The following is a 54,502-nucleotide window of genomic DNA, read 5'->3' as shown; positions in this document are numbered from 1 at the left end:
GGCAGTGAACTGTTCATTCGCACTCTCCCGCTTCTCGTCCAGAACCGCCAAATTGCCCATGCCAACCTTCAGCTGACAGGCACCTGACGATCTGAGAGTTACACAGGCGAGGGATTAAACAAGCGCGTAAACCGCTAAACAGTAGGCCCCTACTCAGTATCAGGCAGTGTCCTACCCAATCCTAAGAAGCGACCCCGGATACCTCCGAAAGAACGGTGAGGTATGTCGCCAAATCCCACCGTGGAAATTGGCGATTCACCGGGTGCGAACGGAAAAGTCAGAAGGTGGCAAGGTCGATCTGGGCAAAACTGGCCACGTTCACATGGCCGGCCAATTCGCCGCCATCACGCACCAGGCCACAAGTGGCCATGCCAGCCTGCTGCGCCGCATCCAATTCCTGGACGATGTCCGAGAGAAACAGAATCGCCGGCGCCTCTAGGCCAATGGCTTGGGCGATGCGCTGGTAAGACTGCGCCTCGCGCTTGGGCCCGGTGGTGGTGTCGAAGTAGCCGCTGAACAGGCCCGACAGGTCGCCCGCCTCGGAGCAGCCGAAAATCAGACGCTGGGCCTGGATCGAGCCGGAGGAGTAGACGAACAACTGATAGCCCTCGCGATGCCAGCGCTGCAACGCCTCGACCGCATCCGGGTAGACATGGCCCTTTAACTGCCCAGCCAGGTACCCCTGCTCCCAGACCATGCCCTGCAAGGCCTTGAGCGGCGTGGCCTTGCGGTCTTCGGCGATCCAACCCAGCAGGATCGCGATCACCCGCTCTACATCCGCCCCGGGTTCGCCGCTGTCCTGGCGCACCGCCAGCAGTTGCGCGGCCACGTCCGCCCGTTCGGCGTTAGCCCGCACGAAGTCCGGCAGGTGCCGGGCGGCATAGGGGAAGAGCACGTCGAAGACAAAACTTACCGCGCTGGTGGTGCCTTCGATGTCGGTGACAATGGCCTTGATCGGCATCGGTTCAATCCTCCAGGCGCGGGAAACGGTTGGCGATGTCTTCACCGGTGAACTTGGCCACCCAACCCTCAGGGTTGTTGAACAGGCGGATCGCGACGAAATGCGGGTGCTCGCCCATGTCGAACCAGTGCGGCGTGCCGGCGGGCACCGAAATCAGGTCGTTTTTCTCGCACAGCACCGCGTACACGTAGTCGTCGATGTGCAGGGTGAACAACCCGCGGCCGGCGACGAAAAAGCGCACTTCGTCTTCGCCATGGCGGTGTTCGTCGAGGAACTTGGCGCGAAGTTCGGCTTTTTGCGGGTGGTCGCTGTTGAGGCTGATGACGTCCACGGTGATGTAGCCGCCCTCGCTCATCAAGCGCTCGATCTGCTCCTGGTAGGCCGCGATAACCTCTTCCTGGCTGGCGCCCGGTTCGATTTTGCGATTGGCTTGCCAACGGTCGAAACGCACGCCTTTATCGGCCAACGTGGCGGCAATGTCCTCGAAATTGGTGAGAACCTTGTTCGGCAGTTCGGGGCTGGAAACGTGGTAAACGGACAGGCTGCTCATGGCGGCAACTCCTCGGTCTGGCAGGGCCCTGCGGTTTTTACACACCGCTCAGGCGCTGGGTTTCATCAGGCTGTGGGCGACTTCAGGCGAAGTCAGCGTTAGCGGGCAAGTACGGAACGGGTCTTGAGTTCGCATTCAAAGAGGAACTCGAACGCCTCGATCTGGCGCAGCGCGTCGCTCATCTGCGGGCCCCAGGTGTAGAGGCCGTGGCCGCGGATCAGGTAGCCGACGCACTCGGGGTGGGCGTCAAGCCACGGCTGGACCTGGGCGGCGAGGCGCACGATGTCCTGGTCGTTATCGAAAATCGGCACCCGCACCCGCGATTCGTGGGTCGAGATACCGCTGAAAGCTTTTTGCAGCTCGTAGTCTTCAAAGTCGATGAACGCCCCGGCGGTCACCCGCGACAGCACCGTGGCATTGACCGAGTGGGTGTGCAGCACGGCGCCGATGTCGGCGCGCCAGGCATAGAGCTGGGTGTGCAGCAGGGTTTCAGCCGAGGGCTTTTTGCCCGGCTCCAGGCTGTTGCCGGCCAGGTCGGTGGCGAGCACATCGTCCGGGCCAAGTTGCCCTTTGTGCTTGCCCGACACCGTCAGCAACGCCTGCTCCGCGCCCAGGCGCGTCGAGTAATTGCTGCTGGTGGCCGGCGACCAGCCGCGGCCATACAGAAAGCGCCCGGCGTCGATGATCTGCCGGGCCAGGTGTTCACGGGTAGGGCTCATGGCCTGTCCTCTTGCATGCGGGTGGCAATGATAACGGCTGCGGCCAGGGCCGCGACGCTGGCAATACTAAAGGTCAAGGTGGCACCCAGGGCATTCCAGCTGTAACCGGCGTACAACGCGCCCAGGGCGCCGCCGATGCCGGCCAGCGCGGCGTACAGTGCCTGGCCCTGGCCTTGCTGGCGCGCGCCGAAGCTACGTTGCACGAAATGGATGGCAGCGGCGTGAAAGCTGCCGAACGTCGCTGCGTGCAACACCTGGGCGAACAGCAGCACCCACACCGATTCGGCGTAGGCACCCAGCAGCACCCAGCGCAGGGCCGCCAAAAGGAAACTGGCCAGCAGCACCCGGCGCACGGAAAACCGCGCCAGGATCTTGCTCATGGCCAAAAACATCAGTACCTCGGCCACCACCCCCACCGCCCATAACTGGCCAATCAGGCCACGGCTGTAGCCCAGGTGCTCCAGGTGCAAGGTCAGGAAGGTGTAATACGGGCCGTGGCTCAACTGCATCAGCCCCACGCAGGCATAGAACGCCAGTACCCCAGGGCTGCGCAGTTGCTGCAGGAAACCGCCGCCGGCGCTGCGGCTGCTCTGCACCGGTTGGGCGTTGGGCACCCACAGGCTGCTGAGGAAAATGCCGGCCATGATGACCACCAGCGCCACCGGGTAGATATCCAGGCTCAGCCACTGGAACAGGCGCCCCAAGGCGACCACGGTGATGATGAAACCGATAGAACCCCACAGGCGGATCTGGCTGTAGCGCGCGGTCTGGCCGTTCAAATGGGCCAGGGTGATGACCTCGAACTGGGGCAGCACCGCGTGCCAGAAGAACGCATGCAGCGCCATGACCATCGCCAGCCAGGCGTAGCTCTTGCTGAAGAAGATCAGGGAAAAGGTCAGGGCCGTACACAACGCGCCAACACGCACGATGGCCAGGCGCCGCCCGGTGTAGTCCCCCAGCCAGCCCCAGATATTGGGCGCCACGCAGCGCATCAGCATGGGGATGGCCACCAGTTCGCCAATACGCGCGGCGCTGAACCCCAAGTGGTGGAAATACAGCGCCAGGAATGGCGCCGTGGACCCCAGCAGGGCGAAGTAGAACAGGTAGAAACTGGATAACCGCCAGTACGGCAGCGCGGCCATCAGGCGTGGGGCCGGGTCACAACTGGCCCAGCACCGGGGTGCTGACGCGCACGTCGGCGTTTTGCCCGCGATGGCGCAGCAAGTGGTCCATCAACACAATGGCCATCATCGCTTCGGCGATAGGCGTGGCGCGGATGCCCACGCAGGGGTCGTGGCGGCCCTTGGTAATCACGTCCACCGGGTTGCCATGGACGTCGATGGAGCGGCCCGGCGTGGTGATGCTGGAGGTCGGCTTCAACGCCAGGTGCGCGACGATGGGCTGGCCCGAGGAAATGCCGCCGAGAATGCCGCCAGCGTTGTTGCTGAGGAAGCCTTCGGGGGTCATCTCGTCGCGATGCTCGGTGCCGCGCTGGGCGACACAGGCGAACCCGGCGCCGATTTCCACGCCCTTGACCGCGTTGATGCTCATCAGCGCGTGGGCCAGTTCGGCGTCGAGGCGGTCGAAGATCGGCTCGCCCAGCCCCGGCATCACGCCTTCGGCAACCACTGTGATCTTGGCGCCCACCGAATCCTGGTCGCGCCGCAGTTGGTCCATGTAGGCCTCAAGCTCGGGCACTTTGTCCGGGTCGGGGCTGAAGAAGGCATTTTGCTCCACCGCCTCCCAAGTCTTGAACGGAATCTCGATGGGGCCGAGCTGGCTCATGTAGCCGCGAATCACGATGCCCTGGCTGGCCAGGTACTTCTTGGCGATCGCCCCCGCCGCCACGCGCATCGCCGTCTCGCGCGCCGAGCTGCGGCCGCCACCGCGGTAGTCGCGCTCGCCATACTTGTGGTGGTAGGTGTAGTCGGCGTGGGCCGGGCGGAACAGGTCTTTGATGGCCGAGTAGTCCTTGGACTTCTGGTCGGTGTTGCGGATCAGCAGGCCAATGGCGCACCCGGTGGTGCGGCCCTCGAACACGCCACTGAGGATTTCGACTTCGTCGGCTTCCTGGCGCTGGGTGGTGTGGCGGCTGGTGCCGGGCTTGCGCCGGTCGAGGTCGTGTTGCAGGTCGTCCAGCGACAATTCCAGGCCTGGCGGGCAGCCATCGACAATGGCGACCAACGCCGGGCCATGGCTTTCGCCGGCGGTGGTGACAGTGAACAGCTTGCCGTAGGTATTGCCGGACATGCGGGGCGCTCCGTGAAATCGCTGGAAGACGTGGCTCTGGCGGGCATTGAGCCGCGCGCCAGTATACGCAGGCTGTGCAACGAGTTCATCCTCGAACCTTTATAGGGGCGGCGAGTCCAAACGCCACCTGACCAATAATGGCGTGATGATGCTACGAGTCCTTGCCTTGACCCTTTCCCTGTTTACCGGCCTGGTCCAGGCCACCGTACTGCAACGCCCCATGACCCTGGACACCGGCAGCGGCGTGCTGCATGGCTCGTTACTGTTGCCCAAGTCCGACACGCCGGTGCCGGTGGTACTGATAATTTCCGGCTCCGGCCCCACCGACCGCGACGGCAACAACCCCGATGGCGGGCGCAACGACAGCCTCAAGCGCCTGGCCTGGGTGCTGGCCAAACACAACATCGCCAGCCTGCGCTACGACAAGCGCGGCGTGGCGGCAAGCCTGGCGGCCACCCCGGACGAGCGCAACCTGAGCGTCGAGGCGTATGTCAGCGATGCCGTGGCCTGGGGCCAGCAACTCAAGAACGACCCGCGTATGGGCCCGTTGATCCTGCTGGGCCACAGCGAGGGCGCGCTGATCGCCAGCCTCGCCGCGCCCACGGTGGGGGCTGCTGGGGTGATTTCGGTGTCCGGCAGCGCCCGCCCTATCGACGAGGTGCTGCGCCAGCAATTGGCCACGCGCCTGCCGCCCGCGCTGATGCTGCGCAGCAATCAACTGCTCGACAGCCTCAAGGCCGGCCAGGTGGACGCCGAGGTGCCGCCAGCCCTGCAAGTGATCTTCCGCCCGAGCGTGCAGCCCTACCTGATAAGCCTGTTCCGCCAGGACCCGGCGGGCGCTTTCGCACGCCTGAAAATGCCGGCGCTCATCATCCAGGGCAGTAACGATATCCAGGTCGGCGTGGCGGATGCGCGCCTGCTCAAAGCCGCCAAACCCGACGCGCACCTGGCGCTGATCGAAGGCATGAACCACGTGCTGCGCATCGTGGCCAACGACACCCGGCGGCAACTGGCCTCCTACAAAGACCCACAACTGCCCCTAGCGGCGGAACTGGGCGCGCAGATTCTGCACTTTATCGCCACCCTCACCGCCCCATAAGCAGTGTGGGAGCGGGCTGGGCGGCGCTCCGCCCGCCCGCGACAGCGCCCTTGAGACCGCTGCCCGACGCCCACGGGATGGCGACACAAAAGCAACACCTGGCCCCATTAAACGGGCACTACCCTCCAGTCTTGCAAAAAACGGCCGATAAGCCTTTGTCGGCCGTCAACATACGGTCGCCAAGCAGGGCTTGGACAGGATCTCGCCGTTATGACTGATACCCAGAATTCGACTGACACCGCGCCAGAGCAAGACGCCCCAGAAGCGGTCGAGCGGCCGTGGGCGGACGTCCACACCGAGCACCACAAAATGCTGCGCCTGGCGCCGCAACAGACCGACCGCGTCACTGGCGGGCGGCCGCTGCGTTTTGTCGAGTTCGGCTATGCCGAGCGCAACAACAAAGGCCAGAGCCTGTTGCGCATGGTCATCCAGTTGCCGGGGCAACGGGTGCGCAAGGAACAGAACCGCCTGGATGTGTGGGTCGATCACGAGACCAAGCGGGTCAGTTTCGGCCCGCAAAGCAGCGTGCAGATCGAACCGCTGAACCGCGGCCTGGGGCGATTCCTGCTGGCCCAGGCCATCAGTTGGGCGCGCAAGAAGTGGCCCCACTACAAGGTCGATGGCGTAGACCTGGCCAGCAAAGACGCCCTGAGCGAAGACACGCGCCTGCGCCGCGATCACTTTCTGCGCATCCAGGGTTTCGACGTGGTCTACACCGACGCCCAGCACATGAAGGGCAGCGTCAAGGACGTGCAGGTCGAAGACCTGCTGGCGGACTGGAACACCGAGAAGGTGCAGTTCGTGGAAATCCTCGAAGCGGCGCAGATGCTCCAGCAAGCCGAGCAGAACCTGGCCGAACAGGAAGTCAAGTTGCGCCAGCACGAAGACAAGGTCAGCAAGTACAAACGCGAAGACACCGGCCTGCGCTTCACCATCACCTGCCTGGTGGCGTTCTGCGTGTTCCAAGCCGGGTTGTTGATCTGGATTGCCACCCATCGCTAAGCAAAGGGGCGCGAAAAGCCCCCAGTAGAGGCGAGCCTGCTCGCGATGAGGCCAGCACAATCAGCAGTGATGCTGGGCTATCGCGAGCAGGCTCGCTCCCACAGGGGGCAGCCTCAGGCGCTTTTACGAAACACCAGCCCCAACCCCACGATAATCAGGCCCATGCCCAGCACGCTCAGGGCCGCGAGGCGATTGCCGAACACCAGGTAGTCCATCACCGCGGTCACCGCCGGCACCAGGTAGAACAGGCTGGTGACGTTCACCAGATTGCCCCGGGCGATCAAGCGGTACAGCAGCAGGGTCGCCAGCACCGACACCACCAGCCCCATCCACAGCACCGGCACGATAAACCCGCTGCTGTACTCGAAGTGGAATGGCTGGAACGGCACGAACACCGCACACAGCACCAGCCCCGCCAGGTACTGCACCGGCAATGTGCCCAACGGGTTATCGGTGATGCGTTTTTGCATGATCGAGCCCAGGGTCATGGCCAGCAGCGCCAGCAGGCCGAACAGGATGCCCGCCAGCGACACCCCGGCCAGGCCGATGCTCTGGTACACCACCATCACCAATCCCGCCAGGCCCAGCAGCAGGCCGAAGATGCGGTGCCACGAGCGCTGGCGTTCCATCAGCACCACGGTGAGGATCGGTTGCACACCCATGAGGGTGGCCATCACGCCGGGAGTGATTTTGAAGTCCAGGGCCAGCAGGTAAAAAATCTGATAAGCCCCCAACAACACCGCCCCGGTGGCCAGGGCAAAGAGCAGCGGTTTGCCGGCCCTGGGCCGCTTGAGCTTGAGCAGCGGCATCAGCAGCACCAGGGCCACCAGCGCTAAGGCAAAACGCATCAGCAAAAAGGCGAAGGGCGAAGCGTGGGCCAGGCCCCATTTGGAGAAAATCGCACCGCTGCTCCACAGCAGGACGAACACACTCGTGGACGCCGCCGCGGCCACGGATTGCTTGGAAATGACAAACATGAAGACCACCCGTAATCAGGCAAATAGCCAATTCAGCCGAGGCTGAAGGTTCAGTAGTGATGTGCTGGCGGGCGTGGGAACAGCGCGAAGCCGATCAGCCCGACATGCCGACACCCGGCGGTGCTACGCAGGCGTACACCGGGGGGCTACTGACAGGTGGAGGGTAGTGACTGATCTGCGCCGGTTGCTGTTCCCCGCACGGCATGACGCCAGCGTTGAGCGCTGAATCGACTACCGCGTTGAGAAGGGATGCGGGCATGGTGCAGATCTTTTTATGAAGGAAGAAAGAGGCAGGCCTTTGGCCACACCGAGCGCCGACTATAACCAGCGCCCGATACAATTTGCAACGGCTTAGCCGAACAACCAGTAACCCAGCAATGCCAGCACCACCACCGCCAAAACCGGGCGCAGGACGCGGTAGAGCTTGGGGTTGCGGCGCTTCCACTGCTTGACCGTGCCGCTGATGCCGTCGCTGAAGCTCTTGCTCCAGGCATAGGCGCGGTTGATGCCGCCGACGCGCTCGTCGTCGAGGTTCTGCGGCGCGGTGGCGCGGCCCAGCCAGGCGCTGACCCAACGGTTGATGGCCGTCATCACGCGGTTGCTCAGGGGCCGTTCGATGTCGCAGAACAGGATCACCCGGGTCTTGTCGGTTTCGTTCTTGACCCAATGCACGTAGGTCTCGTCGAACATCACATCGTCGCCATCACGCCAGGCGTAAACCTGGCCATCGACGAAAATCCGGCAATCGTCGGAGTTGGGCGTGGACAGCCCCAGGTGATAACGCAGGGAACCGGCGAACGGGTCGCGGTGCGGGTTGAGGTGGCTGCCGCCCGGAAGCAAAGCGAACATCGCCCCCTTGACGTTGGGAATGAAGCTGACCAGCGCCACGGTCTTGGGGCACAGGGCCTCGGCCGATGGCAGCGGTTTGTCGTACCACTTGAGATAAAAGCGCTTCCAACCCTTCTTGAAGAACGAACCGAAACCGGCGTCGTTGTTCTTTTCGGCGGCGCGGATGTAGCCCTCGTCGAACAAATGCATGGCTTCGTCGCGGATCACCTCCCAGTTGTCGCGCAGGACATCGAGTTCGGGGAACTTGCTGCGGTCGAGGTACGGCTTGGAAGGCACCGCCGAAAACAGGTACATCAGGGCGTTATAAGGGGCGAACAGCGCCGAATGGTTGACGAACTGGCGCAATACCGGCAGGCGCGCCTTGCCACGCAAATGCACATAGAGCGTGCTGCCCAAAAACAGCAGCAACACCGACGCCTTGGCGGCAAATGAAAAGGTCATCCAACAACTCCTTGGTAATAAGCAACGCTGCGCGTCCTTTACCCGACGCGGCAGGCGGCCATCATAAACACTACGGCCCCTGGGCAAAACCCGCGCGAGGCAACATTCAGTATTAAGAAATCCGCAACAAAGCCCTTATTACCATAAGGCGGCGCGGCGCCGGCTGATGTGGGTCAACCGGCGCCGTGGGGGGGTTACTGCTGGTTTTCCTGCTCGGTGAACAGGTCGCTGAACAGCATGCTCGACAGGTAGCGCTCACCGGAGTCCGGCAGGATCACCACAATGGTCTTGCCCTGCATTTCCGGGGTTTGCGCCAGGCGCACGGCCACCGCCATCGCGGCGCCGCAGGAGATCCCGCACAAAATCCCCTCTTCCTGCATCAGGCGCAGGGCCATGGCCTTGGACTCTTCATCGCTCACCAACTCGACCCGGTCGACGATGGACAGGTCCAGGTTCTTGGGCACGAAACCGGCGCCGATACCCTGGATCTTGTGCGGGCTAGGCTTGATTTCCTCACCGGCCAGGGCCTGGGTAATGACTGGCGAGGTGATCGGCTCCACGGCCACCGAGAGAATCGGCTTGCCCTGGGTGTGCTTGATGTAGCGCGACACGCCGCTGATGGTGCCGCCGGTGCCTACGCCGGCCACCAGCACGTCCACGGCGCCATCGGTGTCGTTCCAGATTTCCGGGCCGGTGGTTTTTTCGTGGATCGCCGGGTTGGCCGGGTTATCGAACTGCTGGGGCATGTAATAGGTGGCCGGGTCGCTGGCCAGGATTTCGGCGGCCTTCTCGATGGCGCCCTTCATGCCCTTGGCCGGCTCGGTGAGCACCAGTTCCGCGCCCAGGGCCTTGAGCACCTTGCGCCGCTCGATGCTCATGGACGCCGGCATGGTCAACATCAGCTTGTAGCCACGGGCGGCGGCGACGAACGCCAAACCGATGCCGGTGTTGCCCGAGGTGGGTTCGACGATGGTCATGCCCGGCTTGAGTTTGCCGCTGCTTTCGGCGTCCCAGATCATGTTGGCGCCGATCCGGCACTTGACCGAATACCCCGGGTTGCGCCCTTCGATCTTGGCCAGGATGGTCACGCCGCGGGGCGCGATGCGGTTGATCTGCACCAGGGGCGTGTTGCCGATGGAGTGGGCGTTGTCAGCAAAAATGCGGCTCATGGCTGGGTCCTTATGCAGCGAAGAAGAAGCGTTCAAGGGTATGCCTCGTGCCGCGAGGCGTCCAGTCGAGGCGAACGGCCAGCGGCCCGCGCGGTCAACCCCTTACCTACACCGGAGACCCACCCCATGAAACGCCGCTACCGTTGGCCACTCTGGAGCCTGGCCGCCATCGCGCTGCTCCTGCTGGCCCTGCACATCGCCCTGCCCTACCTGGTACGCGACTACCTCAATGAAAAGCTCGCCGACATGGGCGACTACCGCGGCCAGGTCAGCGACGTGGACCTGGCCCTGTGGCGCGGCGCGTACCGGATCAATGGCCTGGAGATCGTCAAAACTGACGCCAAGGTGCCGGTGCCGTTCGTCAACGCGCCGCTGATCGACCTCGCCGTCAGTTGGCACGCACTGTGGTACGACCGCGCGGTGGTGGCCCGGGTGCGCTTCGTCAAACCGCAGATCAACTTCGTCGATGGCGGTGCCAACCGCCAGGCGTCCCAGACCGGTGCCGGCACCGACTGGCGGGCGCAACTGGGCAAACTGCTGCCGATCACCCTGGACGAAGTGCGCATCGACGACGGCCAGGTCAGCTTCCACAACTTCAACTCCAAACCGGCGGTGAAGATGGACGCCACGGCGGTCAACGCCAGCTTCTACAACCTGACCAACGTGGTGGACGTCAAAGGCAAGCGCGACGCCCGTTTCGAGGGCAAGGCCCTGCTGTTGGGCCACGCGCCGCTGGAAACCACCGCCACCTTCGACCCGCTGAGCAACTTCGAGGACTTCCAGTTCCGCCTGCGCGCCCGCGATATCGAGCTCAAACGCCTGAACGACTTCGCCTCGGCCTACGGCAAGTTCGACTTCAACGCCGGCTCCGGCGATGTGGTGATCGAGGCCCAGGCCGAAAAAGGTCAATTAAGCGGTTACATCAAGCCGCTGCTGCGCGACGTGGAGGTGTTCAACTGGCAGCAGGACGTGGAAAACCGCAACAAGGGGGTTTTCCGTTCGATCTGGGAAGCCCTGGTGGGCACCAGCGAAACCGTGCTGAAAAACCAGCGCAAGAACCAGTTCGCCACCCGCGTGGAACTCAGCGGCAACGTGCACCAGCAAAACATCAGCGCCTTGCAGGCCTTCCTGCAGATTCTGCGCAACGGCTTCGTCCAGGCCTTCAATGCCCGCTACGAGCAACCCAAGCCCGAGGCTGACTGAGTCACGGCGTGACGCCTCATTCAGAGACTGAATGGGGCGTCTGCGTTCACAGTCGCCCGGGCCTCGCGCTATAGTCGGGCACGTTTGCAATTTGTGTCCGCCCTGCCCCAGCGCAGGCCGGCGTTACCGTTCAAGGAGTTACCGATGAAATTCGAAGGCACCCAGGCCTATGTCGCCACCGATGACCTGAAACTGGCCGTCAACGCCGCCATCACCCTGGAACGGCCCCTGCTGGTCAAGGGCGAGCCGGGCACCGGCAAGACCATGCTCGCCGAACAACTGGCCGAGTCTTTCGGCGCCAAGTTGATTACCTGGCACATCAAGTCCACCACCAAGGCCCACCAGGGCCTGTACGAGTACGACGCGGTCAGCCGCCTGCGTGACTCGCAACTGGGCGTGGATAAAGTCCACGACGTGCGCAACTACCTGAAAAAAGGCAAGTTGTGGGAAGCCTTCGAGGCCGAGGAGCGGGTGATCCTGCTGATCGACGAAATCGACAAGGCCGACATCGAGTTTCCCAACGACTTGCTGCAAGAACTCGACAAGATGGAGTTCTATGTCTACGAGATCGACGAAACCATCAAGGCCAAGAAGCGCCCGATCATCATCATTACCTCCAACAACGAAAAAGAGCTGCCGGACGCCTTCCTGCGCCGCTGCTTCTTCCACTACATCGCCTTCCCGGACCGCACCACCCTGCAGAAAATCGTCGACGTGCATTACCCCGATATCAAGAAAGACCTGGTCAGCGAAGCCCTGGACGTGTTCTTCGATGTGCGCAAAGTGCCAGGCCTGAAGAAAAAACCCTCCACCTCCGAACTGGTGGACTGGCTCAAGCTGCTGATGGCCGACAACATCGGTGAAGCGGTGCTGCGCGAACGCGACCCGACCAAAGCCATCCCGCCCCTGGCCGGCGCCCTGGTGAAAAACGAGCAGGACGTGCAGTTGCTCGAACGCCTGGCGTTCATGAGCCGTCGCGGCACTCGATAAGGGCGAATGCCATGCTGCTTAACCTGTTCAATGAAATGCGCGCCGCCAAGGTACCGGTCTCGGTGCGCGAGCTGCTAGACCTCATCAACGCGCTTAAACAGCGCGTGACCTTCGCCGACATGGACGAGTTCTACTACTTGGCCCGGGCGATCCTGGTCAAGGATGAACGGCATTTCGACAAGTTCGACCGGGCCTTCGGCGCCTACTTCAATGGCCTGGAAAAACTCGACGACCACCTCCAGGCCCTGATCCCTGAAGACTGGTTGCGCAAGGAATTCGAACGTTCCCTGAGCGATGAAGAGCGGGCGCAGATCCAGTCTTTAGGCGGCCTCGACAAACTGATCGAAGAATTCAAGAAACGCCTGGAAGAGCAAAAGGAACGCCACGCCGGCGGCAACAAATGGATCGGCACCGGTGGCACCAGCCCCTTCGGCTCCGGCGGTTTCAACCCCGAGGGCATCCGCGTGGGCGAGGCCGGCAAGCGCCAGGGCAAAGCCGTCAAGGTCTGGGACCAACGCGAGTACAAGAACCTCGACGACCAGGTGGAACTGGGCACCCGCAACATCAAGATCGCCCTGCGCCGCCTGCGCAAATTTGCCCGCCAGGGCGCGGCCGAAGAACTGGACATCGACGGCACCATCGACCACACCGCCCGTGATGCCGGCCTGCTCAACATTCAGATGCGCCCGGAACGGCGCAACACCATCAAGTTGCTGTTGTTGTTCGACATCGGCGGCTCGATGGACGCCCACGTAAAAATCTGCGAAGAGCTGTTCTCGGCGTGCAAGACCGAGTTCAAGCACCTGGAGTACTTCTACTTCCACAACTTCGTTTATGAGTCGGTGTGGAAGAACAACCTGCGCCGCACCTCCGAGCGCACGTCCACCCAGGACCTGCTGCACAAGTACGGCGCCGACTACAAAGTGATCTTCATCGGCGACGCCGCCATGGCGCCCTACGAAATCACCCAACCGGGCGGCAGCGTCGAGCACTGGAACGAAGAGGCGGGCTATGTGTGGATGCAGCGCTTCAAGGAAAAGTACAAGAAGCTCATCTGGATCAACCCCTACCCCAAAGACGCCTGGAACTACACCGCCTCCACCAACCTGGTACGCGACCTGATCGACGACCAGATGTACCCGCTGACGTTGCGGGGGTTGGAGGAAGGGATGCGGTTTTTGTCCAAGTAGACGCGATCGCGGGCCCGCTCCCACAGAAAAACACCTGTGGCGAGCCGGCTCGCGAGGCCGTCAGCAGTCGAGAAACCGCCGCACATACCGCACCTGCTGCTCATGGGCCAGGTCCTGTACCACCGGCGCCAGCCGCACTTCTTGCCCCGGCAGGCATTGCGCCAACCGGGCCAGGGCCAGGGGCGTCAGGGCACCGAGGCGCGGGTAGCCGCCGATGGTTTGGCGGTCGTTGAGCAGCACAATCGGCTGGCCGTCCGGTGGCACCTGCACCGCGCCCAACGGGATGCCCTCGGAAATCATCGGCGCGCCCTGATACTGCAACGCCGTGCCCAACAGGCGAATGCCCATGCGGTCGGCGCGGCTGTCCAGGGTCCAGGTGCTATTGAAGGCATCGAACAGGCTCTGGCCGCTGAACTGGCCGATCTGCGCCCCCAGCACCAGGTCCAGCGGTGCCTGGGAGGTGAAATCCGGGGCCTGCCCCGCCGCCAACGCCCGCACCGGCGCAGCCGTGCCGCTGCAAGTCAGTTCGCCCCCCTTGGCCAGGGCCCGGCCAAAACCGTCCGGCCCGCCCAACGCCTCGCGCACCACGGTGGCGCAACTGCCCAGCACCCTTGGCGCGGCAAAACCGCCCGGGGCCGCCAGGTAGGCGCGTGCGCCCAACACCGGTTGGGTGAAACTCAAGCGCTGGCCCTGGCGGATGCTGAAACTGCGCCACGGCAGCAATGGCTGGCCGTCGAGTTGCGCGCCCAGATCGGCGCCGGCCAGGGCCAGGCAACCGTCGGCCTGGGCCACCAGGGTAAAGCCGCCGAGGGTGACTTCCACCACCGCCGCGTCCAACGCATTACCCAGCAGCCAGTTGGCCCAGGCCATCGACACCCAGTCCGCCGCGCCGCCCTGGGTCACGCCCAAATGGCGCACGCCAAAGCGCCCGGCGTCCTGCAACAGGCACAGCGGCGTGCTGGCCTCGATCGAAAAACGGCTCATGGCAGCGCCTCCAACGGCGTGTCGTCACCGCCCAGGTTGATGAATTCGGCATGGCTCACCGCCTCGAAACGTACGGTGTCGCCCGGTTGCATCAGGCTGTAGCCGTCGCGCTCGCGGTCGAACAGTTTGCTGGGGGTGCGCCCGATCAGGTTCCAGCCACCGGGGGACACCACCGGGTAAGCGGCGGTCTGGCGTTCGGCGATGCCCACGCTGCCGGCCGCCACCCGCTTGCGCGGGGTGCCTAAGCGCGGCGCGGCGAGGGTTTCTTCCACCAGGCCCATAAAGGCGAACCCCGGCGCAAAGCCCAGGGCAAACACCTGGTAGTCGCGCTCGCTGTGGCGGCGGATCACCTCGGGGATGGCCAGGCCACTGCGCTGGGCCAACAGGCTCAGTTCCGGGCCGACGCTAAGGTCGTACCACACCGGCAACACATGGCGCTGGCCGCTGGCCTGGGCGTTAGGCGCCAGGTTGTGCAAGGCCTCGGCGATCAGTTCGCGGGCCTGGGCCGGGGTCAGCGCCAGCAGGTCGTAATGCACCATCAACGTGGTGTAGGACGGCACCAGGTCGATCAGGTGCGCGGCGAAGCCTTCGCGTACGCGCTCGCACGCGGCGAGCATCCACGGCATGTTCTCTTCGGCGATGGCGTCGAACAGGCGCACCATCAGGCAGTCGATGGCGACCGTTTCAATCCGTGGCTTCATGGGTTGGCCTGCCGGTCCAGGGCCTCGCGGATACGCTGTACCGCAGCCACCGAGCTGGCGTTGTCGCCGTGTACGCACAGGGTATTGGCGTGCAGCACCAAGGCGCTGCCATCACTGGCCACCAGCGGCTCGCCGCGGGCGATGCGCAGGGCCTGGTCGATGATGGTGTCGGCGTCGTGGTGCACCGCCCCCGGCAACTGCCGCGAAACCAGATGGCCGGCGGCGTCGTAGGCGCGGTCGGCAAAGGCCTCGAACCATAACGTCAGGCCGAATTCATCGCCCAGGGCCTGGGCCGCGCTGTTGTCGCGGGTGGCCATGAGCATCAGCGGCAGCTGCCGGTCGTAGGCGGCCACGGCCTGGATGACCGCCCGCAACTGGGCGGGGTTGGCCATCATGTCGTTGTACATCGCGCCGTGGGGTTTGACGTAGCTGACGCGGGTGCCCTGGGCGCGGCAGATGCCGTCCAGCGCGCCGATCTGGTAGTGCAGCAGGTCCTGGATTTCCTGGGCCGAATACGCCATCGAGCGGCGGCCGAACCCGGCCAGGTCCTGGTACGCCGGGTGCGCGCCGATGCGCACCGCGTTCTTCAGGGCCAGGGCAACGGTCTTGCGCATGATGCTCGGGTCGCCGGCGTGGAACCCGCAGGCAACGTTGGCGCAGTCAATGAAGGGCATGACCTCGGCGTCCAGACCCAGGGTCCAGTTGCCAAAGCTTTCGCCGATGTCGCAGTTCAATAGCAGGCGGCTCACGTGAACACTCCCGTAGGCTTTTGAATATTTTTATGCGGGAAATTTCTTCAATCTTCCGCAGATTATCAGTTAGTGTCCGTTGCGTGGCGGGCCACCGCGAGTGGCGAGCCGGGCGCCTAGCTGATTCTTATTGGTATTGTGCGAACCCGACGCCTAAGGTGGGTGCAGGCATTTTTCGATGCTGGCGCCCTGCCCGTCCAACCAATAAAAACCGCTTCAAGGCATAAGTAAAAGTTGATCCCATGAATCTCAAGTTCCTCGAAACCTTCGTCTGGGTCGCGCGCCTCAAGAGCTTTCGCCTGACCGCAGAGAAGCTGTTCACCACCCAGGCCTCGATTTCCAGCCGCATCGCGGTGCTGGAAAGCGAGTTGGGGGCCAAACTGTTTTTGCGTGATTCGCGCGGCGTGAGCCTGACCCCCGAGGGCTTGAAGGTGCTCGATTACGCCGAGCAGATGATGGACACCATGCAGGCGCTCAAGCAGTCGATCTCCACCCGCAGCAGCAAGGTGGGGCGCATCCGCATCGGCGCGATGGACACGGTGATCCACACCTGGCTCAGCTCCCTGGTGGCGCAGATGGCGGACGTCTACCCGCAGGTGGAAATCGAATTGGTGGCCGATACCTCGCTCAACCTCTGCGATCAGTTGCAAAAAGGCTTTCTCGATCTGATTCTGCAAACCGACCTGCTGCGCCAGGAAAGCCTGCGCAGCCTGGAACTGGCCAGCCACCCGGTGGCGTGGATCGTGGCCAGCAATTCGATCTACAACCGCGATTACTCAGGCCTGGCCGACCTGGCCAACGAGCGCATCATCACCTACTCGAAAAACTCCCACCCACACCAGGAAATCCTCGGGCTGATGCAGGCCCATGGCGTAATGTCGCCGCGCCTGAGTTGCGTGAATTCGGTGTCGGCCATCACCCGCCTGCTGCGTGACGGCTTCGGCATCGCCGCGCTGCCGCCGGTGCTGGTGAGCGAAGAACTGGCCCGGGGCGAATTGACCCTGCTGCCCATCGACCAGCGCCCACCGAACCTGCAAGTGGTGGTGTGCTGGCGCGTGGGCGTGGACCTGGCCGAAGACATCGTGGCCCTGTGCCAGAGCACAGTGAGCGCCTATGCGCAGAAGATGGGCGAGACTTACATCGCCCTCAAATAAGACGTAGCAAGCAGGCTTGCCCGCTTCCTACCCTATGGGGATTACAAGCCGCGCAGGTTGCGGTCTTCGATGGGCCGGCTCTGGCGCAGACGCCGCCCGCCCAGCACCACCCAGTCGATCAGGCGGAACAGGCATTCGATGCCAAACGACAAGGCCAACGCGCCGCCCATGGCCCAGCCCATGGCTTCGGGGGTGAGGAGGATCTGGTAGCTGTAGCCGTTCCAGGTTTCTTCGCGGATTGCCGGGTCGGCGGCCAGCGCCACTTGCAGCACGCGGATGTACCACGGGCCTTGCATGGCCTGGAACTGCTTGTCTAACGCCTGCTGGCGGGTGAGCAAGGTGCTCAGGCTGTCGGCGTCGCTGCGAAACACCGGGTCGTCGCTGGCACGGTAATGGGCGACCAGGGCTTGCAAATCGCCCTTGAAGAACTGTTCGGCGGTGCGCTGGAAGCCTTGCAGGCCGGTCTGCGCTTCGATCAGGTGCGCCTCGACGCGCTTGCCGTAATCGCTGACAAACCCCGGCACCTGAACCCCGATCAACAGGCCCGCCGCAAACAACACCAGGCGCAGATAACTGAGCAACATCGTGGACGTCCTTATGGTTCGGTTTGGCCTTGGGCCACGCATTCGCCACCACGCCACAGGCTCCATTGGCCGGGCTGGTAGCGGGTCCAGGTTTCGTTTTCGGTCAAGGGTTCGGTGGCGATCACGGTGACCACGTCATTGGGCGTGGTTTCGGCCTGGAAGTCGACGATCACGTCCACGTCCTTCAAGCGCGCCGGGCCGAAGGGCGCACGCCGGGTGATCTGCGCCAGTTTGGTGGAGCAATAGCAAAACAGCCAATCACCGTCGCTGAGCAGGCAGTTGAATACGCCCAGGCTGCGGTACTCGGCGCAGGCTTGCAGCAACGAGGGCAGCAACTGCTCGATGTCCACCGGCTCCGGGAAGGCATCGCGCACGCGGTTGAGCAGGTCGCAGAACGCCGCTTCGCTGTCGGTATCGCCGACGGGCCGATAAAAAGTTGCCGCGGGGGCGAAACCGGCGAGCTGGCCGTTGTGCGCAAAGCACCAGTTGCGCCCCCACAGCTCGCGCACGAAGGGATGAGTGTTGGACAGGCAGACCTTGCCGACGTTGGCCTGGCGGATGTGGCCAATAACCACTTCGCTCTTGATCGGGTAACGCTGCACCAGCAACGCCACTTCCGAGTCGCAACTGGCGCCCGGGTCCTGGAACAGGCGCAAGCCGCGCCCTTCATAAAACGCTATGCCCCAACCGTCGCGGTGCGGGCCGGTGCGCCCGCCGCGCTGCATCAGCCCGGTGAAGCTGAACACAATATCGGTCGGTACATTGGCGCTCATGCCCAGTAACTCACACATGCTCGGACTCTCGCTTCAATGCCGGGGCCAGGTTACAAACGCGGTTCGACGCGCGACCTTTGGGGGTTGCTGGGCAGTGGCGCACGGCCATAGCGGTCGTCGCCGGCATGCCCGAAAGGTTGTTCGTCGAGCTGCGCGTCAGCCGCGGCCGCGGCAGCCTTGGCGGCCTCGTTGCGCGCCTTGCGTTCGTTGATGCTGCGCTCGATGGGCCAGCGGATCAGCGCGAACACCAGGTACAGGCCCAGGGCGATGATGCCGTACATCACCAGGTCCGAGACTGCACGCAGGACGTTGTTGCCGACCTTGAGCAGCAGGTCCATCACGGTGATCGCCACGGCGGGGGCGAACTGTTCCTTGACCGGGTCGATGATGGTGGGCGTGAACAACACCACCGCCATCAACACCCGCAAGGGCTCGCGCAGCCAGCGCCACATCCAGCGGGTCATGCGCATCCACACCAACAGGCAGCCCAAAGCGGCAACGGCGTAAAGGCCCCAGGCGATCAGAAAGTCGTTCTCGGTCATGGTGTCCATGGCTGGCAGGCAAAGAGGCGCTATGATAACGGCTTTTCGCCCATCAGGCTTGTACGCCTTGCGCGTCGCCCGTTTTGTCAATTGCCCGAGAGCTCAAAATGCCCGTTTCTTCTTCCGTTCTCGCCGCGCCCGTTGCCCACAAGGCCGACGGTGCCGACCCCTACGCCTGGCTGCAGGAGCGCGACAGCGCCCCGGTGCTCGACTACCTCAAGGCCGAAAACAGCTACGTGCAGGCGCAATTGGCCGATCAAGCGCCGCTGCGCGAGGCGCTGTTCGAAGAGATCAAGGGCCGCATCCTGGAAACCGACCTGTCCCTGCCCTCGCCCTGGGGCCCGTACCTGTATTACACCCGCACCACGGCGGGCGATGAGTACGCGCGCCACTACCGCTGCCCGCGCCCGGCGGACGACAGCCTGACCCTGGACGAAAGCCGCGAACAACTGCTGCTGGACCCCAACGTGCTGGCCAACGGCGGGTTTTTCTCCCTCGGCGCCTTCAGCATCAGCCCCGACCACCAGCGCCTGGCCTACAGCCTGGACACCAGCGGCGAAGAAACCTACACCCTGTTCGTCAAGGAACTGAGCAACGACAAACTTAGCGAACTGCCCTTCCAGGACTGCGACGGCAGCATGACCTGGGCCAACGACAGCCTGACCCTGTTTTTCGGCGAACTGGACGACACCCATCGCCCGCACAAACTCTTTCGCTATCGCCTCGACGGCACCGCCGCGCAAGAAGTGTTCCACGAGCCGGACGGGCGTTTTTTCCTGCACTGCTACCGCTCAAGTTCCGAGCGCCAGTTGCTGCTATCGCTGGGCAGCAAGACCACCAGCGAAGTCTGGGCCCTGGACGCCAGCCAGCCGCAACAGCCCTTCACTTGCCTGGCGCCGCGGGTCGAAGGCCATGAATACGAGGTCGATCACGGCCAGCTCGACGGCCAGTGGACCTGGCTGATCCGCAGCAACCGCGACGGCATCAACTTCGCCCTGTACCAAGCCGCTGACCAGGGCCAGGCGCCCACCGCCGGCGACTGGCAAACCCTGATCCCCCACAGCGATACGGTGATGCTCGACGGCTTGAGCCTCAACGCTGGGGGCCTGACCCTGAGCCTGCGCATCGGTGGCCTGCCGGTCATCGAAGTGCGGCCCCAGGGCCTGCCGGCCTACCGCGTAGAGTTGCCCGACGCGGCCTACAGCCTCTATGTGCAAAACAGCCTGGAATTTGCCAGCGAACACATCCGCCTGCGCTACGAAGCCCTCAACCGTCCGGCGCAAATCCGCCAACTGCACCTGGCCACCGGCGAGCAAGTGGTGCTCAAGCAAACCCCGGTGCTCGGCCCATTCGACGCCGACGCCTACGTCAGCCAACGCCTGTGGGCCACCGCGCCGGACGGCACGCAGGTGCCCATCAGCCTGGTGGTCAAGCGCCAATGCCTGGGCCAGCCGACACCGCTCTACCTCTACGGCTACGGTGCCTATGGCGAAAGCCTCGACCCCTGGTTCTCCCACGCGCGCCTGAGCCTGCTGGACCGGGGCGTGGCCTTCGCCATCGCCCATGTGCGTGGCGGCGGCGAGTTAGGCGAAGCCTGGTACCGCGCCGGCAAGCAGGAGCACAAACAGAACACCTTCAATGACTTCATCGCCTGCGCCGAACACCTGATCGCCCAGGGCTACACCCGCCCCGAGCAACTGGTCATCAGTGGCGGCAGCGCTGGCGGCCTGTTGATTGGCGCGGTGCTCAACCAGCGCCCCCAGCTGTTCGCTGCGGCCATTGCCGAAGTGCCGTTCGTCGATGTGCTCAACACCATGCTCGACCCCGAGTTGCCGCTGACCGTCACCGAGTACGACGAATGGGGCAACCCCCAGGACCCGCAGGTGTATGCGCGGATCAAGGCCTACGCGCCCTACGAAAACGTGCGCGCCCAGGCCTACCCGGCGCTGCTGGTGATCGCCGGCTACAACGACAGCCGCGTGCAGTATTGGGAAGCGGCCAAGTGGGTGGCCAAATTGCGCGCCACCAAGACCGACACCAACCCGTTGCTGCTCAAGACGGAACTGGAGGCCGGCCACGGCGGCATGAGCGGGCGCTATCAGGGATTACGTGACGTAGCTCTCGAATACGCCTTTGTGTTCAAGGTGCTGGGCATCGCCTGAGGAACTGTAGGCCGCGTGCGTGTCTGAACCACACGCACTCATTTTCAAAGACCAAAGACGCACGACCATGTCCGAACCGACCCTACTGAACAACGAAATCCGCGACTGGCTGATGGACTGCGGCCTGTTCGATCAACTGCTGCCTGCGGACTTCGCGGCGGCGGCGGGCTACTTCAGCATCGCCACCATTGCCCAGGGCGAAGCCATTTTCCACGAGGGCGATGCCGGCAGCTTCATGTGCATCCTCCACAGCGGCCAGGTGGCCGTGCAGAAAACCAACGGCGACGGCCACGCGGTGACCATCGCCACCCTGCGCGCCGGCCGCGCCTTTGGCGAAATGGCGGTGCTCGACGGCGAGCGGCGCTCGGCCAGTTGCGTGGCCGCCGAGGACTGCCAGTTGCTGACCCTGGGCAAGGATTCCCTGGAGCGCATGCTCAACGACGCGCCGAAAGTCGCCGCCAAAATCATCCGCGCCCTGGCCATCGCCCTGTCCAAACGCCTGCGCATGGCCGATGGCAAACTGCTGTCGCAGCAGGTCTAGCTGCCGGGCTTGAGCTTGTCCGGGGCCGGGTCTACGGGCAACGGCTGGTCTTTCGGCGGCCCGGGCTTGTCGATGGGCGGCAGCAGCGGCGCGCCGTTGCGGCTGCCCGTGGCCCGGGGCACGCCGGGCGGGGTGACTTGCGGGTAAGGCGTGGGCGTGGCGGTGCCCGGCGAACCCGGCACGGGCGGCGGCGCGACCGGCACCGTTTGCAGCTCTTGGGCCTGCGCCGCACTTATCCAGAGCGCGGCCCCAGCAATGACCGTTAGAATGGTGCGCTTCATCGTTGGCTCCCTGGCCCTGGTGGTGAGCCTCAGGCTACTCCCAACCGCGCCGGTTTGCCCTGCTCCCTCGCGGTTTTTCCTCCTTCTCACATGAGCACCCCATGAAACGTTTCGTTCTGCTGGACACCACCCCGATCCCCGACAACGGCGGTGCCTTGTGCCTGTTCGAGTACGGCGAGGATTTCGTCATCAAGATCCAGGGTGGCGACGGCGGGCAATTGATGAATACCCGCATGCACGGCTCCGAGGATGCCCTGGCCGAGATCCCCTGCCGCAAAGTGGCCGGCCGGCCCGGCTCGCGGGTGCTGATCGGCGGCCTGGGCATGGGCTTTACCCTGGCCTCGGCCCTCAAGCACCTGGGCAAGAGCGCCGAAGTGGTGGTCGCCGAGCTGGTGCCAGGCGTGGTGGAGTGGAACCGCGGGCCGCTGGGGGAAAAATCCGGGCGCCCGCTGCTCGACCCGCGCACCGTGATCCGCCTGGAAGACGTGGCCAAGGTGCTGCAAGCCGAACCCCAGGGCTTTGACGCCATCATGCTGGACGTCGACAACGGCCCCGAAGGCCTGACCCAGAAAGCCAACAGTTGGCTGTACTCGGCCGGCGGCCTCAGCGCCTGCGCCAAGGCCCTGCGGCCCAAGGGCGTGCTGGCAGTGTGGTCGGCCAGCGCCGACCGCCAGTTCAGCGACAAACTGAAAAAGGCCGGGTTCAAGGCCGAAGAAGTGCAAGTCTTCGCCCACGGCAACAAGGGCACCCGGCACACCATCTGGATTGCCGAGAAACTCAAGGGCTGAGCTAAACTGCCAGCACTCCCGTCATTCGTCTTCTACACAGGTGAACCCATGAGTTCGACCAATACCTCCAAACTGGACCGTATCCTCGCCGACGCCCAACGCGACCGCGAGATGGGTTACCGCGACAAAGCGCTGAAAATGTACCCCCACGTGTGCGGCCGCTGCGCCCGTGAATTTGCCGGCAAGCGCCTGAGCGAACTGACCGTGCACCACCGCGACCATAACCACGACAACAACCCCCAGGACGGCTCCAACTGGGAACTGTTGTGCCTGTACTGCCACGACAACGAACACTCGCGCTACACCGACCAGCAGTACTTCGGCGAGGGCTCCCTGAGTACCCCCACCATCGCCAAGGCCACCCACAACCCGTTCGCCGCCCTGGCGGGGTTGATGAAAAAGGACGAGTGACTGCGCCTGCAACCTGGGCCTTGGAGTCCGCTCCACTGTGGGAGCAGGCCTGCCCGCGATGGCGGCGGTACCGCCAACACCCCTGCCTGCTGACAGATTGCTATCGCGAGCAGGCTCGCTCCCACAAAGCCGGGGGAACTACTCCCACAGAGGCTGGCGATAGCCATCGGCTAAACACCGCAATCGCCGTATAATCGCGCCTTTTCCCCGAAGGCTCCCCCTCCCGTGGCCAACAAACGATACAGCTGCATTGGTTTGTACAACCCCAAATCACCGGAAAACGTCGGCTCGGTGATGCGTGCGGCGGGTTGCTATGGCGTGGCTTCGGTGTTCTACACCGGCAAGCGCTATGAACGGGCCCGCGACTTCGTGACCGACACCAAAAAAGTCCACCAGGACATCCCGCTGATCGGCATCGACGACCTGAAAAAAATCCTGCCCCTAGGCTGCATCCCGGTGGCAGTGGAGTTGGTCGAGGGCGCCCGTTCGCTGCCCGAATACACTCACCCGGACCGCGCGCTGTATATCTTCGGCCCCGAGGACGGCTCCCTGGACAAAGAGATCCGCGACTGGTGCGAAGACGTGGTGTACATCCCCACCACCGGTTGCATGAACCTGGCGGCCACGGTCAACGTGGTGCTCTACGACCGCTTGGCCAAGGGCAATAACACCCGTTCCGGGCCTAAGTTCTGAGCGATCCGATGGAACAAGCGCCGCCCCCGCGTAGTCAGCCTTAAGAGCAACCCGCCCCCAGGAGACAGATCATGAGCGACAGCAAACTCGTACAACGCATCGAATCCACCACGCCCCGCGGCCCCGCCGAGCAGAACGTGCAGGGCTGGGAACGCATCGGCTCCCTGGCCGGCGGTGTGGTGATGATGGGCAAAGGCCTGCGCCGTGGCGGCGTGTTCGGCCTGATTCAAGTGGCGATTGGCGGCGTGGCCCTGGCCCGTGGCATCACCGGCCACAGTTCGGCCAAGAGCCTGCTGGAAAAAGGCCGCCGCGACATGGACAACGTGCGCGGCAAGATCGAACGCGCCGCCCGTGACCTCAACAACCTGCAAGCCAAGGCCGACGCCGCCGCTGCGCCCAAGGCCAAGCCCGACCTCTAAGCGCGCACCTGGCTGCGTCTACACGCCCTTCAACAACTCGCTGTCGAGCACCTTTGAGCCGCCACCCAGGATGCTCTCGCTAAGCTGCACGAACTCGGCGGTGCTAACGCTTTCCAGGCGCATCACCGCCCGCAACACGTCGTCAAGGGAGCGTTTGTTGCGGGTCTTGATGCGGATTTCACTGTCCAACTCCTGCAACAGCAGCACCGCCCGGGCCAATTGCGCCCCGGCGATGTGCTCGCCGCGCAGGCTAGTGACCTCGTGGCCCTGCTTGGCCAAGCGGGTGTGCAGGCTCTGGTAGCGCTCGTCGCTGATGCCTCCGGCGCGGCGCAGCAGTTCGATGGCGTAGTACTCGGCAAAACCTTCGCTGATCCAGTCACTGCCGTGGCTGTCGTTGATCCGCCCGAACACCTGCACCAACTCGCGCACCAAAGGGCTGCTGCCGCTCTCGCTGACCAGCGGCAAGCGGCTGCTCAGGTAAATGGAGTCGTGCCCGGCCAGGCTGGCGCGCCACATCGGGTCGCCGGCGCCGACAATCAGCAGCTTGCCCGGGTGGCGCGGGAACACCGCTTGCACCTGGGGCCAAACGAACGTCAGCAGGGTCAGCACGTCCATGCGGCGCATGCCCTGGCCCTGGGGCGAGGCCACGGTGACCTGGGTTTCCCCCAGCAACGTGCGGCGGCTGCCCAGGGTGCCGGCGAGCATCCACCCCGTGGGGCGGTCGAACAGGCGCGAAGGGTTGTCGATGCGAAAACGCCGCTTGCCGATGCGCGGCCACGCCGTCTCGACGCTTTTCCAGCCCGGCGGCAGCTCAAAGCCCAGGCGCGCCACCAGCTCGATGCCGTCCTGCTGATCGAGCCGCGCCGCCGGCACCAGCAAATCGCCGCGCAACAGTGCCCACTTGGGCGTCACGCGGCTGTCGAAACTGCCATTGTCACGGGCCTGGTTGATACGTACGCGGTAGCTCAGGCTGGCCTTGCCGCTGGCCGGGCGCCAGATGCCGCGCCGGTCCTGGGCCTGCCATTGGCCGTCGGCCTTGAAATCGCTGTAGTCGTCGCCCGCGCCCAGGTCGAAATCCAGGCTGCGCACCGCCGAGCCTTCGCCCAGGGTCAGGGTGACCCAGGCCTGGTCGCCCTTGGGCAACAACTTGACCTGGTAATCCAGGTCGACTTTCTTCGCCGCCCACAGCGGCGCACTCAGCGCCAGCAGCAAGCAGGCCGCCGCCAGCCGTGTTCCTACAGCCATACACAGTCCCTCGTGGTTCAACGATTGCGCCGCCGGGCCGTGGGGCCTCAGCCTGCGCGAAAAATCAGGTGGTCTTCCCAATCGTCCTCGGCCACGCTGCCTTCGGCCAGCATGCGCCCGGACTGGGAAATACGTTCGTGGTGCACCGCGTCGCGGTCACCGCACACCAGGTGATGCCAGTGCGGCAGGTCCTTGCCCTCGCTGACCAAGCGGTAGCCGCAGGTCGGCGGCAGCCAGGTGAACTGGTCGGCCTTGCCCGGGGTGAGCTGGATGCAATCGGGCACCGTGTCGCGGCGGTTGGGGTAGTCACTGCACTGGCAGGTGTTCAGGTCCAGCAACTTGCAGGCAATTCGCGTGTAATAGACGCTGTTGTCCTCTTCATCCTCGAGCTTTTGCAGGCAGCACAGGCCACAGCCGTCGCACAACGATTCCCACTCCTGCGGGTCGAGTTGTTCGAGGGTTTTGCGGGTCCAGAAGGGTTCTACGTTGGCAGCCATGGTTCGCAGTTCAACATCAGCGCAGTGAAAAGGCCGCCAGTCTAGTGCCAAGGGGGCGGTGGGCCAAGGGCGGGCGACTGCTGGTAGCGCCAGGCTTGTCAGTTTGCCCCTCGCCCAGTAGCTTTAGGCGCTGGCCGCAGGCCATTAACGCTCGACCGCGTTGCCTGCGCCGCGCTGTAAACCCCGCCAAAAACCCATCGCCCAGCCTATCTGCGCCCGCCGGTTTTTATCCGTATTCATTGACCTAGCCAGGAACCCTGCATGAGCGCTAACCCTCGCGTTGCCGACTACGCCATCCACCCGCAATTCATCGAACGCTGGTCGCCCCGGGCTTTTACCGGCGAGAGCATCCCCCAAGAAACCCTGCTGAGCTTCTTTGAAGCCGCGCGCTGGGCGCCTTCGGCCTACAACTCCCAGCCGTGGCGCTTTTTGTATGCACGCCGCGACACGCCGAACTGGGAGCGCTACCTGGGCCTGCTCAACGAATTCAACCGCAGTTGGGCGCAACACGCCTCGGCCCTGGTGATCGTGATCTCGAAAACCACCTTCACCGCCCCCGGCGCCAGCGAAGAAACCCCGGCCCTGTGGCACACCTTCGACACCGGCTCGGCCTGGGGCCACCTGGCGTTGCAAGCAAGCCTGAGCGGCTGGCACACCCACGGCATGGCCGGGTTCGACCAAGACTTGACCCGTAAGGAGTTGAACATCCCCGAGGGCTACGCCCTGCACGCCGCCGTGGCCATCGGCAAACTCGGCGACAAGGCCACCCTGGCCGACTACCTACAGGCCCGGGAAACCCCAAGCCCCCGCCGCCCGCTGAGCGAGTTGGCGGCGGAAGGGGATTTCAGCCTTTAAGGCTGACAGGCCTGTGGGAGCCACCCGCGACAACGCCCGCTCAATAGCCCCGGGCGAAATCCACTTCCCCGCGCAAGGCTTGCTGGGCCTGATAGGCACGCAGGTTGTCGACGAACAACTGCACCAGCAACGGCGGTGAAGTGGGCGCGGAGCTGTGGCCGGTCAGCAGCAGGCCCCAGGCTGTCCAGAAGGGATGGCGCTGGGGCAGCGGTTCCTGGCGGCAGACGTCGATCACTGCACCGGCCAGGTGCCCTTCCTTGAGGGCCTCGACCAGGTCGGCGTCCACCACCGCCACGCCGCGCCCGGCGTTGATGAACAGCGCCGTGGGCTTGAACTGCTTGAACAGCGCGGCGTTGTACAGGTCGTGGGTGTGGGGAGTGTTGGGCAGCAGGTTAATCACGTAATCCACCTGCCCCACCAGCCGCGGCAAATCTTCCAGCGCCGCCACTTCAATAAACGGCGCCTGCTCGCGGGCGCTGCTGGCGATGCCGTACAACTGCACGCCAAAAGGCACCAAAAACTGCGCCACACAACTGCCGATGTCGCCGGTGCCGACGATCAACGCCTTGCGCCCGGCCAGGCTCTGGCCCAGGCGCCCGTCCCACTTGCGCTCCACCTGGCTGACCAGGCGCGCCAGCACTTCGCGCTCGTGGCCGAGCATGTAGGTGAGCACGTATTCGGCCATGACCTGGCCGAAAATCCCCACCGCCCGGGTTAGGCGATAGTCGCGCGGCAAGCCGTCGGCCAGCAGCGGCGTGATGCCCGCCCAGGTCGATTGCAGCCATTGTGGGTGGTGGCCCTGGCGCAGCAGGGTCGCCAACAGGTCGGGCTGGCCCAACCACACCGGGCAGTCGGCCGCCAGGCTGGCCAGTTCGGCGGAATCGCCGCTGGTCAGCACCTCAAGGTCGGGCGCGGCGGCGCGCAGCAGTTGGGCGTAGAGGGCGTGGTCGTGTTCAGCAATCAGAACGCGCATGGTTCAAACCTTTCAAAAACAGGGCACGGGGCCGCGGCCGTCGATTCCCGACAGCCCCGCCCCCCTGGCAAAAATGTGCATCCAACGGATAACAGCGCCCCTGGCAGGGCACTTAGCGATCACACCGGGTCATTGCGCCGCAGCAGCTCTTCGGGCAAGTGCTCGATGTACTCGTCTTCGGCGGGCGGCATTTGCAGGTGGTAACCCTGGGATTCCAGGTTCGCCAGCACCACATGGATGTCTTCGCGCGACAGCGCGCGCTGCGGGCTCAGCACCAGGTCGAAGGCGTGGTGCGGCTTGCCGAACGCGGCCAAGAGGTTTTCCGGCACACGCTCCAGGGCATCGCTTTTGAGCACGTAAAGGTACATCTCGTTTTTCTTCAGGCTGCGGTAGATGGAGCAAATACGTTTCAAGGCTGTTCTCCGGCGGTGGCCAGGCTGTCGAGCAGGGCCTGGCCCATCAATTCGCGGCGCCAGCCACGCAGGGAATCGGGCAATTGATAAGGGCCCTGGGGGAAGCCGCTTTTAATCAGCGCTTCGAGGGTTTTCTTGCGCAGCATCAGCTCCGGGGCGATATCCAGGCGCTCGGCCTCGCTCTGGCCCAAGGCGCGCAGGCGCTTGACCAAGGCGGCGGCTTCCACCGGCAGCGGCTCGGGCACGGCCGGTGGCCATTGCTCGGGCGGCAGGTTGGCGAAGCGCTGGATGAGGTCGAGCAGGAACTGGCCGTCCTGGCGCACGGTGCGCGGGTGCATGTCGTCGATTTTCGCCAGCGCCGAGAGGTTGTCGGGCTGGGTGCGCGCCAATGGCCACAGGGCGTGCTCGCGGATGATACGGTTGCGCGGCAGGTCCCGGGCGCGGGCCTCTTGCTCGCGCCAGGCGCACAGCTCACGCAACACCGCCAATTGGGCGCGGGACAGCTTCCAGGCCAGCTTGGCCTCGCGATAGACCTCGTAGGGGTCGGTTTCGCGGCGCAGGTTGGCCACCAGTTCGGCGCCATCCTCCAGGACCCAGGCGTGCTTGTCGTCCGACAGCTTGGGCCGCAGGTGGCTGTAGACCTCGGCCAGATGCACGGCATCTTCGGCGGCGTAGCTGATTTGCGTCTCCGACAACGGCCGGCGCAACCAGTCAGAGCGGGTTTCGCCCTTGGGCAGCTCAATGCCCAGCACTTCCTGGACCAGGCGCGAGTAACCCATGGAGAAGCCCAGGTTGAGGTAAGCGGCGGCCAATTGGGTGTCGAATAGCGGCGCCGGCAGGCTGCCGGTCAGGCGCAACAGCACTTCCAGGTCTTCGCTGCAGGCGTGCAGCACCTTGGTCACCGCCGGGTTTTCCAGCAATGCCGCCAGGGGCTGCCAGTTGTCGATGGTCAACGGGTCGATCAGGTAGGCGCGCTCGCCGTCGCCGATCTGCAACAGGCCGGCGATGGGGTAGAAGGTGTCGACCCGCATGAATTCGGTGTCGAGGGCGACGAAGGGCAGTGCCTGCCACTGTGTACAGAAACGACCGAGGCTATCGTTGTCGCGAATCCAGTGAATATCGATGGCCACACGGCTCTCCCTTGAAGAATGGCGCGCAGTATATATCGCCCCCGGGGATTTCCGCGCCTGAACTACAGCTGTGCACAAAGGAAAAAACCTTCAAGAGCTGAAGAATAGACCTACAAGCCAGCCCTAACTGGCCTTCCTCAGGACATAAACCCGCGACAAGGCGAGGCCGGGGAAAAAATCCTGATGACTGACGATGTCGAATCCCGCTTGTCTGAATTCCTTTTCGATGTGGTTTTTGCTGCCCTGCAAGGGGTTTTCATCGCGTACGCGGCCCAGGTCAAGGCCCCCCAGCAGGCGCACGCAAACAATCACCGTGTCACGGCTGACCCGGTGGAATTCGCGCAGCAAGGCCAGGCGATGCTCGCCGTTGAGCATGTGGGCGTAGAGGCGCATGCAGAAGATGCAATCGACGGCATTGGCCGATAGGCCGAGGCTGAAGGCCGAACTGTGGAAGGTCTTGACCCGCGCCAGCACTTCACGCGGGTGGTGGATGGGCGCGTGGTCGAGCATCTGCGGGGAGTTGTCGGCCGCCAGGATCACCCGGTTGCCGTGCTCGGCCAGCACCGGCCAGAACAGCCCCGCGCCACAGGCCACGTCCAGGATCAACCCCGGCTCCCCGGCAGCCTTGAGTGCGCCACGCACCCGTTGTTCGTCACGCCATTGCGCCAGGCGCTGGCCCAGGCCCAGCGGCCGAGCCTCCAGGCAGGTGCTGGCGTGCTCGCGCTCGTAACGCTCGGCGAATTCATGCTCAACGGTGGAAGGTGACTGCGATGACATCAAGCCAACACTCGAAGGTAAGGGTCATGGAAGCGGCAGGTTAGCCGCTGGCAGGTGAAAAAAAGGTGAGCGCATGTGCTTTGTCGTAACAAGAGGGCTTGCCCGCGCAGCACTCCCAGGCTTCTCAGGGCCTGAGTACGCGGTGTTGCCGGATGCTTTGGGGTCGCTGCGCAACCCTGCGCCGGCCAGCACGCTGGCTACGGTGTTTATTGGCCGGCCAGCACGCCATCGAGCACCGGCGTGCGGCACCCGGCGAACAGGTCGAGTTTGCCGTCGTACACCTGGGTGCTGACCTCCAAAAGGCCCAGCATGGAATGGAACAGGTTGTCCTGGCTCAAAGGTTTGTCGCGGCTCAACTGCAGGCAGTGGGTGTCCAGCGCAAAGCTCTTTTGGTAGCTGTCGGAAAACCAAGCCAGCATCGCCACGTGTTTTTGCTGGTCCGGCGCCAGCATGTAGGGCGTGCCATGGAGGAACAGGTTGTACTCGCCCAGCGACTCACCGTGGTCGGAGAGGTACAGCATGGCGGTATCGACCTTGTCCTGGTTGCGCCGCAGCAGGTCGATCAGGGTCGCCAGCACGTGGTCGGTGTAGACCAGGGTGTTGTCGTAGCCATTGACGATGCTTTCGCGGCTGCAATTGTTCAGCGCATTGCTTTCGCACACCGGGGTGAAACGCTCGTAGGCCTTGGGGTAGCGCTTGAAGTATTCCGGGCCGTGGCTGCCCATTTGGTGCAGCACCAGCACGGTGTCCTTGGCCAGGCTGTCGATCAGTTGCTGCAAGCCTTGCAGGAGGATTTCGTCGCGGCACTCGCTGTTGGCGCACAACTGCGGGTCCTTGAGGTTGCTGACATCTTGCAGGGTGACCCGGTCGCACGTGCCCTTGCAGCCGGACTGGTTGTCGCGCCAGATCACCTCCAGCCCGGCGCGCTTGAGCACGTCCAGCAGGCCTTCCTGGTTTTTCGCCTGGCTGGCGTCGTAGCCCTTGCGGCCCATGTTGGAGAACATGCACGGCACCGACACCGCTGTCTCGGTGCCACAGGAGCGCACGTCGGTAAAGGCGATCAACCCACTCTCCTTGTTCAGTTGCGGGGTGGTATCGCGCTCGTAGCCGAGGATGCCGAAGTTCTGCGCCCGGGCGCTCTCGCCCACCACCAACACCGTCAGCGATTTACGGCCGTGGGTTTGCCAGGTGGGGTTCTTTTGCGCGTCTTCGCCGATGGCCACAAAAGACCGGCCGGCCGCCGCCGCTTGCTCGCGCAGCAGCCCCGCCGCAGCGCCTATGTAGTTGCTCGGCACCAGCATCAGGCGCAGTTCGTGGTGGTTGCGAAACAGCGACGACAGGCCCTGATAGTTGACCAACGCCACGCCACCAATCACTGCCATCGACACGACACCTGCCAGCAACTTAAACAACAACTCGCGGGGCCAGGGGCGATAACTAATTGGAAGTTTCCACACGATCAGCGACGGTATTACACCCAAGCCCACTATATAAGCCAGCCACTTCCAGGACAGTAAATCACGCACTTCCGTGGCATTGGTCTGGGCGAAGTTACGTACCATACCGGTATCGATCAACACCCCGTATTGCGCCATAAAATAGGCCACGCCAGCGCTAATCATGAATAACAGAATCAACAGCGGCTTAAATACATAACGAAACGCCAACAACGTCAGCACCAGGTTAAACGCAAATACGATCATCACCCCGAACGCCACGCGCAGGCCAAAACCCTGGCCGCCCGTGGCGGTAATCGCGAACAGGTGCTGCCATAACGTAATGTTGAAGGCCACTAATAAAAAGGCACTGGCAACCAACGTCACCCATTCTGGGCGCACGGCTTTAGTCGTTGACATGATGATCTGCTTATTCCTTGAAAGAAGTGCCGCCTGCGCGCAACAAACATAATCACGGGCTACGACAGCACGAACTTTAAGCAGGCAATCATCAATGTTTCGTGAAAAAGATAGTAAGGAATAATTAAGCCGCCAGTATTTTGCCCTGGCGGCTTTTTAACGAAGGTTTGGCGCCTCAGGCTTGGTGCAGGTACCAGCGCCAATCCTGTTCGCCCACTTGCCCCATGAACTGGCGGTACTCGGCCCGTTTGACCGCCAGGTACACCCGCAAAAACTCCGCGCCCAAGGCTTCCCGGGCCCAGGCCGAACCTTCGAGGGCGCGCAGGGTGGTCAGCCAATCGGTGGGCAGCAGCTCTTTGGCCTGGGCGTAGCCGTTGCCTTCCACCGGCGCGCCAGGGTCGAGGCGCTGGCGGATGCCGTGATGGATGCCGGCGAGGATCGCCGCTGCCGCCAGGTAGGGGTTGGCGTCGGCACCGCAGATGCGGTGTTCGATGTGCCGGGAAAACGCCGGCCCACCAGGTACCCGCAGGCTGACGGTGCGGTTGTCCACGCCCCAGGTGGCGGCCAGCGGCGCGTAGCTGTTGCTCTGGAAGCGCCGGTAGGAGTTGGCGTTGGGGCAGAACAGCAGCAAGGAGTCGAGCAAGGTGGCGAGCATGCCGCCCACCGCGTGGCGCAGCAGCGGCGTGCCATCGAGGGCTTCGCTGGCGAACAGGTTGTGGCCGTGTTCATCCGCCAGGCTCACGTGCAGGTGCATGCCCGTGCCGGCCAGGTCATCGAACGGCTTGGCCATAAAACACGCGGTCATTCCGTGCTTGTGGGCCACGCCTTTGACCAGGCGTTTGTAGCGCACCGCGTCGTCCATGGCTTGCAGGGCGTCGTCGCGGTGCTGCAGGGTGATCTCGACCTGGCCTGGGGCGTATTCGGAGATCGCCGTGCGCGCCGGAATGCCTTGCAGTTTGCAGGCGGTGTAGAGGTCGGCGAGGAAGGGTTCGATCTGCTCCAACTCCCGCAGGCCATACACCTGGGTCGCTCGGGGGCGCCCGCCGTCGGCATCCAGCGCCGGTTGCGGGCGGCCCTGGGCATCGCGCTGGCTATCGAGCAGGTAGAACTCCAGTTCCGCCGCCATCACCGGGTAATAGCCATCGGCCTTGAGGCCATCGATCACCCGCGCCAGCACATGGCGCGGGTCAGCCACGGCCGCCGGCAGCCCCTCCCGGGGATGCATGCTGACCTGCACCGCCGCCGTCGGCAGCAGGCGCCACGGCAGGCGCTGCAAGCTGCCCGGTAGCGGATAGGCGCGGCAGTCGATATCGCCCACGTCCCACACCAGGCCGGAATCCTCCACGTCATCGCCATTAATCGTCAGGCCCAGGATGGTGCTGGGCAACGGCCGGCCGCTGTCGTACACCGCCAGCAGTTCATCGCGATGCAGCAGCTTGCCCCGGGGCACGCCGTTGCTGTCGAGGATGAACAGCTCGAACAGTTCGATATCGGGGTTGTGGTCGAGGAATGACTGGGCTTCTTCGCGGCTAGCAAACAGGGTGGGGGCAACGCTCATTGGGAGGCTCTCATGGGTTCGCGTCTGGCCAGCACGAGGGGCTGGCCGCAGGTCAACGGGAACGGCAGGCATCCGGCGGGCGCGCATGGCGGCAATGCCACAGCGCCCAAAAAGCCAATTGCGAGGGCAAGGCGCACAGGCACGGCGCAGGCACCGCCCCAGGCGAACACGCGCCAAGGGCCGGGGATTGCAGTGCGACGAACCAAGCGTCCATGGGAGCAACCAAGGGCAACAGAAGGCCCGCAGCGTCACACGGGGCGATAGTTCGTTAAATTCATACTTGAAGAACTTTGCTGATGTCTGGACTAAACATTCAGACCAAGGAATACACCGCAACCCATTTTCTCGATAGCACCCCAGACTTTCTGATTTGCCCGGCGCTGCGGGGCGTCGCCTAATCGGCGCCTTCTCATTCAAGGCTTACTTCATGAAGCACATCAGTTTCACTTCGGCCCATGTCGGCATGCTGGCCTGGTCCGTATTGATCGCCGCGTCGTTTTTTGCCGCAGCGCAGGTCGGGCAAAGCGTGGACCCTATCCTCCTCACCGCATTGCGCCTGTTGCTGTCGGCGTTGTTGTTCCTGCCGATGCTGCTGTGGCAAGGCGCGGCGCGCCTGACGTGGCGCGCCACGGCCAGCCACGGGGTGCTGGGGCTGTTGCTGGCGGTGTATTTCGGCACGTTGTTCGAGGCGCTGCGGTATGCCTCGGCGGCCAATACCGGCACCTTGTTCACCCTGGTGCCCTTGTTGACGCTGCTGTGCGAGGTGCTGTTGATTCCGGGCACACACGCAAGGAGGCGCCTGGTGCCGATGCTGGTGGCGGCGTTGGGGGCGGTGCTGCTGATCCTCAAGGGCGGCGGCCCCGGGCAGTGGCCGTCGCTGTACCCGGTGCTGGTATACGGCGCCGGTTGCCTGGCGATGGCGCTGTATTCGCCCCTGAGCCAACGCTTCAAGGCGGGTGCACTCCAGGGCCGTGGGCCGGTGGCGATGACGTTCTGGAACATGCTGTTCGGTGCGCTGTTCCTGTTCGCCCTGTGCCTGCAAAACGGCGGTTGGCGCAGTGCCACCCAACTGACCCTGGGCGATGGCCTGTGGCTGCTGTACCTGGCGTTGTTCGCCACCCTCGGCACGTTCTGGTTGTTGCACCGCGCCATCGGCGTGATCGCCCCGGCCACAGTGATTTCCTACATCTACCTGAGCACCCTGCTGCTGACGTTGTTCAATTGGCTGCGGTTGCAGCAGGCGCCGCTACCGCTGGAGTGGCTGGGCGCCGTGCTGGTGGGCGCCGGCATGCTGGCGCTGGTGATGGCCAGCCGGCGTAACGTTGCGGTGAGCCTATAAAAAGGCATTCTCGTAGCGCCCCGGGCTGCGCTACCCTCTGGCCACTGTCGCGCCATCAGGGCGCAAGTGCCGCCCGGGAAGCCATGGATGCTCACTAGCAACGCCCTCCGCAAACTCGACATGCAGGACCTGATGGTGTTCATCGCCGTGCATGAACAGCAGAACGTCACCGCCGTGGCCGAGGCCCTGCACGTCAGCCAGTCCACCGTCAGCTACTGCCTGAAGAAACTGCGCGGGGCGTTCGATGACGAATTGTTCATCAGTACCCGCGCGGGCATGTTGCCCACCCTCAAGGCCAGCGCCATGCTCGAACCGCTACGCCAGATCATCGAGCGCATCAACCTGTGCCATTCGGGCCTGGCCGCCTATGACCCGGGCCAGCAGGCCGTGACCTTCAACCTGTGCGCGCCGGAGTACTTCGAGCTGTTGGTGCTGCCGCGCCTGCTGCGCCATTTCGATGCCGAGCAACGAAGGGTGACCATCAATGTGCGCAAACTCGACAGCCACGCGCCGAGCGAGGAACTGGCCGATGGCCGCCTCGACCTGGTGCTGGGGTTCGGCCCGGACTTCCACCCGCCGCACCCGGATTTCAAGTGCCAGGTGCTGGTGGAGGATGAGTTGGTCTGCGTGTTCGCCAAGGCCGCCGCGCCCGCCGAGGCGCGCCTGAGCCTGCAAGGCTTTCTCGAACGCCGCCACGTGTTCCCTACGCCCTGGACGTCCGACACCAACATGATCGACGGCTGGCTCGCCCGCCAGGGCCACAAGCGCCAGTTCGTGGCGCAAACCAACAGCTACGGCGCGGCCCTGAAAATGATCGCCGACAGCCCGCTGGTGGTGACCATGCCCCGGCGCATCCACCGCCTCCTGGCCAGCGCCGATGCCTTCGCCAGCCGCGAGGTGCCCCACGGCTTGCCGGGGTTCAACCTGTACATGCAGTGGGGCGACCCCGGCAGCGCCAACCAGTGGCTGCGCGAGCAGATCGTCAAGGCCTGCGCGGACGGGGGCCTGATCTGAGGTCAGACACCGACGGCGACCTTGGAGTAGGCGTCGCGGTCGATGTCGATGATTTCCACGCTCAACTGCACCTGCACCTGCACCTGGGCCGGCCATTCGCACAGGTCCTGCAACACCGCCAACAGGCTTTCGGACAGTTGTTTCTTGATCTGCGGCGAGCGGCCGCTGAGCAGCGCCAGTTTCACCGCGACAAACCCGCGCTCGCCAAGCCCTGTGCCGACGCGAAAGGCCCCCACCGGCACGGCGCGGCTCTTGATATCGAACTCCGCGCCGAACTGCCCGGACGCCACCAGCGTGTGGTTGAGGCGCAACAAGGCCTTATCGACCTCCAGCTGAGGCAGGTTGGGGGTGTATTCCAGGTGCAAGTGAGGCATGGCGCGGCTCCTTCAGGTGCGTGGCGAAAGAGCACAGGTATACGGGGTGGGGCGGTGGCAGGCAAGCGCAGGACGCCATCACGAGCAGGCTCGCTCCCACTCTGTGGCAACGGTGGAAGGCCCCTTAGCGCAATCCAGCGCCGGCGCCAGGTGCTGGATGATCGCTTCGGCCCGCGCCGTGGGTTCCATGCGGTGGCCGACACAGTTAAACAGCGGGTCGTTGAACAGGCTGCGCAGGCGTCGGTTTTGCGCAGTTCGTTGCGGTTCATCGCCAGCCCCACGCCCCCGGAAAACCCAGTGTAGAAACAGCGCGATGCTGGCGCCCAGCTATGTGAACGCTAGGCATCGATAGCCATTACTGCACCGCCAGCGTCTTGATCCCCAGCACCAAGCGCCGATCATCGGCGCCCAGGCCCAGCTCCTGCGGGCTGACCGCGTTGAGGAAGGTCATGGCCAGGCGCACCACGCCTTCGCGGGCGATGGCTTGCTGGGCGGCGGCGGGCAGGTCGAGGTCGATCTGGTTACCGTCGAATTTAATCAGCCGCACCGTGCGCACCGGCACGTCGTTGACGCTGAACTGCACGTCCTGGTGCGGATGGCTGGGGATCACCAGTGCCCGGGTTTCCAGGCGCAGGGCGCGCACCGGGCCGGCGGGTTTGAACAGCAGTTGCGCGCTGTCGCCATCGGACCAGGTGCCCCAGGCTTCCGGCCCGGACCAACCGCTGAGCAGGTAAGCGGTGCCGGGGTTGCCCTGGGCAAAACCGAGGATGTCGCTCGCCGCCTCCTGGGTGGGCATCAGGGCGTGGGGGTCGAGTTCGGCCGGGGCCGCCAGGCAGGTGGCGCAATGCTTCCAGCCTGGCGCCAGCACGGTATAGCCGTCGATGCGGGCCAACAGGTCGGTGCTGCGGTTCAGGCTGCTGGCCACTTGGCGCACGCTTGGTTCGTCGAGGACGTAGAGCGAATCCGCCTCGTACTGGCCGCTGGCGATGGCGGTCGCGGTTTTCTGCTTCATCTGCTTGAGAGCGGTCTTGCTCATGCGCCCCAGGTACACGGCGTCGGTGCCCATGCGATGGGCCGCGGCGTAGCTGGCCAGCACCGACCAGGCCGGCGGGGTGTTTTGCGGCTGAACCCAGCGCACCTTTTTATAGTGCGCGCCGGCCTGCTCCCAGAACGGGTCGATCAGGGGGCTGGGCCATTGCGAGGCCGGCGCGGCCATCAGGGTCTGGCGCAGGCCCGTCCAACCGGCGCGGGTGTCCAGCACCTGCATCACCAGCGCCAAGGCCAGCAGCCCGGTGGCCACCCGCCGCGAGCAACCGCGCACCACGAGGAACACGGCGGCGAAGATCATTACGTAGAACACCGGCCAGAACATCCGCCCCGAGGCGCGGAACACGTTGGCCAGGTTTTCGACAAAACCCGGGATCGGCAGGCGCAGCGCCCACGGACCGAGGCCGATCTGGTGGGAAATGGCGAACAGCGTCAGGGCCAGCAACATCAGCCCCAGCATCAGGCGCCCGTGGAACAATTCGCGCAACCGGGCCTTGCCCCGCAGCATCGGCACGAGCGCGCAGAGGACAAGAAAAATCGCCCCCAGCCCCAAGTAGTTGAAGCCTTCGTAATCCCCGGCGCCTTCGGGCAAATCCTTGAGCACGTAAGACCAACCGCTGGAATCGACGATCGACAGCAAGTTCAGGCGATACAGCCCAAAGCCACCGCTGACCGTGCCGTTACCGACACTGAAGTAACCCGCTTGCCAGCAGGCCAGCGCCACGCAGGCGAACATCAGGGCCAGCTCACGCCAGGCCTGGGTCCGTGGCAGTTGTTTTTGCACAACCTTGCCCAGCAGGTCGGCGACCCACAACGCCGCGACCATCGCCAACAAGTAGGAATGCACCAGCGCGGTGACCACCAGCAAAGCGCCCCAGGCCAGGCGCCGCCTGCGCAACGCCGGGTGGAACGCCAGGTACAGCCCCGCCAGGATCAGAAAATGCCCCACCAGCGACAAGTGCCCGCCAATGCGCAGCATCAATGGCGGCGACAACACGAACAGCCCCGCCCCCAACAGGCGCAGCACGGGGCTGGCAGTGACATGCCCCAACAACTTGAAGGCGAACCAGGCTTGCAGGGCAAAGCACAGCAGCAGCCAGAGGCCGAAATACTGGAACGTCGCTGGCAATAGGCTGGCAAAGGGCTTGAAGACAAACGCCAGCAGCGGGTTGGAGTCGGAAAAGATGATCGAGCTGCTCAACTCCAGGCCATAGCCGGGGTTCAGCCCCAACGGAAAGGTCCACGGCCCCTGCCGGAAAAATTCCCAGCCCAGGTAGTGGGTAGCCGGGTCGCCCGACGCGAGCCAGGCAATGTTCTGCGGGTCGAGCACCCGCGGCCCCACCACCATGAAAAACGCCAACGCCCCCAGCAGCAGCGCCAATGCGTCAAAACCCAAGTGCTTGGCTAACGCCTTCATCGGTACGTCCAGAAGTTATGCAGCACAAAGGTGAACGCCGGAATCACCAGCGCCACGGCCAGAATGCCCAGTAAATAATCGAGCCCGCAGCGCTGCGCGACCCAGGCCACCAGCATCGCCAGCAGGAACCCGGCCACCGACACGCAGACAAAGCGGCGCAAGGTGCGCCCATGCAACTGGCTGGAAAAACTCCACGTTGTATTGACCACGTAGGAAACCACCGTCGCCACTGCGAAGGCCACGCCATTGGCCAAGGGCGGCGCCAGGGCCAGCCACTCGATCAATACGATGGCAGTGATGGCATGCAGGCCAGTAACCAGTAACCCGGTCAAGCCAAACCGTAGGGCGCGGTGCCACAGCAACGGCAGCGACCGGCTCATGCCGGGCGCCCCGTCACGGCTTCTGCGCCAGGCAGAACACCGTCAAACCGCCGAGGCGATTGGCTTTCATCAGGGGCAATTCCAAGCTGCACATCGCTGTAAGCATGCCGTTGACCAACGGGTGGTGAGCCTTGAGCTGGGAGCGCGCCGGGCCTGGTTGCTGGCCTTTGGGCATCAGGCGCAGGGCGGCGGCAATCGGCAGCACCAAGCCAAAGTAGTAGGCACCGTGGCGCACCTGCAAACCCGCGTCGCGGGCCACCTGCTCCATGTGCTTGAGGGTGTAGCGGCGCTTGTGTTCGAGGAAGTCGTCGTGGTCGCTCCACAGGGCTTGGAACGCCGGCACACTTATCAGGAAGCGGCTGCCCGAGGGCACCTTGTCCACATAGGCGCGCAGCAGGCCAACGTCGTCGTCTACGTGTTCGAGTACGTCCATCAGCAGCACCAGGTCAGCCTCTACCTGATCGACGCCAATGCGGTAGTGCACCGGTTTGCCACTGACCGTGGCGTCGGACTCGGCGTCGTAGCTGATGTCCACGCACCAGGCCTCTTGGGCCGCGGTGTGGGTCAGCAGGTGATGGGAGAAAAACCCGGAGCCTGCGCCCACATCCAAAATGGTCCGGGCCGGTTGGCCTTGCAAAAACCGCGTCAGCGCGCGGGCCTTGGAGCGGTAATACCAGTGCTGGTTAATGCTCGCACCGAGGATGTCGGTTTCCTTGAGGTCCATCGGTCAACCCTTAGTGCTGTAGATACGCCGCACCAAGAACACCGGGCGCCGCTTGGATTCAATGTAAGTGCGCCCCAGGTACTCGCCGAGCACGCCAATGCCGATCAATTGCAGGCCACCGAGGAAGGTCACCGCCACCATCAGCGAGGCGTAGCCAGGCAGGTCGATGCCGTGGATCAACGCCCGTAGCACGATGAAAATGGCGAACGCAAAGGAAATCAGCGACACCCCCAGGCCCAGGTAAGTCCAAATACGCAACGGTTCGGTGCTGAAACTGGTGATGCCTTCCAGGGCGAAATTCCACAGCCGCCAACCGTTGAACTTGGTCGCCCCCGCCGCCCGCGCCGGGCGCACATAGTCCACGTAGGTGGTGCGAAACCCAACCCAGGCGAACAGGCCTTTCATAAAGCGTCGCGATTCGGGCAGCGATTGCAGGGCTTGGACGACGCAGCGGTCCATCAGGCGGAAATCACCGACATTCTCCGGCAGCTTCTGCTCGGCGATGCGGTTGTGCAGGCGGTAGAAACCATTGGCCGAAACCTGCTTGGCCCAGGAGTCGCTGTCGCGGCTGACACGGTGGCCAAGCACTACTTCAAAGCCCTCGCGCCACAGGGCGATCATTTGCAGGATGACTTCGGGAGGGTCTTGCAAGTCGACATCAATCGGCACCACCACTTGCCCAGCGGCGTATTGCAGGCCGGCAGTGAGGGCCGCTTCCTTGCCGAAATTACGGCTCAGGTCGAGGATTGTCAGGCGCGGGTCGTGCTGCTGGCGTTCCAGCAACAGCTCCAAGGTGCCATCGGTGCTGCCGTCGTTGATGAACACGATGTCCACCGCAACCTGCGTCTGGCTGCGAAAAACCTCAGAGATACGGGCGATGAACAGGTCGATGCTCTCGACTTCGTTGAAGACCGGCACCACCAGAGAAAGCGTCAGCGGCGTGGTTGGGCCTGTTACGTGCGCATGGGTCAATTGATTGCTCTTTTTTTATATGAGTTTTTATCAATCAGAACCTTGGCCGGCCGCTCTACAGCGCCGATTACACCCCCAAGGAGCGTCGTATTAAGCAGCAGGCGAACGGGGCTGGCAAGGGCATTGGCCCGCAGTTTTTTCGCTTCTGGCGTTCATTTCGCCGAAGTTGTCGGAGATTTCCCCCTAGATGCCCTCTGCCTCAAACCTTCATAGGCAATATCCCCTCACCATTGCTAACAGGTGCGACCTGGCCGTATTGAGGTCGGCAGCTAAGGTTCTTTCCCACAGGCCAGGCGCCTGTCACCCCACAACAACTGCAAGGAGCAGCCCCATGTACTTTGAGATCTACCAACAGACCACTGGCACAAGCCTGACCGGCCTGAACCAATGGCGCTGGCGCTTGAAAGCCGGCAACCATGAGCCCATCGCCAGCGGCGAGGCCTACCACAACAAGGCCGATTGCCTACACGCCATCACCCTTATCGTCAGCACCCACCGTGACACCCCAGTAAAAGAGGTCGCCGCCCGCTGAGCGCAACGTATAAACCAAAAAGCCCCGTCCATTCCTGGCGGGGCCTTAGGGCATGCAAAACTGATATACAGAAACGAAAAAACCCCTGAAATGTTTAACCATTTCAGGGGCTTAGTCTTATTCAATAATGGCGGAGAGATAGGGACTTTCCGAACCCACCCCTCAACGCCTTTAAACCCCGTATTCATTGGCCCTTCGGCCCGTTTTGCTACAAAATTTTGCTACAAAACGCTAAAAAAATGATCTACGATCCGGGCCATATTGGCAAGCGGAAAATCCCATCATGGCAAGTGACAATCTGGTGCTTCGAAGCGGCACATGGCACGTCAGACTCACGATCCCTGCGGATGCCCGCCCTGCTCTCAATCGCCGTGAGTTCACTGCCAGCCTAAAAACAGGCTCCAAGACTGAAGCGCAGAAGCGCAAAGCCCCCTACCTATCCCAGTGGAGCGATCTGATTGCCACTGCACGCAACGGCGGGAAAATCGACGTTGAAGACCTGCGGTTAAGAGCCAAACAGCTCACCGAGCATCTCGACACTCTCTACACAAACCTCGTGATGGGGTCTGTCACAACGGGCATGCTCGAATACAAGCCGGAAAATATCCATGCTCAGCAAGCGCTGGATGACCACTTATGGCTTGAAGACAACGAGGATGCAGAGCGGATCTTGCGGCATTTTGAGGTTGGCCGGGAAGCTGACCCGCTTGAGCTATCGAAAGACATGCAAAAGCTCGTATCCGGCAACCTCAACCGCCATTTCGACGGTATGCGCCTGACGCCATCAGACAAAGCAGACATTGCTGGAATACTCAAAGACCCGAAGTCCTATCAAGCCAAGTCCCCCATCACCGCCTCTCGCCTGACCACCTTCGAGAACTACCAAACCAAAACGAAAGGGATCATTCAGAAGACTGTAGATATGCAGGTCAAGCGATTGAACCTCATCAAAGAATGGCTTGAGAAAAACCAGAAAGAGCTGAAACACGACAGTATTTCCGAATACCTCACGACTCTGACAATAGCCGACAAGACGAAAAAGCAGGTGTTGTTTGCAGGCTCGAGCTTCTGGAAATGGGCGATACGCCACGATGAGAGCTTCAAAAAGATTCACAGCAAAGAACAGTCGCCCTTCGAGATGCACGAATTCGCTGCGCAACGCGGCAAGAAGAACCCCACCACCGAGCGTAGGGCTTTCAGCCCGGAAGACGTGCAGAAGCTGCATGCCGAAGCCCTGAATCAGGACCGTCAGACGCTCGCAGATCTCATCGCCTTGGGTGCGTATACAGGGGCACGAATCGAAGAGCTTTGCCGGTTGAAAAAGTCGGACGTGATCTCGGAGGAAGGGATTCAGTGCTTCTCGATCTACGACAGTAAAACAGAAGCCTCTACTCGTCTCATCCCTATCCACGAATCCCTCAAAAGCATCGTGGAAAGGCTAATCGCAGAATCGGACGACGACTATCTGATCAAATCCCCTGCGGGGAACAAGTATGGGAATCGCAGCGATGCGCTCAGCAAGCAGTTTGGCAGACTCAAAACCGGATTGAGCTACAACGGGCAATACGTGTTCCACAGCTTGCGCAAGACAGTCATCACGCAGCTTCAGCGTGCAGACGTGCCCGGAATCCTCATCGCCTCAATCGTTGGGCATGAAACCGGCACAGTGACATTTGACGTATACAGCGCAGGACCAAGCCCTAAGCAAAAGCTTTCAGCCATTTCCAATCTGAGCTATACCCTAAAATGCGGCGAGTCACAAACTTGAGCTACGCCTTTGGGCGTAGCTCAAGTGGAATGGCACAGATTCATACTTCTTAAAGGATTACTCGAACCACCTACTGGACGAATTTCTTACCTTTCTCTGTAATAGAAACCGGCGCTTTAAGCTTATCTGACGGAGTTAAATATGTAACATCATTCAACTTATTTATTATCATCACATTCCCACCAGAGTCTACGCTCAAATCAAACTGGTAGGGCCGATTTTCATTTCGATCAAATTTCTCCAAGTAAATAGCGTTTTTGTATTTACTTGGCCGATAGACAGTAAGCTGGTTATTCAATTGTTTACCATCCTTGTAACCAATCACCTCAAGGAAGACAAGACCATCAATATCACTCTGCTTACCCACATATTTAACATCACCCGAGCCCAACTTCCTAATCGAATAAGCATACTCGACATCGTTTCGGTTAATTACCAAATATTTTGATTTAGAGGCTTGCTCAAGAACCTTATTACCTACCCCTTGAACAGAGATACTGGTTCCTTTTTTATCATAGCCCGAGTTCGCCTCAATGGCTTCCTTTGGCGGGGCTGCAAAGGCATTAAAAGCGAATGCAACAGAGGACAAAACGAGTAGATTTGAAGCCAACATCTTTTTCATTAATGACAATCCCTATCTTTCCATAAATGTCTACCACTGACAAATGCTACAATATGCCTATAAACAAATCCACCGATAATGGCATATGCAAATCCAAAGAAGCGTAAGACATACGCAGAAAAGAAAGAAATCATAGAAACCGCTCAGGAGAAGACTGACGCTTTTTTGAAAGCACGAGCAGAGTCAATTTTCAGCAGCGTAGTGAACGAGGAATACAAAGACCGCCTGCCGTGGACTGCCCCCGTGTTTAGGACGAGGTTCATGAACCCGGCCAGCGGCACGATCTACAACGTTGAGAACAGCCTTCTACTGTCAGAGCTGACCGCTGAGAAAGGTTACGACTTTCCATTTTTCCTCACCGCCAGCCAAGGCTATGCGGCGAAGCTCAGCAACAAGGGCGAGACTGCCGATTTCGTGGTCCACCGCTTTGGCATGTCGATGGGCAACGCAAAGACGAGAGACGATAGCGGCCAAGTCGTAGAAATTCTGGACGAAAATGGTAAGCCAAAGCCCGTCTACCGCCGTGCTTGCAAGCTAACCCCAGTCTTCAATCTTCAACAGTTTACTGGCGAGCTACCTACTCGCTTCCAAAAGCTGATCGACGCTTACGCAAAGACTCCGACCTCGGCAGAAGTCGAGACTGTCTTTCAGTCGCTCGTAGACACGATGCCGACCAAGCTGCGCCGCAGCAATAGCGCCGAAGGCGCAAGCAATTACTACTCCCCTTCCCTCGACTTCGTGAACCTCGCCCCTTCTGCGCAGTTCAAGAGCCGCTTGCAGGAGCTATCAACTCTCTCACATGAGGTAGCACACAGCTACGGGCACAGCAGTCGCAAGAACAGAGAAAGCCTTGCCCGCTACGCAGAAGACCCGGCGTTTCGTGGCTATGAAGAGCTGGTTGCGAATCTGGCAGCTCAAGCAGTCTTGAAGCACTTCAATCTACGCATGAACGACGACGAGCGCAGCGACCTCGACAACGCATTCGTAGCGAACCACAACACGTATGACGTGGGCTGGGCAGCTCAATTAAGCGACTCTCCACAGAAAATCTTTGAAGCTGCGAACGATGCCGACCGAGCGGCGAGCGAGATGATTTTCAAGATCGAGCAAGACCTCAGTCTCAAGCTTGAAGCAAACCCCGCCTTGCCCGTGCCAGAGACGTTCAAAGCCGGACAGTCTGTAAGGGCTGAGCTTGCCGCAGAGCGTGAAACAGAGCCTGAAAAATCAAACAATAAAAAGCGCAACGAGGTGAAAATATGAGAAACGAAGAGTTAAGAGAAATACTTGAAGACGACGATGAGCTTCTTGAAATGCTGGGCGACGGAGAAATCATCTTAGAATTCGAAATCACAAAGGTTAAGCAGCAGCCAGCGTTGCACTACCCTCCCGAGTTAATCGTCCACTGAGAAATGAGCCGTAACGGCTCGTTTTCATTTCTGATATCCAGAAATTCTAAGCCACGCGCTTTCGATATCCCGATATTCTATTTCCACTTGATCTTTAGCTTGAGCCTGAGCGTTGATCAATTCATGATCCGTTTCAGATTTCATTCTGAACGGAATCAGAACAGATTAGAATTTGATTCAGAACAGACTCAGAACAGAATTCTAACGCATTCAGAACAATCGCCATTATTTTCAGAACGCATTCAGAAAATTCCAAATTATTTTCTGATTACGTTCAGATTTAGAAAATCCAAATGGTATAACTAAATAAACTAAATATTAAAATGGAGAACATTCTCATGACTATTGCACAGCAATTCTCGAAAAAACCTAACATAATCGCTTTTGGCTCTCAAAATGGCGGAGCAGGAAAAACTACCACAAGCTTCAATTTTGCAGTTATGCAGTCGCTTCGCGGCCGCAAGTGCATTGTGATCGACCTCGACAAGCAGCACTCCGTTGCTGAGCTTGTTGATGCCCGTGATAAAGAGCGAGCTGCCGAAATCGCGGAGCTTGAGGCGAAGATTGACGCCACTCTCCACAAAGGTTTGGTGAAAAAATACGAAAACCGTATTCAAGCGATTCTGGACATGCCTCAAATCGAAGTCAAAAGCTTTGAGCTGGACGAAGACATTCCAATGTTCCTACGTGGATTCCAACACTACGACGACATCATTATTGACTTACCTAATGGCGAGCTTGATAACGGCTATGCGCGCATTGCACGCCTCGCAGACGTGTTTGTCTTCATGTTCAAAGATTCTCGCATCAACTACAACACAAAGCACCACTGCCAAGCTTTGATTCAGGGCTTGCAGAAAGTGGCGGCCCGAGATGGGTTTACGCTCGACACAGTTTTCAAGACTCACGTCCTCATCAACAAAATGCCCAGTCAAAAAGCCATCGACAATAAGCGTGTAGATATCACGCGCAAGCTTGGATCTGAATATCTCGAATTTGCGCCTTTGCTAAAAGAGCAAGTGAGCGAGCGTCAGCCCGTGCGTAACGCATCTGATAGGGGCTTGTCAGTGTGCGAGCTGGACAACCAGTTTTCTCGCGTAGCCACCAATGAGTTTTTCAACCTTCTCCAAGAAATTGAAGCTCTCGCAGAAACCAAAAAATCCCAAACCATCACTCAATAAGGAGAATCGAACATGAACAACACATTCAAAAACCTCATCAGTAAGACAGACTCCGCAGCTCAAACCTCTGCAAGCACAGCCCCTACCCCAGCGTTGAGTAAGCTCGAAGCAGCGATCATGCGTGACGTTGAAGCGTCATCAGTAGCAGCTACAACAGCGCATCCGCTTGCAGCCTACCTCGCTCTCAAGCCAGATGGCACGAAAGCAAAGGGCTACGTCAGCGTGCGTGTCACGGAATCAAGCACTGAGCTTGAGAACATCTACAAGGAAATGACACAGAACGAACCAACCGGGGCGATGGCGCAGAACATGCGAGCAAAAGTCGATCAGATGATGGTCCTCGAAATTCTTGCAAAGGGCAATCCTGATCTGAAAAAGCTCATCGACAAAGCAGAGTTTATCGCTACGAGACGATCAGAGGTTAATCAGCTCTTAGCACTTACAGACAAGTCGCTCGAAGAATATCTCAGCTAACTCACCTCAAAACCCGCCAGATGGCGGGTTTAGGTTATCTACTCAATCAGTCACGCTGCAGCAGTTTCTTACGAGCGTCATTGAATTCTTGCTCAGAGATATGTCCATCGTCCTTCAGCTTCGCCCATTTAATCAGCTCATCTGCTACGGAGAACGACTTCAAGCGCTCACCTTTGATAATGTCAATCTCTGACGATTCTGGATTTTTTGGTTTACTGGCAAACACACCATTTTGCTCAACCCATTCCTTGTGCGTGAGAAGCGGTTCGTAAAGAAGCTTTGTGAGTGCGACCTTATAACCAAACGCAACGGCTCCTGCGAAAGCAAAATTTTGCATCATCATTTCATTATATTCCCGCCGGTAAGTATTCGACCTATCACCAGTGAGACCGTGCCAAACCACTACACCCGCACAAAGTGCAACGCCTATCCAAATATAAATCGCTGCGCCACGAACAGCCAATTCGACGTATGAGAAATCTTTCGTCCGGCGAAGCATGAAGAAGCCGATTATGAGAAACAGGACGGGCAGGACTCCTACAAAAAACAAAGTCGGCATCATCAGCAGGGCAAAAAGCACGATCTTGCTATGGTCTGTGCTTGTCAAAGGCGTGTTACTCATTCCAAAGTCCTTATTAGTGAGTCGAAAAAAGGGGTAATCATAACCTGAATAGTGGCGCATTAACAATACCAACCAACTTCACTCAATCAAGATTATTAATCCCTGCGCGCTTGTGTTGAATCGAAATATTTCTGCTGGACTTTCTGTCATAACATCCAACACAGAGCACCTCAGAATACGATCACTCACGAACGTTTGTTAATCAGCCACTCCACCAGACCAGAGTTTACGACAAGACGAGCAATACGGCTCAAATTCCATATATGTATATCTTTTCGCTCTCCAACGGTCGGAGCCAAGTCACCTTTGCAGGTGTGATAAATAAAATACATCTCGTCAAACTGCTCATACTCGTCATAAGATTTCAAATAGCTTTCAAAATCAGATTTCGATGTGGATGATTTAATCTGCACAAAAGCCCGCTTTTGGGTAGCTGGTGAATACACGTCGAGGTCAATATCCTTCTCCGTCTTGCCAAGCACGGAAAAACGCTGCCAGCCGGATTTGGAAAAAATCAGGTCAATCAACAACTCGAAATCGTGCCACCACAATCCTTTGATCAGCTCTTCTACCTCATCCCTGAGCCGCTGCAAGGAGTCCTTGGCCGCCTGAACCTCATCAATCGTGTGGCCATTGATTTTTTTGATTAGGTAATCCTGCATATCAACTGCGCAGATCGTCCCCCGATAGCCCTGCACCTTCGTGACACGTCCATCAATATTCTCAACCCGCAGAGGCTGGCCGTGGATGTCACATGAGGACCACTGGCCAATCACTTCACGTATACGGCTCTGGTCAGACAGCTCAGTGACTTTCGCTTCAGCGAAGCACCAGTAGAGACGTTTTTTGTAAAACGTGATCCACAGGCAGCTCTCTGGAAGCTCGTAGAAAGCACGGATCTGATTCACTGAGCTTGTCGTAGGGCCTTCCTTCCCCCCACGAGCTTTCAACCAAAAGCGCCTGACCGCATCCCAGTTGCCGTCGAGTGAATCCTGGTGATGTGGGCTGTGATACCCGAGCCTGATGACCCTCTCCGCAATGCTGGAAGCCTCCCACTCGCCGCCCTCACCGAGTTTGATGAAGCGAATGTGTGTAGGATTAATCATCTGCATTTATAGCCCCTAACACCCTATGTTTCGTATTGACCACGAATAGTGCTTCTTGTGATTCAATACATTCTCAAATATTACCGTGGATAGTATGCAGACGATTGGGAGCCTCTTTATTAAGGAGGCTACCATAGTGCAGGTCAATATTATGGCTTATTCAAAACCTTTTAGCCCAGACATACCGTAAGCGTCAGTGGTGAGCAATGACGCAGGGTTAGGGTATGATTCAGGGACACCCGGCCCTGTAACCTGCTTATTCGAACCAATGCTATTAGCAACGGACAAATTCAGATCATAAAGCTTACTAAGAACATTATCAGACTTCTTAAATCCATAAGCATTCAGAACTGCCGCATCAAGTAACTCCTGCGCCGTCTTAAGTGGGTTTTTGCCGGGGAGATCGAGCGTTTTATAAAGCTTCCTCAGACCACCTGTCACACCACTAACGGCCTTGAACTGAACCTCTCTGAGCGCACGCCCTGCGGCGGCTACCGCTTCTACATCTTTATTGGAGGGGGTTTGAGGCCAAGGGAATGTCTCAAAAACTGATTCTGCAGTGTAACGGAGTCGCTCCGTAAGATTTGAACATTTTGCTACGAACCATTCAGCATGCGCGCTGGATTGCAAGATTCCGAAGCTGTAGTCATCCGCTAACGCAAAAACTTGCAGAGCGTCACCGGGACGAAGCTGGGAGTCGACAAAAAAGAACAATGGCCGTTTGGTGACACGAGAACAAGCCAAATATCTCGGGATAGTGGCGATACCGGAAATTAACTCTTTCCGAGCGCGCCAGTGTCTCCACCAGTAATCCACCGAAGTCGAGCGCTCCGAATCCTCATCCTTGCTCAGCATATCAGGCAGGACATTCACTTCGAGGTGCTTGAACAAACTTTTTGCCTTTGCGGCTTCAGTAATATCTGACTCTTCGAAATCAATTATATAGCGATACACGGAGCGACCAGATAGCAAGTCAGCCCCAATGACATAAGGATGAAGTAAGCGCTGCTCTTCGGCAGGAACAGAGGCCTTTTGTGCAGTTTTTATGAGAAAGCCATCGTGGCCGGGAGTGATACCCTGACACACTATAACATCGTCATTGCATTTTAGCTTGAAGGTGCCACCAAGATCAATTTTGTCGGATAGAGAGGCATTGATGTGGTCCACCAACCTTGTATCCAGTTCAAACTCTTTACTTGCTTGACCGGTTCCTCGCGGTTTTCGAACCTTTGGAGTGCTCGATTTAATCTTTTGCCAGAGTCGTTTCTTAACAGGTATCAAAGACGCATCATGGCTTTTGATCCAATTTGCAATTGAGACATTGACGTTAGCCTCACCAGACCATGGCTGGTTATCTACAGCTTCTATAATTGTCCCACTGGTGCAAATAACATCCAACCCACCGACCCTGCTGGCATTGCTTCGAATATTTTGGGTTCCTACTAACCCTGCACGCCCAGCATACCAATTTTTCTGCTGACAGGTAGCTAAATGCTCAGCGGAGCGATTAAACCAATACACACAAAAATCAGCCATACCCGGAATCTCAGGATAAGCTTTGCGTAGTTTCTTAACATAAGTGCTGCCTTGCTTGGGCTTGAGTAATTTAGCACCCAAGAAAGGAGGATTACCAATAATTACATCGACTTCCGGCCAAACCGTGCGTTCCCCACTATCAGTCATCAAAGCATCAACAGCAAGGAAGTTGGAATCTAAATTGTCGAGAGGCAGGGCTTGCTCATGAACATGAAGCTCATCAATAGCAAGCTTGTGAGCCAACATCATAGTTACTTTCGCCAGCTCAACAGCGAACGGATTTACATCCAACCCAAAAAAGTTTTTACTTGTTACAAAACCTAATGTTCGCTGAGAGGCGTCGATGCTTTTATATTCACCCATCCTCTCGTAAATTCTTGCTTCCAGCCTTTTTATTTCTCTATACGCTGTATATAGGAAATTCCCAGAACCACACGCTGGGTCCAGAACCTTGAAGCTTTCAATATCCCGCAGAAGAATCTCAAGCTCTTTCAAAGTTTTTGCTGAGTCGATACGTGCTCGCCATGGTTCTACGATAGTAGGCCCTACGACCTTCATGATATCCACGGGGCTGGTATAATGGGCACCAAAAGCTCGCCGCTCTTCTGCGTCCATACTATGTTCGAAAATGGCACCGAAAATTTCAGGACGAACCTGTGACCAGTTAAATTTCGCAGCCTCTCTGAGTAGTGTGACCTGCTCTTCTGTGAGTTCAATTTCCGCAGGCACGGCGAATAGTCCGCCATTAAAATATGGGACACCTTTGTATCGCCCCGCAGCGGTAACGCCGGGGGTATTCATCTGAGTAAAGAGCTGGCCGATTAGGTCATACGATTTTTCAGGTGTTGTGCAATCATCGAGGAGCCGAGCGAAAAAATACTTTTCGAGCAATCCGATATCTTCAGCAAAAAGTGCCATCAGAACCTGCAACGTGAATCGTTGAGCTAATGGACGCGGCACTTCGTTATCTATCAACGACCGAAAAAGCTGAACCAATTTATCAGCGGCTTCTCGAGTTACTGTTTCTTGATGGTTCCCGAAAAGTGGGGTTTCCGTTTTCTTGAAAAGGAAAGCGAGTGGACCGAATCTCTCAGGCAGCTCCTGAAGACTAACCTTATCCACCGGGCTATCCATCTGAGAGTTGAAATCATAAATCCAAAACTCATCAAAATTACATAGCACCACATATGTTGGTCGATTCGGAACAAGTCTTGTCCAGTATGTGAATGCTTGTGAATAATGCTTGGAGAGATCCTCGCCGCGCTTTTTCATCTCTACAAGAACAACAGGTTTCCATACCAGATCAGCGAAGCTGGTTCCTTTCTTTTCATTCTTTACTCGCATTTCACAGGTAGCGCCTGCTTCCTTAAACCCTTCGTGGCCAAATGCTCTGAAAAGTTGGTCAAGAAATATCTGAGCCTCGCCCTTTTCGTCGCCCTTAATGTGCTTTTCGCACCATTCCACGAAATTCCTAATAAGCAGTTCTTTCTGCTGCATAAACCTGACTTCCTGTGATAACTACGCCGGTTGAGCAACGGCTCTTCCATATGGCTAAAGGTTTGCGAAGGGTCAAATGGCTATCATGCTACCCCGAATGATCACATTCGTCTGCCGGAAAGTGAGTGCCCAACCTCAACCGAACCACTCCTGCAGCATCGAGGTGAGACAGAGCAATGGGTAGGCCAGTGCGGCACAGGTAAGGTCGCTGAAAGCCAACGCCTCTTGTCGTATGGTCGAAGAACCGGCCCTTGAGCACCTTCTCCACCATCTTGCTACGCTGGGTGCGGAGCGATCAGTAATCTCCAAGAAAAAAAGCCCTGTCAGGGCTTCGGGGTTCTCTTACGCTGGAGCTTCGTGTCAGCGTTCTCGACCTTCGCAGGCTTAGCCTTGGGCTTCGGAGAAAGCTCAACTGCCTTCGCTAACAAGTCTCTCAACGCATACCACGCGCCAGATTCCTGTGATACTTCGGCGGGCTTCTTCGATTTTCCATTGTCAGGGAATTCTACAAAAACCTTTTCGCCTTCGTGAATAACACGCTGTCCGTCCCTCATCAAATAATAGCGTGCTCTGCGAAATCGTTGAGAGCGATACTCAGCATCAAACCTTAAATCTTTTATTTTTTCATAATCCGTTTTACTCATAGTCATTACCGTTTCACAAGAACAATTTCTTGCTTACTTTAATGATAACATTTGAAAGGCTGACGAGGAGGCATTAGGGCAAATATCTCCCTCTCAAATCCTTTTCGAGCGCATCGACGTATTTATTGTTATTTTCAACAAGGTCATCAAGCCCCTGATACAGCTCCCTTAAAGCTTTATACGCTCCGCTGTAAAGCTTGCAGCGTTGAAGCTCAATCTCGGCACCCTGCCCATTACTGCACTCGGCGAAATAGTAAAGCTGCTTACCCTTGCTACTGGTTTTATGACCAAGCACAGGGATTTTTCTAAGCTCCCCGTCCTCATTGATAGCAAGGTAGATGCGGGTTGCATGTCTAAATTTCACACAGAGAAAATCATACCCTCTAACTTTAATCTTTGCATAATAATCCATTTAAATCTCAATTGTTATAATCATAACATAACATAATTATTTTAATATTTGTCGTAAAAATATCAGCTTAGCGACAATTTTCAAAAAATAAAATGGTATAACTTAAGTAAGGAGATGAAAAAAACTCCGATAATAAAAACAAATGGTGCTATTAATGTCAATCTTAAAAATGGAGTTCAACAACAACCAATACCAATGTCACACAGTATTCGAATACAAAGACTATCCGAAAGATGCTGGATTCAAATGGGAGAAAAAAGCAAAATGCTGGTATACAGACAGCATTATTTTAACGAAGAATCTAATCGACACGCTTAAGAAAGAGAAATTCGTTTATGAGATGTCAGACAGCTTCACAGAGCAATACGAAAAAGAAGAGAAAGCGCTGAAAGCGAATCTCAAAGCAGCTTCAAAAGTGGCATCGAAATTTAAAGCCCCTGCCCCAGTCGGCCTCGACTATCTACCATATCAGAAAGCGGGAATCGAATACGCTTCGAAGAAAGGCAGTGCGTTATTCGCAGACGAGATGGGCCTTGGTAAAACAATCCAAGCAATTGGAGTAATCAACACAAAGCCTAACGTTAAAAAGGTGCTTGTGATATGCCCGGCAACACTCAAAACTAACTGGAAGCGTGAGCTTAGCAAATGGCTTGTGAACGATGATTTGAGAAACGCTGTGAGCGTTGTTGGTAGCAAAATAGGCTTATCAACTTCCGACATTATCTGCGACGTTATGAACTACGACTTGATAGCGAAGAAAGCGGCGACACTCGCATTAGTAGAATATGACTACATCATCTTCGATGAAGCACACTATCTCAAGAATGAAAAATCCAAGAGAACCGAAGAAGCATTGAAGATCAAGTCTAAGAATTTCTTTGCTCTAACCGGCACGCCCTTTTTGAATAACCCATTCGAGATTTTCACCATCGCCAATAAGCTTGATCCGGTTGCGTTCAAATCATACGGCTCATTTGGATACAGATACTGCAGCGGTCATTTCCAGAAAGTAGATCCTGACTCTTTGAAAAATCTTGACGAGCTTCAATCAAAATTGAAAGAAGCTGGCATGATTCGTAGATTGAAGAAAGATGTGTTGGGTGAGTTGCCTGACAAAGTTCACTCAACATTAGCGATTCCGACCGACAGCTCAAACTCAGATTTCAAATTCGCCATCCGTGCAGAAGGTCAATTCATCGAAAAGTCATTCAAAGAATACAACTCAATCTTGACAGCGTTGAGCAAAATCAAGAAGCGCACAGATGAATACAGCAAGAAGCTCGAGGAATTGAGAGCTATGAAGACTGAGTTCAGAAGTCAGATCAGCAGAATTCGCAGAGAGACTGCGATAGCGAAAGCGCCCATCGTTGCTGAATACCTTCAAGAAGCGGTGGAGAGCCAAGGCAAGGTTGTATTCTTCGCTCACCATGCGGATGTGCTCGACATCGTGCAAAACAAGCTCACAGCGGCGGGCATCAAAGCTGTGCGTGTAGACGGGACAATGAGCCAGAAAGCTCGCCAAGCGTCGATTGACGGCTTCCAAAACGGCGATGCGCAGGTCTTTATCGGCTCAATCAGAGCGTGCTCAGAGGGGATCACCCTGACCGCTTCAAGCACCGTGTATTTCGGGGAGATGGACTGGACCCCAGCCAAGATGATGCAGTGTGAAGATAGATGCCACCGCATCGGGCAGAAAAACTCAGTGTCCGTCATCAACGTCGTAGTAGAAAACACAATCGACGACTACATAGCATCGACACTCGCTAACAAGAGAATCGTAATCAGCAAGCTTTTGAACGAAGAAAACGAGCAGGACGGCGAATCCTGAATTCAACACATAAGTGCAACGCTCACCCCTGTATGCACTTCGTACGGCGTCTTCCAGCCCAAGCGCTTGCGCGGGCGTAGATTGATCCTCGCTACTGTCCGATTGACGGCTTCGACGGTCA

The 54,502-nt window shown here is 59.8% G+C and carries 58 protein-coding genes and 1 pseudogene (1 of these 59 cut by a window edge); 22 read left to right on the top strand and 37 right to left on the bottom strand.

Annotated elements, in window-relative coordinates:
- From AC19YT_RS19580 to aroC, 6 genes are all read right to left on the bottom strand, one after another.
- Positions 1-17: the beginning of a helix-turn-helix domain-containing protein gene (locus tag AC19YT_RS19580; protein ID WP_095107289.1), read on the bottom strand. The gene continues 271 nt to the left of window position 1, outside the view; the window shows 17 of its 288 coding nt (coding positions 1-17); it begins with the start codon at positions 15-17; its stop codon lies off the left edge, out of view.
- 260 nt (positions 18-277) lie between these two features.
- Entirely contained in the window at positions 278-961 is a 684-nt protein-coding gene (gene mtnC / locus AC19YT_RS19575; RefSeq protein ID WP_500610858.1) for an acireductone synthase, read from the bottom strand.
- 4 nt (positions 962-965) lie between these two features.
- Complete coding sequence (locus tag AC19YT_RS19570; protein WP_500610857.1) at positions 966-1,511, bottom strand: 1,2-dihydroxy-3-keto-5-methylthiopentene dioxygenase; 546 nt, start codon at positions 1,509-1,511, stop codon at positions 966-968.
- A gap of 98 nt (positions 1,512-1,609) precedes the next feature.
- Positions 1,610-2,230: a methylthioribulose 1-phosphate dehydratase gene (locus AC19YT_RS19565; RefSeq protein WP_500610856.1), complete on the bottom strand. Its 621-nt coding sequence runs from the start codon at positions 2,228-2,230 to the stop codon at positions 1,610-1,612.
- Positions 2,227-3,375 carry an MFS transporter gene (locus tag AC19YT_RS19560; RefSeq protein WP_500610862.1) on the bottom strand — a complete coding sequence of 383 codons (1,149 nt, stop codon included), beginning with the start codon at positions 3,373-3,375 and terminating at the stop codon, positions 2,227-2,229. The genes AC19YT_RS19565 and AC19YT_RS19560 overlap by 4 nt, the downstream gene beginning before the upstream one ends.
- Before the next feature lie 13 nt (positions 3,376-3,388).
- On the bottom strand, positions 3,389-4,480 hold the full coding sequence (aroC, locus tag AC19YT_RS19555; RefSeq protein WP_095107279.1) for a chorismate synthase: 1,092 nt from the start codon (positions 4,478-4,480) through the stop codon (positions 3,389-3,391).
- 145 nt (positions 4,481-4,625) lie between these two features.
- On the opposite strand from aroC, the gene AC19YT_RS19550 reads away from it, so the two are divergent.
- Together AC19YT_RS19550 and AC19YT_RS19545 are read left to right on the top strand one after the other, a co-directional pair.
- On the top strand, positions 4,626-5,579 hold the full coding sequence (locus tag AC19YT_RS19550) for an alpha/beta hydrolase (protein ID WP_500610855.1): 954 nt from the start codon (positions 4,626-4,628) through the stop codon (positions 5,577-5,579).
- Positions 5,580-5,789: 210 nt separating this feature from the next.
- Positions 5,790-6,581, top strand: coding sequence for a hypothetical protein (locus AC19YT_RS19545; RefSeq protein WP_095107276.1), 792 nt, complete (start codon positions 5,790-5,792; stop codon positions 6,579-6,581).
- A gap of 113 nt (positions 6,582-6,694) precedes the next feature.
- On the opposite strand, the gene AC19YT_RS19540 is transcribed toward AC19YT_RS19545, so the two are convergent.
- The 4 genes from AC19YT_RS19540 to cysK all read right to left on the bottom strand — a co-directional run bounded on the left by AC19YT_RS19540 (position 6,695) and on the right by cysK (position 10,017).
- Positions 6,695-7,558, bottom strand: coding sequence for a DMT family transporter (locus AC19YT_RS19540; protein ID WP_095107720.1), 864 nt, complete (start codon positions 7,556-7,558; stop codon positions 6,695-6,697).
- Between the two features lie 94 nt (positions 7,559-7,652).
- Positions 7,653-7,817 carry a hypothetical protein gene (locus tag AC19YT_RS19535; RefSeq protein WP_176465043.1) on the bottom strand — a complete coding sequence of 55 codons (165 nt, stop codon included), beginning with the start codon at positions 7,815-7,817 and terminating at the stop codon, positions 7,653-7,655.
- A 92-nt stretch (positions 7,818-7,909) separates the two neighbouring features.
- Positions 7,910-8,848, bottom strand: a complete 939-nt coding sequence (locus AC19YT_RS19530) for an aspartyl/asparaginyl beta-hydroxylase domain-containing protein (RefSeq protein WP_500610854.1) — start codon at positions 8,846-8,848, stop codon at positions 7,910-7,912.
- 194 nt (positions 8,849-9,042) lie between these two features.
- Positions 9,043-10,017 (bottom strand): cysteine synthase A, encoded by a 975-nt coding sequence (cysK, locus tag AC19YT_RS19525; RefSeq protein WP_095107274.1) that lies wholly within the window; start codon positions 10,015-10,017, stop codon positions 9,043-9,045.
- 126 nt (positions 10,018-10,143) lie between these two features.
- Here cysK and AC19YT_RS19520 point away from each other — a divergent pair, with 126 nt between their 5' ends.
- The 3 genes from AC19YT_RS19520 to AC19YT_RS19510 all read left to right on the top strand — a co-directional run bounded on the left by AC19YT_RS19520 (position 10,144) and on the right by AC19YT_RS19510 (position 13,400).
- Positions 10,144-11,220, top strand: coding sequence for a DUF748 domain-containing protein (locus AC19YT_RS19520; protein ID WP_500610853.1), 1,077 nt, complete (start codon positions 10,144-10,146; stop codon positions 11,218-11,220).
- A gap of 144 nt (positions 11,221-11,364) precedes the next feature.
- The gene (locus AC19YT_RS19515) at positions 11,365-12,210 is read left to right on the top strand and encodes an AAA family ATPase (RefSeq protein ID WP_095107270.1); all 846 of its coding nucleotides are present in this window, start codon (positions 11,365-11,367) and stop codon (positions 12,208-12,210) included.
- 11 nt (positions 12,211-12,221) lie between these two features.
- Positions 12,222-13,400, top strand: a complete 1,179-nt coding sequence (locus tag AC19YT_RS19510; RefSeq protein WP_095107268.1) for a vWA domain-containing protein — start codon at positions 12,222-12,224, stop codon at positions 13,398-13,400.
- Between the two features lie 60 nt (positions 13,401-13,460).
- On the opposite strand, the gene AC19YT_RS19505 is transcribed toward AC19YT_RS19510, so the two are convergent.
- Genes AC19YT_RS19505 through AC19YT_RS19495 form a run of 3 tightly spaced genes read right to left on the bottom strand, consistent with a single transcriptional unit; the run spans position 13,461 to position 15,834 of the window.
- Positions 13,461-14,384 (bottom strand): 5-oxoprolinase subunit C family protein, encoded by a 924-nt coding sequence (locus AC19YT_RS19505; RefSeq protein ID WP_500610852.1) that lies wholly within the window; start codon positions 14,382-14,384, stop codon positions 13,461-13,463.
- Positions 14,381-15,085, bottom strand: a complete 705-nt coding sequence (locus AC19YT_RS19500; RefSeq protein ID WP_500596892.1) for a 5-oxoprolinase subunit B family protein — start codon at positions 15,083-15,085, stop codon at positions 14,381-14,383. The genes AC19YT_RS19505 and AC19YT_RS19500 overlap by 4 nt, the downstream gene beginning before the upstream one ends.
- On the bottom strand, positions 15,082-15,834 hold the full coding sequence (locus AC19YT_RS19495; RefSeq protein ID WP_095107261.1) for a 5-oxoprolinase subunit PxpA: 753 nt from the start codon (positions 15,832-15,834) through the stop codon (positions 15,082-15,084). Before AC19YT_RS19495 ends, AC19YT_RS19500 begins: the two co-directional genes overlap by 4 nt.
- A gap of 242 nt (positions 15,835-16,076) precedes the next feature.
- Here AC19YT_RS19495 and AC19YT_RS19490 point away from each other — a divergent pair, with 242 nt between their 5' ends.
- Complete coding sequence (locus AC19YT_RS19490; protein ID WP_095107259.1) at positions 16,077-16,988, top strand: LysR family transcriptional regulator; 912 nt, start codon at positions 16,077-16,079, stop codon at positions 16,986-16,988.
- A 41-nt stretch (positions 16,989-17,029) separates the two neighbouring features.
- On the opposite strand, the gene AC19YT_RS19485 is transcribed toward AC19YT_RS19490, so the two are convergent.
- From AC19YT_RS19485 to AC19YT_RS19475, 3 genes are read right to left on the bottom strand one after another with little or no spacing between them, the layout of a single operon-like run.
- Entirely contained in the window at positions 17,030-17,572 is a 543-nt protein-coding gene (locus tag AC19YT_RS19485) for a DUF2937 family protein (protein ID WP_095107257.1), read from the bottom strand.
- 11 nt (positions 17,573-17,583) lie between these two features.
- The gene (locus AC19YT_RS19480) at positions 17,584-18,363 is read right to left on the bottom strand and encodes a class II glutamine amidotransferase (RefSeq protein WP_095107255.1); all 780 of its coding nucleotides are present in this window, start codon (positions 18,361-18,363) and stop codon (positions 17,584-17,586) included.
- Between the two features lie 32 nt (positions 18,364-18,395).
- Positions 18,396-18,896 carry an MFS transporter gene (locus tag AC19YT_RS19475; protein WP_500596887.1) on the bottom strand — a complete coding sequence of 167 codons (501 nt, stop codon included), beginning with the start codon at positions 18,894-18,896 and terminating at the stop codon, positions 18,396-18,398.
- 98 nt (positions 18,897-18,994) lie between these two features.
- Here AC19YT_RS19475 and AC19YT_RS19470 point away from each other — a divergent pair, with 98 nt between their 5' ends.
- The gene (locus tag AC19YT_RS19470; RefSeq protein WP_500610851.1) at positions 18,995-21,049 is read left to right on the top strand and encodes a S9 family peptidase; all 2,055 of its coding nucleotides are present in this window, start codon (positions 18,995-18,997) and stop codon (positions 21,047-21,049) included.
- Positions 21,050-21,116: 67 nt separating this feature from the next.
- Positions 21,117-21,590 carry a cyclic nucleotide-binding domain-containing protein gene (locus tag AC19YT_RS19465; protein WP_500596884.1) on the top strand — a complete coding sequence of 158 codons (474 nt, stop codon included), beginning with the start codon at positions 21,117-21,119 and terminating at the stop codon, positions 21,588-21,590.
- On the opposite strand, the gene AC19YT_RS19460 is transcribed toward AC19YT_RS19465, so the two are convergent.
- Positions 21,587-21,871, bottom strand: a complete 285-nt coding sequence (locus AC19YT_RS19460; protein WP_095107247.1) for a hypothetical protein — start codon at positions 21,869-21,871, stop codon at positions 21,587-21,589. The genes AC19YT_RS19465 and AC19YT_RS19460 overlap by 4 nt on opposite strands.
- A gap of 101 nt (positions 21,872-21,972) precedes the next feature.
- Between AC19YT_RS19460 and AC19YT_RS19455 the strand changes: the two genes are divergently transcribed.
- From AC19YT_RS19455 to AC19YT_RS19440, 4 genes are all read left to right on the top strand, one after another.
- On the top strand, positions 21,973-22,659 hold the full coding sequence (locus tag AC19YT_RS19455) for a spermidine synthase (RefSeq protein ID WP_500596882.1): 687 nt from the start codon (positions 21,973-21,975) through the stop codon (positions 22,657-22,659).
- Between the two features lie 48 nt (positions 22,660-22,707).
- A complete protein-coding gene (locus AC19YT_RS19450) occupies positions 22,708-23,070 on the top strand; it encodes a YajD family HNH nuclease (RefSeq protein ID WP_095107243.1) in 363 nt (120 codons plus the stop codon).
- A 225-nt stretch (positions 23,071-23,295) separates the two neighbouring features.
- The gene (locus tag AC19YT_RS19445) at positions 23,296-23,763 is read left to right on the top strand and encodes an RNA methyltransferase (RefSeq protein WP_095107241.1); all 468 of its coding nucleotides are present in this window, start codon (positions 23,296-23,298) and stop codon (positions 23,761-23,763) included.
- 71 nt (positions 23,764-23,834) lie between these two features.
- On the top strand, positions 23,835-24,182 hold the full coding sequence (locus AC19YT_RS19440; protein ID WP_500596880.1) for a YgaP family membrane protein: 348 nt from the start codon (positions 23,835-23,837) through the stop codon (positions 24,180-24,182).
- 18 nt (positions 24,183-24,200) lie between these two features.
- Here the strand turns inward: AC19YT_RS19440 and AC19YT_RS19435 are convergent, their stop codons facing one another.
- Positions 24,201-25,427 (bottom strand): hypothetical protein, encoded by a 1,227-nt coding sequence (locus tag AC19YT_RS19435; RefSeq protein ID WP_500610850.1) that lies wholly within the window; start codon positions 25,425-25,427, stop codon positions 24,201-24,203.
- Positions 25,428-25,474: 47 nt separating this feature from the next.
- A complete protein-coding gene (locus AC19YT_RS19430; protein WP_500610849.1) occupies positions 25,475-25,924 on the bottom strand; it encodes a YcgN family cysteine cluster protein in 450 nt (149 codons plus the stop codon).
- A 261-nt stretch (positions 25,925-26,185) separates the two neighbouring features.
- Here AC19YT_RS19430 and AC19YT_RS19425 point away from each other — a divergent pair, with 261 nt between their 5' ends.
- Positions 26,186-26,779 (top strand): nitroreductase family protein, encoded by a 594-nt coding sequence (locus AC19YT_RS19425; RefSeq protein ID WP_095107231.1) that lies wholly within the window; start codon positions 26,186-26,188, stop codon positions 26,777-26,779.
- A gap of 40 nt (positions 26,780-26,819) precedes the next feature.
- On the opposite strand, the gene AC19YT_RS19420 is transcribed toward AC19YT_RS19425, so the two are convergent.
- The 6 genes from AC19YT_RS19420 to AC19YT_RS19395 form a co-directional block, all read right to left on the bottom strand.
- Complete coding sequence (locus AC19YT_RS19420; RefSeq protein ID WP_500610848.1) at positions 26,820-27,752, bottom strand: D-2-hydroxyacid dehydrogenase; 933 nt, start codon at positions 27,750-27,752, stop codon at positions 26,820-26,822.
- A 119-nt stretch (positions 27,753-27,871) separates the two neighbouring features.
- A complete protein-coding gene (locus AC19YT_RS19415) occupies positions 27,872-28,165 on the bottom strand; it encodes a YcgL domain-containing protein (RefSeq protein ID WP_095107227.1) in 294 nt (97 codons plus the stop codon).
- Positions 28,162-29,295 (bottom strand): ribonuclease D, encoded by a 1,134-nt coding sequence (gene rnd, locus AC19YT_RS19410; protein ID WP_500610847.1) that lies wholly within the window; start codon positions 29,293-29,295, stop codon positions 28,162-28,164. Before rnd ends, AC19YT_RS19415 begins: the two co-directional genes overlap by 4 nt.
- Before the next feature lie 123 nt (positions 29,296-29,418).
- Positions 29,419-30,072: a class I SAM-dependent methyltransferase gene (locus AC19YT_RS19405; protein ID WP_095107222.1), complete on the bottom strand. Its 654-nt coding sequence runs from the start codon at positions 30,070-30,072 to the stop codon at positions 29,419-29,421.
- Positions 30,073-30,278: 206 nt separating this feature from the next.
- A complete protein-coding gene (locus tag AC19YT_RS19400; protein ID WP_095107220.1) occupies positions 30,279-31,928 on the bottom strand; it encodes a phosphoethanolamine transferase in 1,650 nt (549 codons plus the stop codon).
- Positions 31,929-32,103: 175 nt separating this feature from the next.
- Positions 32,104-33,486, bottom strand: coding sequence for a glutamine synthetase family protein (locus AC19YT_RS19395; RefSeq protein WP_095107218.1), 1,383 nt, complete (start codon positions 33,484-33,486; stop codon positions 32,104-32,106).
- A gap of 427 nt (positions 33,487-33,913) precedes the next feature.
- On the opposite strand from AC19YT_RS19395, the gene AC19YT_RS19390 reads away from it, so the two are divergent.
- Positions 33,914-34,825: a DMT family transporter gene (locus AC19YT_RS19390; protein WP_500596873.1), complete on the top strand. Its 912-nt coding sequence runs from the start codon at positions 33,914-33,916 to the stop codon at positions 34,823-34,825.
- Between the two features lie 87 nt (positions 34,826-34,912).
- Complete coding sequence (locus tag AC19YT_RS19385; protein ID WP_500610846.1) at positions 34,913-35,839, top strand: LysR family transcriptional regulator; 927 nt, start codon at positions 34,913-34,915, stop codon at positions 35,837-35,839.
- Positions 35,840-35,841: 2 nt separating this feature from the next.
- Here the strand turns inward: AC19YT_RS19385 and AC19YT_RS19380 are convergent, their stop codons facing one another.
- From AC19YT_RS19380 to AC19YT_RS19360, 5 genes are all read right to left on the bottom strand, one after another.
- The gene (locus AC19YT_RS19380; RefSeq protein ID WP_500610845.1) at positions 35,842-36,213 is read right to left on the bottom strand and encodes a 5-carboxymethyl-2-hydroxymuconate Delta-isomerase; all 372 of its coding nucleotides are present in this window, start codon (positions 36,211-36,213) and stop codon (positions 35,842-35,844) included.
- Between the two features lie 355 nt (positions 36,214-36,568).
- Positions 36,569-38,677, bottom strand: a complete 2,109-nt coding sequence (locus AC19YT_RS19375) for a DUF6311 domain-containing protein (protein WP_500610844.1) — start codon at positions 38,675-38,677, stop codon at positions 36,569-36,571.
- A complete protein-coding gene (locus AC19YT_RS19370; protein WP_095107208.1) occupies positions 38,674-39,057 on the bottom strand; it encodes a GtrA family protein in 384 nt (127 codons plus the stop codon). Before AC19YT_RS19370 ends, AC19YT_RS19375 begins: the two co-directional genes overlap by 4 nt.
- Positions 39,058-39,070: 13 nt before the next feature.
- The gene (locus tag AC19YT_RS19365; RefSeq protein ID WP_095107206.1) at positions 39,071-39,781 is read right to left on the bottom strand and encodes a class I SAM-dependent methyltransferase; all 711 of its coding nucleotides are present in this window, start codon (positions 39,779-39,781) and stop codon (positions 39,071-39,073) included.
- 3 nt (positions 39,782-39,784) lie between these two features.
- On the bottom strand, positions 39,785-40,753 hold the full coding sequence (locus tag AC19YT_RS19360; RefSeq protein WP_500610843.1) for a glycosyltransferase family 2 protein: 969 nt from the start codon (positions 40,751-40,753) through the stop codon (positions 39,785-39,787).
- Positions 40,754-41,084: 331 nt separating this feature from the next.
- On the opposite strand from AC19YT_RS19360, the gene AC19YT_RS19355 reads away from it, so the two are divergent.
- Positions 41,085-41,285, top strand: a complete 201-nt coding sequence (locus AC19YT_RS19355) for a YegP family protein (RefSeq protein ID WP_095107202.1) — start codon at positions 41,085-41,087, stop codon at positions 41,283-41,285.
- A gap of 283 nt (positions 41,286-41,568) precedes the next feature.
- Positions 41,569-43,053, top strand: coding sequence for a site-specific integrase (locus AC19YT_RS19350; protein ID WP_044272850.1), 1,485 nt, complete (start codon positions 41,569-41,571; stop codon positions 43,051-43,053).
- Between the two features lie 70 nt (positions 43,054-43,123).
- Here AC19YT_RS19350 and AC19YT_RS19345 read toward each other — a convergent pair whose 3' ends face one another.
- The gene (locus AC19YT_RS19345) at positions 43,124-43,675 is read right to left on the bottom strand and encodes a hypothetical protein (protein ID WP_052439784.1); all 552 of its coding nucleotides are present in this window, start codon (positions 43,673-43,675) and stop codon (positions 43,124-43,126) included.
- Positions 43,676-43,936: 261 nt separating this feature from the next.
- On the opposite strand from AC19YT_RS19345, the gene AC19YT_RS19340 reads away from it, so the two are divergent.
- The 4 genes from AC19YT_RS19340 to AC19YT_RS19325 all read left to right on the top strand — a co-directional run bounded on the left by AC19YT_RS19340 (position 43,937) and on the right by AC19YT_RS19325 (position 46,736).
- Positions 43,937-44,935, top strand: coding sequence for a zincin-like metallopeptidase domain-containing protein (locus AC19YT_RS19340; protein WP_228394496.1), 999 nt, complete (start codon positions 43,937-43,939; stop codon positions 44,933-44,935).
- Complete coding sequence (locus AC19YT_RS19335; RefSeq protein ID WP_153430128.1) at positions 44,932-45,081, top strand: hypothetical protein; 150 nt, start codon at positions 44,932-44,934, stop codon at positions 45,079-45,081. Before AC19YT_RS19340 ends, AC19YT_RS19335 begins: the two co-directional genes overlap by 4 nt.
- Before the next feature lie 338 nt (positions 45,082-45,419).
- A complete protein-coding gene (locus tag AC19YT_RS19330; RefSeq protein WP_044272849.1) occupies positions 45,420-46,262 on the top strand; it encodes a ParA family protein in 843 nt (280 codons plus the stop codon).
- Positions 46,263-46,274: 12 nt separating this feature from the next.
- A complete protein-coding gene (locus AC19YT_RS19325) occupies positions 46,275-46,736 on the top strand; it encodes a hypothetical protein (RefSeq protein ID WP_044272848.1) in 462 nt (153 codons plus the stop codon).
- A 46-nt stretch (positions 46,737-46,782) separates the two neighbouring features.
- Here AC19YT_RS19325 and AC19YT_RS19320 read toward each other — a convergent pair whose 3' ends face one another.
- The 5 genes from AC19YT_RS19320 to AC19YT_RS19300 form a co-directional block, all read right to left on the bottom strand.
- Positions 46,783-47,358 carry an SHOCT domain-containing protein gene (locus AC19YT_RS19320; protein WP_044272847.1) on the bottom strand — a complete coding sequence of 192 codons (576 nt, stop codon included), beginning with the start codon at positions 47,356-47,358 and terminating at the stop codon, positions 46,783-46,785.
- Positions 47,359-47,543: 185 nt separating this feature from the next.
- Positions 47,544-48,470 carry a hypothetical protein gene (locus AC19YT_RS19315; protein ID WP_044272846.1) on the bottom strand — a complete coding sequence of 309 codons (927 nt, stop codon included), beginning with the start codon at positions 48,468-48,470 and terminating at the stop codon, positions 47,544-47,546.
- Positions 48,471-48,620: 150 nt separating this feature from the next.
- A complete protein-coding gene (locus AC19YT_RS19310; protein ID WP_044272845.1) occupies positions 48,621-51,497 on the bottom strand; it encodes a DNA methyltransferase in 2,877 nt (958 codons plus the stop codon).
- 323 nt (positions 51,498-51,820) lie between these two features.
- On the bottom strand, positions 51,821-52,141 hold the full coding sequence (locus AC19YT_RS19305; RefSeq protein WP_152641147.1) for a hypothetical protein: 321 nt from the start codon (positions 52,139-52,141) through the stop codon (positions 51,821-51,823).
- A gap of 73 nt (positions 52,142-52,214) precedes the next feature.
- Positions 52,215-52,553: a hypothetical protein gene (locus tag AC19YT_RS19300; RefSeq protein ID WP_044272843.1), complete on the bottom strand. Its 339-nt coding sequence runs from the start codon at positions 52,551-52,553 to the stop codon at positions 52,215-52,217.
- Between the two features lie 154 nt (positions 52,554-52,707).
- On the opposite strand from AC19YT_RS19300, the gene AC19YT_RS19295 reads away from it, so the two are divergent.
- Entirely contained in the window at positions 52,708-54,381 is a 1,674-nt protein-coding gene (locus AC19YT_RS19295; protein ID WP_500610842.1) for a DEAD/DEAH box helicase, read from the top strand.
- A gap of 2 nt (positions 54,382-54,383) precedes the next feature.
- On the opposite strand, the pseudogene AC19YT_RS19290 reads toward AC19YT_RS19295, so the two are convergent.
- A pseudogene (locus tag AC19YT_RS19290) lies at positions 54,384-54,502 on the bottom strand (IS30 family transposase); the annotation flags it as partial.

This window comes from Pseudomonas sp. MF08875 (assembly GCF_059862525.1).
This window is presented reverse-complemented; position numbering and strand designations above follow the sequence as displayed.

Bases quoted from the DNA above. Each gene is read 5' to 3' on its own strand.
- mtnC (WP_500610858.1), bottom strand. From the start codon at position 961: ATGCCGATCAAGGCCATTGTCACCGACATCGAAGGCACCACCAGCGCG.
- AC19YT_RS19570 (WP_500610857.1), bottom strand. From the start codon at position 1,511: ATGAGCAGCCTGTCCGTTTACCACGTTTCCAGCCCCGAACTGCCGAAC.
- AC19YT_RS19565 (WP_500610856.1), bottom strand. From the start codon at position 2,230: ATGAGCCCTACCCGTGAACACCTGGCCCGGCAGATCATCGACGCCGGG.
- aroC (WP_095107279.1), bottom strand. From the start codon at position 4,480: ATGTCCGGCAATACCTACGGCAAGCTGTTCACTGTCACCACCGCCGGC.
- AC19YT_RS19550 (WP_500610855.1), top strand. From the start codon at position 4,626: ATGATGCTACGAGTCCTTGCCTTGACCCTTTCCCTGTTTACCGGCCTG.
- AC19YT_RS19545 (WP_095107276.1), top strand. From the start codon at position 5,790: ATGACTGATACCCAGAATTCGACTGACACCGCGCCAGAGCAAGACGCC.
- AC19YT_RS19540 (WP_095107720.1), bottom strand. From the start codon at position 7,558: ATGTTTGTCATTTCCAAGCAATCCGTGGCCGCGGCGGCGTCCACGAGT.
- AC19YT_RS19535 (WP_176465043.1), bottom strand. From the start codon at position 7,817: ATGCCCGCATCCCTTCTCAACGCGGTAGTCGATTCAGCGCTCAACGCT.
- AC19YT_RS19530 (WP_500610854.1), bottom strand. From the start codon at position 8,848: ATGACCTTTTCATTTGCCGCCAAGGCGTCGGTGTTGCTGCTGTTTTTG.
- cysK (WP_095107274.1), bottom strand. From the start codon at position 10,017: ATGAGCCGCATTTTTGCTGACAACGCCCACTCCATCGGCAACACGCCC.
- AC19YT_RS19520 (WP_500610853.1), top strand. From the start codon at position 10,144: ATGAAACGCCGCTACCGTTGGCCACTCTGGAGCCTGGCCGCCATCGCG.
- AC19YT_RS19515 (WP_095107270.1), top strand. From the start codon at position 11,365: ATGAAATTCGAAGGCACCCAGGCCTATGTCGCCACCGATGACCTGAAA.
- AC19YT_RS19510 (WP_095107268.1), top strand. From the start codon at position 12,222: ATGCTGCTTAACCTGTTCAATGAAATGCGCGCCGCCAAGGTACCGGTC.
- AC19YT_RS19505 (WP_500610852.1), bottom strand. From the start codon at position 14,384: ATGAGCCGTTTTTCGATCGAGGCCAGCACGCCGCTGTGCCTGTTGCAG.
- AC19YT_RS19500 (WP_500596892.1), bottom strand. From the start codon at position 15,085: ATGAAGCCACGGATTGAAACGGTCGCCATCGACTGCCTGATGGTGCGC.
- AC19YT_RS19490 (WP_095107259.1), top strand. From the start codon at position 16,077: ATGAATCTCAAGTTCCTCGAAACCTTCGTCTGGGTCGCGCGCCTCAAG.
- AC19YT_RS19485 (WP_095107257.1), bottom strand. From the start codon at position 17,572: ATGTTGCTCAGTTATCTGCGCCTGGTGTTGTTTGCGGCGGGCCTGTTG.
- AC19YT_RS19480 (WP_095107255.1), bottom strand. From the start codon at position 18,363: ATGTGTGAGTTACTGGGCATGAGCGCCAATGTACCGACCGATATTGTG.
- AC19YT_RS19475 (WP_500596887.1), bottom strand. From the start codon at position 18,896: ATGGACACCATGACCGAGAACGACTTTCTGATCGCCTGGGGCCTTTAC.
- AC19YT_RS19470 (WP_500610851.1), top strand. From the start codon at position 18,995: ATGCCCGTTTCTTCTTCCGTTCTCGCCGCGCCCGTTGCCCACAAGGCC.
- AC19YT_RS19465 (WP_500596884.1), top strand. From the start codon at position 21,117: ATGTCCGAACCGACCCTACTGAACAACGAAATCCGCGACTGGCTGATG.
- AC19YT_RS19460 (WP_095107247.1), bottom strand. From the start codon at position 21,871: ATGAAGCGCACCATTCTAACGGTCATTGCTGGGGCCGCGCTCTGGATA.
- AC19YT_RS19455 (WP_500596882.1), top strand. From the start codon at position 21,973: ATGAAACGTTTCGTTCTGCTGGACACCACCCCGATCCCCGACAACGGC.
- AC19YT_RS19450 (WP_095107243.1), top strand. From the start codon at position 22,708: ATGAGTTCGACCAATACCTCCAAACTGGACCGTATCCTCGCCGACGCC.
- AC19YT_RS19440 (WP_500596880.1), top strand. From the start codon at position 23,835: ATGAGCGACAGCAAACTCGTACAACGCATCGAATCCACCACGCCCCGC.
- AC19YT_RS19435 (WP_500610850.1), bottom strand. From the start codon at position 25,427: ATGGCTGTAGGAACACGGCTGGCGGCGGCCTGCTTGCTGCTGGCGCTG.
- AC19YT_RS19430 (WP_500610849.1), bottom strand. From the start codon at position 25,924: ATGGCTGCCAACGTAGAACCCTTCTGGACCCGCAAAACCCTCGAACAA.
- AC19YT_RS19425 (WP_095107231.1), top strand. From the start codon at position 26,186: ATGAGCGCTAACCCTCGCGTTGCCGACTACGCCATCCACCCGCAATTC.
- AC19YT_RS19420 (WP_500610848.1), bottom strand. From the start codon at position 27,752: ATGCGCGTTCTGATTGCTGAACACGACCACGCCCTCTACGCCCAACTG.
- AC19YT_RS19405 (WP_095107222.1), bottom strand. From the start codon at position 30,072: ATGTCATCGCAGTCACCTTCCACCGTTGAGCATGAATTCGCCGAGCGT.
- AC19YT_RS19400 (WP_095107220.1), bottom strand. From the start codon at position 31,928: ATGTCAACGACTAAAGCCGTGCGCCCAGAATGGGTGACGTTGGTTGCC.
- AC19YT_RS19395 (WP_095107218.1), bottom strand. From the start codon at position 33,486: ATGAGCGTTGCCCCCACCCTGTTTGCTAGCCGCGAAGAAGCCCAGTCA.
- AC19YT_RS19390 (WP_500596873.1), top strand. From the start codon at position 33,914: ATGAAGCACATCAGTTTCACTTCGGCCCATGTCGGCATGCTGGCCTGG.
- AC19YT_RS19385 (WP_500610846.1), top strand. From the start codon at position 34,913: ATGCTCACTAGCAACGCCCTCCGCAAACTCGACATGCAGGACCTGATG.
- AC19YT_RS19380 (WP_500610845.1), bottom strand. From the start codon at position 36,213: ATGCCTCACTTGCACCTGGAATACACCCCCAACCTGCCTCAGCTGGAG.
- AC19YT_RS19375 (WP_500610844.1), bottom strand. From the start codon at position 38,677: ATGAAGGCGTTAGCCAAGCACTTGGGTTTTGACGCATTGGCGCTGCTG.
- AC19YT_RS19370 (WP_095107208.1), bottom strand. From the start codon at position 39,057: ATGAGCCGGTCGCTGCCGTTGCTGTGGCACCGCGCCCTACGGTTTGGC.
- AC19YT_RS19365 (WP_095107206.1), bottom strand. From the start codon at position 39,781: ATGGACCTCAAGGAAACCGACATCCTCGGTGCGAGCATTAACCAGCAC.
- AC19YT_RS19355 (WP_095107202.1), top strand. From the start codon at position 41,085: ATGTACTTTGAGATCTACCAACAGACCACTGGCACAAGCCTGACCGGC.
- AC19YT_RS19350 (WP_044272850.1), top strand. From the start codon at position 41,569: ATGGCAAGTGACAATCTGGTGCTTCGAAGCGGCACATGGCACGTCAGA.
- AC19YT_RS19345 (WP_052439784.1), bottom strand. From the start codon at position 43,675: ATGAAAAAGATGTTGGCTTCAAATCTACTCGTTTTGTCCTCTGTTGCA.
- AC19YT_RS19340 (WP_228394496.1), top strand. From the start codon at position 43,937: ATGAACCCGGCCAGCGGCACGATCTACAACGTTGAGAACAGCCTTCTA.
- AC19YT_RS19335 (WP_153430128.1), top strand. From the start codon at position 44,932: ATGAGAAACGAAGAGTTAAGAGAAATACTTGAAGACGACGATGAGCTT.
- AC19YT_RS19330 (WP_044272849.1), top strand. From the start codon at position 45,420: ATGACTATTGCACAGCAATTCTCGAAAAAACCTAACATAATCGCTTTT.
- AC19YT_RS19325 (WP_044272848.1), top strand. From the start codon at position 46,275: ATGAACAACACATTCAAAAACCTCATCAGTAAGACAGACTCCGCAGCT.
- AC19YT_RS19320 (WP_044272847.1), bottom strand. From the start codon at position 47,358: ATGAGTAACACGCCTTTGACAAGCACAGACCATAGCAAGATCGTGCTT.
- AC19YT_RS19315 (WP_044272846.1), bottom strand. From the start codon at position 48,470: ATGCAGATGATTAATCCTACACACATTCGCTTCATCAAACTCGGTGAG.
- AC19YT_RS19310 (WP_044272845.1), bottom strand. From the start codon at position 51,497: ATGCAGCAGAAAGAACTGCTTATTAGGAATTTCGTGGAATGGTGCGAA.
- AC19YT_RS19305 (WP_152641147.1), bottom strand. From the start codon at position 52,141: ATGAGTAAAACGGATTATGAAAAAATAAAAGATTTAAGGTTTGATGCT.
- AC19YT_RS19300 (WP_044272843.1), bottom strand. From the start codon at position 52,553: ATGGATTATTATGCAAAGATTAAAGTTAGAGGGTATGATTTTCTCTGT.
- AC19YT_RS19295 (WP_500610842.1), top strand. From the start codon at position 52,708: ATGTCAATCTTAAAAATGGAGTTCAACAACAACCAATACCAATGTCAC.